Consider the following 55,125-nt stretch of genomic DNA (forward strand, 5'->3'; position numbering starts at 1 on the left):
CAAGCACAAGCGTAGATTATAGGCTCTAAGAATCGTATTTTCATGAAGCAGATGCTTTCAAATACAAGAGCCTACACAAGCTCATGCTAGCATAAAGGACACCGCAATTATTTTGGCTATAAACCTTTAAATACCTTGCTACGCGCGTGCAGAAACCGGAAGCGCAGCAAGGACATTATTTCTGAAGCAGCACCGCCCTAGTAATCTCTATGTGAAATGTATGCTATTGCTGATTTCAACACGATAAATATTATAAACATTTTTATTTCTATCATTGCGATATAACAATATAGTAATATTGGAATGATAAATTGGCAAAAAAAGAGAATATGTTATATCCTGTTAGGGATATGGCAATAAGTACTGGCAAGGTTGTCATAACTACTGCAGAGATGGACAATATATCTGGTAAGCAACATCAATTACCATATCAAATCTTGTTTATATAGCTTTTAAACCCGCTTTTCGAAAGAAATTCCCAAAAATCCTCGTTGTCTACGACTTCTGCATACTTCGGGATTATTCTGTTTAGCCTTTTTGCCAGTTCCGGGCTGCATACGCCTTTTAGCTGGTCCATGTATGTTTCCCTTGCATTTGGCTTTTCCAAGCCGAGTCTTTCCGTGAGTAAGCCATAAGGTGCGAAATACCTCAAAACTGCTTCTTCGAATTCGCGCTTGTTTTTATCTGCAATGACGTTATATCTGGAAAACAAGCAGTGCAGCAATTCGTGCAACAATACAGAAGCGGGCTCATTCCTGTCCTTTTTCAGCGCGATTTCACCTATCCTATGGCCTATTACGCTTATGTCTTTATTTACCGCCAGCTTCTGACCTTGAGAGCCGGTTTTTATGCTGTACTTATCCAATATTATTACAAGCTTTTTTGGCAGATCCATTTTGAATATTTCCCATATGTTTTTTTCTATATCTTCTATTTTTTGTGAGAAGGTACTGTTTATCGCCCCTTTTAATTCGTTGAAGAAATCGTCGTTTTCTTTTTCTAGATGCACGTCGAGATTATCGAGCATGGAAACTATTTCTGCATATTCGGGCTTTTCTATTTCCTTTTCCGGATTGTCATCGAAGCATACATCCCATATATATTGCTCTTGTGGCATCGAAACTGAAGCTTCAAATATCCTGCTTGAGAGATATACTTCCTTGCCGAAGAAAGCCGGGAACCGCTTTACAGGTTCTGGAAGGCTACCCTTCCCGAAAATGTTAAAAATAGCATCAAGCTTTCTGAATCTGTTGTTGGTAATGAATTTTATTTCCAATTTAAAACCCAAATTTTTGTACATCTGTTTACTTATATCTTAGATTTATTATTAATTTATAATATATAGCTTGGGTTTTTGTCTTTTGAGCAAGGAGGCGAAAAATCAGCTGACGCCTTCCCTGTCTACATTGCCGCATCTGACGCATGTGTACATGACCAGCGGCGCTTCGTCTCCATACACTATTCCGTGGTAGTACACTATTGCCTTGTCGTAGCCGCACTTGCTGCACTCGTGCTCAATCAAGCCAAGTATCTCTGTCTTGTAGCCGCAGGCATTGCACTGGTAAAAAGGCTTGCCTTCCTCTTCGACAAAATGCATGTTTGTGCCGCACTTTGGGCATATGTTTGAAGTGGCCATGCATGCTCTATTTATCCCTTAATGCTTTTATTCTTATTTGCAAGGCCAGGGCAGGCAAATTGCTTTATGCAGAACTAAAATAAGGAAGAAAAAGAAGAAGCTGCATTGTGCGTGCAGCTCATTCAAGCAGGCTTTCAAGCTTCTTGTTTGCCTCGCTCCAGTTCACTATGTTCCACCATGCGCCCACGTAATCCGCACGCTTGTTCTTGTACTGCAGGTAATACGCATGCTCGAACTCGTCAAGTATCAGAACTATCGGCATTTCTGCGAGGTGGTTCATAAAGTGGTTTTCCACAGTCATGATGTTGAGGTTGCTGTTTTCCTTGTCGTAAGTGAGCACAGCCCACCCAGTTCCAGGGTTTGAATTGGCGGCTTCGGTAAAGAGCTTTTTGAATTTGTCGTAGCTGCCGTATTGCTTATCTATCAGGTCGCCAAGCTTGCCGCCGGGCTTGTCGCCGCCCTTGCCTTCTGGGGCCATGTCCTTCCAGTAAAGCGTGTGGAGCTTGTCGCCGTTTATGTTGAACGTCAGGTTCCTGAGCACACCGTGTATGTCGTAGCTCTTGACCTCTTCTTTTATGATTCCGTTTAGCCTGTCTATCAGCGTGTTTGCAGTATTTACATAGCCTTTGTGGTGGCCGTTATAATGCACATCCACTATCTCTTTGCTTATGTACGGCTCCAGCCCATCTATTTTGTAAGGCAAAGGAGGCAATTCGTATTTCCTTAATCCTTTTATCTCTTCCACATTATCACCTTGCCATAAATGGGAAAACCTTTTTTTAACCTTTTTGATAAAATCCTTTTATAACGCTTCAAAAATAAACAATTGTGTGATTTATTGGACATGCACTCCAGCATTGCAGGAATAAAGGGCAGAAGAGGCTTATGGATGTATTCCATGCTTCCGTATCAGATAGCGTATGGCCCGATAAGCACGATAATAGCGCTTTTCATTCTTGACCTTGGCGGCACAGTGATAGATGTATCGTACGCAATGGCTGCTTTTTATGCAGTCTCTATACCTGCAGCTATTTTTTGGGGAATCGCAGTTGACAGGTACAACAAGCGAAGGATATTGGTGCTCATTTCAATAATAAGCTCCGGGCTTGTGCTTCTCGGCCTTTCATTCACAAGCAGCATAGCAGAGGCGATCGCGCTCTTCGCATTTCTTTCCTTCTTTACAGCAGCTGCTGCAACGCCATTGAGCCTTTTGGTAATGGAGACCATAGAAAAGGCATTCTGGGCCAGCGGATTTTCAAAGCTGCAGATGCTTTCAAGCATCGGCGGAAGTGTAGGCCTTTTGGTAGCAGCGGTGCTTACCGGGTTCCTGCCCCTGCGGCTCCTGATGCTGCTTCTCATACCATTTGTCATTGTAGCATCGATAATCGCCATGAGCATAGTAGAGCCGAAAAAGGGCGCCGAAAGGCGCGATATAATAAAGAACAGCATGGCTTTGAGGTTCAGGCTTTTGATGCACAACCTTATTTTCATAAGGATACCGAGTCCGAAGTTCATTGGTTCATTTTTCAGGCGAGGCCCAAGGGGCTGGAGCACCCTTACAATAATATATCTTGGCATGTTCGTATTCTATTTCGGGAGTGCGATATTCAACGCAGTGTACGTTCCAGGGTTAAGGAGCATAGGCTTCGCAAACTTTTACGTATTCGCCATAATATTCGCAGGATATGCCGTGCAAGCTTATGTATTCCACTATTCGGGGGTTTTCACTGAAAAAAAGGGCGAGAAGAGCGCCCTCGTGGGCTCGCTGACCATGCGCTCTGTAGGCTACATTGCCATAGGCTTTGTGTTCCTGCTCTCCTTTGGCTTTGGGTCGCTGTTGCTAAACGTAATACTCTACGCATTGACCGCAGGGCTGGCATATTCTGTATTTTACACAGCTTCGAATATAGTGCTGTTCGAGAGCATAGGATCCGAAAAGCCCGGCAGGAAGCTCGGGTTTTACAGCAGCATTGTCGGCATCGCGTACCTTGTGGGCTCGCTTATTGCAGGATACATTTCGTATTATATCGGTTATTGGTTCGCATTCGTGGTGTCTGGCCTGCTGATTGTAATATCCTTATTAATATTCTTTAGCATATACAAGAAGTAAGTGATGGCATGGCGCTTGACTACAGGATGAAGGAACCAAGGAGCTTTAAAGAGGCTTTAAGGAGGCTCAAATACAGGGTAGTCCCTTCCATATTTGCAGGCGTAGCGCTAGGGGTCCTTGTTTTCATGCTGAAGTATTTTGAAATAGACAAGGCCTATGGCCTTGGCACGTCCGCCGTAATATTCACGTCATTCGCCAGCAGCATATACATAATGTTCATAATGCCGAATTCAAGGGCATCCCACAACTCCAAGTTCGTAAAAAGCTACGTCATTGCAGGCATAGTCGGCACGCTTGGAGGCCTGGGCCTTGCATATGTGCCATTGTATGCCATTGCGGCGATTGTCATGTTCACGGTGTCGGTGCTGATGATAGTTACAAAGAGCGAGCATCCTCCTGCTGCAGCAATAGCCTTTGCTTTTGTGCTTTTCCACGTAGGCATAATCGGGATAATAATTATAGCTTCTGGGGTTGCATTGGTAGTGTTGTTGCGTTTCGTTCTTGAGAAAAGCATGTTCGAGATCGAAAGGGAAGTTCGCAGGGTAGAGGAGAGGGAGAGGCTTAAAAGCGAAACGGCAAAGAAACAGAAAAAGAGGCGTGGTTGAACTGAGGCCCCTTTACACCGGCTATAAGCCGAAAGCTTCAATAAAAGAAAGGCCAGAGGATTTTGTAGTAAACGAGATAACGCCAAGCGGGTTTGTGCTTAGCCCTGGCGCAAGATACAGCGGCAAAGATCTCGGCATCGAAGAATGTGAAAGCGGCAGCTATTCCGTATTTGTAATGCAGAAGAGGGGATGGAACACCATCCAAGCGCTTGGGGCGATAGCAAAAGCGCTTGGCAGAAGCAATAAAACTGCAGGCTTTGCAGGCACAAAGGACAGGCGCTCACTTTCCGTGCAGCTGTGCAGCATCAAGGGGGTTAAGCCAGAAGAGCTATCGGGCTTGCGCATAGCGGACATCAGCATAAACGGAGCATGGCGCTCCGAAAGCGGCATAAAGCTTGGCGAGCTCAAAGGAAACGCTTTTGAGATAGTGGCAAGATGCAGCGGCACTGCAGAGGTCGACAGCATAAACAAGGCAAATGATTTTCTAGGAGGCTTATTCCCAAATTATTATGGATTGCAGAGATTTGGCGCAAGGGGCAATAATATCGATATAGGCCTTGCAATGCTCAAGGGCGATTTTGAAGCTGCAGTGACAAGATTCCTTACTGACAATGCCAACGAAAATGATGCTGATGCAAAGGAAGCACGAGCGCGCTTTGCCGCAGAGATGGACTTCAAGAGCGCACTTGGGTATTTCCCAAAGCATTTGAAGTACGAAAGAAGGATTTTGGCGTACCTTGCGGAATACGGCCCAAACTATAGAGGTGCGCTCAGGTCCCTTCCTAGGCAATTGCTGATGATGTTCGTGCACTCTGTAGAGTCGGATATATTTAACAAAGTTGTAGAGCGAATGGTTGAAGAAGGTCATACAGCTCCAGTCCACGGCGACCTTTCATGCATGGCCGATTCCTACGGTTTCCCTGACTATTCCTCAGTTTCGGCAGATAGCGCTTCTGATGCAAGGTTTGTTCTGGCAAACATAGTTGGATACGACACAAAGATTCTTTCGCAGCAGGAAAAGGATATCCTAGAAGAATATGGAATAGGCACTGATGACTTCAAGCTCAAGCAGATGCCAGAGCTTAGGGCAAAGGGGTCGTATCGTGCAGCATTCGCGCCATACAAAAACTTCAATGCCGATTGCGAAGGTAGCAAGTTAATTTTGGGATTTTCCCTTCCTGCAGGCTCTTATGCAACCGTACTGCTTTCCGAGTTCATAGATTTTGCATGATGCAGCAGCCATGCGTCAAAGCTTTAGGCTATCTGCTGCCTTTGCTATTCTTTCATATGCCTTTTCCATCGAAGGCGGCATTTCACCATTACTTACCGCATGTTTGCCAATAGCGTACATGCCTATTTTGCCATAAACGGGTATGATGTGCATGTGTGCATGGAATACTGTTTGGCCTGCTGATGCGCCATTGTTGGCAATGTCTTTCACTCCTATGGCTTTCAACTTCTTTGAGGCTATATTGTTGAATGCATTTGTAAGCTTCAGCATCTCTGAAAGCACAGGAACTGGCATTTTATAAATGTCCTTGTAGTGGGCTTTTGGTATCACAAGCACATGGCCAAGCGATACAGGATATTTTGATGGCATTACAAAGCACAGCTCTCCTTCATAGAGTATGTCGTGCCGTTTTGAAACGATGCCACAGAATACGCAATTTGCATTCATGACATGATCGCCTCTCTGAGCCTTTTGGCTATCTCCCTGTCTTTGCGCATGCCTAACCCCGCCCTGCCTTCATTGTATCTGGAAACGTCATTGTAGCAAGGTATTATGTCTATGTGCATATGCCCGCCATCTTCATGTATTCCCTTGAGCTCGAAAGGCACGCCATTTACTATGTACAAATCGAAAAGCCGCAGGGGCTGCATTTTCCCGTTTTCTATTATTATCTTTGTTCCATCTGCCTTGAAGGCCTTCTTTACTGCAGAACACCCAATCTTTGTAAGCTTTGCCGCTATGGCAAATTCTTCAGCACTCATAGACGCAAATGGCGCATGGCGTCTGTATACTACCTGTATGTGGCCCTCAGAGGCAGGGTGGGCTGCAGTCGCAATGTAGAATTGCCCGTAGTCGTATATTTTTCTCCTAAAACTAAGGCAGATATCACACTCCATTCGCCAGACCGCTGTGCATTAAGCGCCGGGATTGGGATTTGAACCCAAACTTCCCGAGGGAAACCAGATCTCGAGTTTCGCCGCAAAGCACTGGCGCGTTACCAGTTTCCGCCATCCCGGCATAATAAAGCGCTATTTGCGCAAAAGCTATTTGTGCTTGGTATATTTATTTCTATTTTTGCAAGCTTTATAATATTGCTGTATGCCAATATACGTGTCAGTTTGGCGAATGCCACAAAAGGCAAGCAATAGAAATTAATTAAATGCTTTATCTTTAAATAATTTCATAAGGTATGATTCATGCGAAACAAGTTCTTCGGAGACGGGTTTACCCTTAGGATTGCCACAGTTGCGATATTCATAATATTAGCTATTGCGGGGCTGGGCTTTTCCATCTACCTATTTATCATAGCAAAGAACATGTATATGTATGTGGTAGCTGCAGCTTTTGCAACCCTGTCTGTTGTTTCAGGATTCTTCAATATATCTGCATCGATACTTTATTACAGGTCTTATTTCTACGGCAATTATATAGAGAAGATAAAGGCTGGGCTCAAGCCTCTTAAAAGATATCCGAGAATCGCAATAGCTGTGCCAGTATACAACGAAGACCCAGAGGTTGTAGAGGACACATTGGCAAACCTTAAAAAACTAAATTATCCCGCTAAAAAGCTATCTTTCTATCTGCTTGACGATTCGACTGAAATCGCAACACGCAAACGGCTTGAGAAGTTTTCAAGGACGAACGGCATAATTTATATGCATAGGGAAAAGCGCACAGGGTATAAGGCAGGCGCGCTGAATAACATGCTAAAATACATTTCGGAGGAGTATATAGCGATATTTGACTATGACGAAAGGCTCGTGAACCCTGATTTCATTATTGACCTTCTCCCATATTTCCAGGATGAGAGAATCTCATACGTGCAGACAGAAAAGACGCACAGAAAGGGCAACCTGTTTGCAGATTCAGTAAATGTGTTCGATGGCTTTTTCTTCAAATTCATAGAGCCCGCGAGGGCCTTGAACAACACTGCCATATTTGCAGGATCCTGCGGCATGATAAGGGTAGCGCCGTTGCGGGACATTGGCGGATTTCCTGAATATGTGATAGAAGACACATTTTTCAGCTTTAAATCCGACATGCATAATTACAAAAGCCTTTATATACCAAAAGTGTATGCGCTTGGCAAGCCCATAACAAAATTCACTGAGCTTGTAAAGCAGCAGTGGCGCTACAACTACGGCGATACGCAATTCCTTAAATTTTTCCTGAAAAACAGGAAGAACTTCAAAGGCTCGCCCATATCCAGGATGGATTACCTTACGCACGGGTTTGGTCTTAACTATATATCGATAATACTCATACTGTTCACGATAGTATCGATTTTCATAGTTTTCTCTGCCGTCCCTTTTGTAAACCTGCAGCTTACACAGATATTCCAAGTGAGGTACGTCGGGCTTGACCTTGAGATATTCGGCTCTTTAGCGCTCGTTCTTTCATTCCTTGCGCCAGTTATAATGACCAAGATATATTTCAACTCGATAAAGAAGGGCTTCATGGTCTTCGGGCTCAATTTCGCACTCGCATTCGTTAGGACAAAGGCAGCAATAGCAGCAATTACAAAAAGGAATCCGGGCGTGCATTGGAACAGGGACAACGACATACGAACCAACAGGTTTGCCTTCTCTTTATACAACACAAAAACCGAGCTTAGTTTTGCTGCACTTATATTCTTGCTCAGCTACGTTGCTGAAATGACAAACCACGTGTCAGGTGGCCTGTGGCTTATGATTTACGGCGTAATGTACCTTCTGACAACCATATTCATGTACAAATACGGCTAGGCGATAAAGTGATATACTTCAAGATTCATGACACTGATGAAGGCAAGATACTTGCCATGTGCGACCAGGAACTCATAGGCAACGTATATGAGGATGGTGACATACTTCTTGACCTGAAGGATTATGCAGATTTCTATACAGGCGACCTTGTAAGGGATAACGAGGTAGGCATTGAGCCTGGAGAAAAATTCAATTCCGCAAACGTTGTTGGCAAGGCTTCGGTCAAGGTGGCCATAGAAAAGGACATAATAAAGAGCGAGAATGTCAAAAGCGTGAACGGCATACCCTATGCCCATGCTTACTGGCTTGACATAGACTAAACCTGCTTAGCCATCTAGGAGCCATTGTTCTCCTTTAACATGAGTATAGCCTTTGCTATGTCCCCCTTTGTCTCTTCAAGACTTTCTCTAGCTTTTTCCTCTGACACGCCTGTGCTGTCCATGACCACTTTTACGTCGTCCTGGCTTATTTCCAATGTTATATCACGAGGCTGCTCAGATATGTCCCCGGAGATTTGAAAGCTTACAGTACCCTGGGCTTCTATCTTCGTTATTTGAGGGTTGCTTATTATTATGTCCTTGTCCGAGCAGGCTATTACCACCTTGTCAGCCTCCACTTCCGAAGACGTGATCCCCATTTTTGCCATCATGCTCTTAAGGGTGCGCGGATCTATATTAGGCATCATTCTACCATCTGTTATATTTTAATCGCAAATAAAGTTAATTCTTTCCTGTCGTGCGGCAGTTTTTTCACCTTTATGCTTCCGTACTTGCCAGACAGAATCTCTGCTGATTTATTTATGTTTTGCTCTATATTTGGATCGGTCATCTTCAGCGTGAGCAGCAGTTTGCCTGAATTTTTAAGCGCCTCTGCGCATACTGCGGCCATTATCGCGCTTTCCGTCGAAGGCAGGTTTACGTCTATGCACACCATGTCGAACGGCCCCAGATCTACCAACGTTGAGAGCCTTATATTTTCGAACCTGTCTGCCAAATGCACAAAGTCATAGTTTTTTATATTGTCTGGGATTTGCAGTATCGGATAAACGTCAATCCCATTTTGCGCAACCTTGGAATCCTTGCCAGCAAGCACTGCCATGGTTTTCCCTTTTGGCATGGCTGCATAATTCATGCTCCCTGTGTCTATTGCGACCACACGTATGCCGTGATCCAGCATGTACCTGCTCCAACCACCAGGTGCTGCGCCTATATCCAGTACTGATTTTACAAGCGATAGGTCTATGTCGAAATTAAGGACTGCCTCGTGCAACTTGAATTCGGCGCGATTTATCTTTTTTTCCATCATGCCTTTTTCTAGGTTGCTGTGCCTGAAATAGTCTAGTGTGGCTCCATAGGAATCTTTAGGATTCGCTGCAGATACATAGGCAGCATCTTTGCAAAGTATTACGTGAAAAATCACTGCAGGCGAGGACATGCTGATAGCTGCCCCGAGCTTTTCCATCAATGTGCCTATCTCTACTTCTATGCTTTTGGCATTCCTTTGGTCAATGGCCGCTTCCCTGAGCACTTCTATTTTGGAAGACGCATAGCCTTTTTCGCTTTGCATTTCTTTAAGCTTCTCTGCTAGGTCGGAGTAGCCAGCTGAAACGCTTACCTCGCCGAGCAGCTCTTCGGCTTTGTAAATGAACGTTGAATCATGCACCGCTTTTGCATCTATCTTTTCGACGGCATCCGCTATTATTATAGAATCAGACAAGTACTTCAAGATCCGGATTCCATCTGCTATCGATTTGAGCTCGTTTATTGACTGCCGCAAAAACCTTTTATCGAAAAATACAATGTATTGCATACGGTTTGCCACCAGTTTGACATGGATATTTATTTCCCAAAAACCTTTATATTGGTGTTTTCAGATTGTCTTATGGTATGGATGGTAATATGAAAGCCATAAAAGTTGAAGGCATAATGGCAGCGTCAAAGCCAATGGAAACTTCAGTTCAGGTTTATTATGGAAAAAAGAAAAGGATTGTAAAGGTTAAAAGGTATGCAGCTGGCCCAATATCAACCCCTTACGGGAAATTCATGCTGTATGAATTCAAGCTGAGCGACAGGTGGGGAAACTACGAGGTTTTAGCCTCGGCCAATAGGCTTGAAGCCAACCTAATGCCCAGATTTGGGAAAAAAGATGAAGTATATTTGAAAATAGATTCAGGATGCAGGAGCGGCGAGATGTATCTTGACAACACATGCACGTGCAGGCAGCAGCTTATCGAATCAATGAAAATCATAAACAGCCACGGCTCTGGTTTGCTCATAACTATCCCAACGCAGGAGGGCAGAGGCCACGGATTCGCAAAGAAGTATGCCACGCTGGCCCTGCAGGAATACCAGGGATACGATACATACGAAGCTGCGAAGGCAGTCAACAGGAAGGTTGACATAAGGGATTATTACGGCGTGGTTGCGCTTCTGAAATTCTTCGGTTTGGAAAGAGATCACCCAATAACGGTAATAGCGAACAACCGTTCAAAGCTTAAGGAGCTTGAAGAGAATGGATACAATCCAAAGCTAAAGCCTCTGGAAATAAAAGCAGACAGACACACAAGAAAGCACCTGAAAGCAAAGAAGGAGCATCTTGGCGAGATGGTCAAGATATAAAACCGTAAAATAATTACAATAAAATTCACTCACAAAAATTTTATTTGTGCCGCCAAAGCCATTTTGTGCTTGATGTATTAAAAATAACGAATAAAAGTATTAAGCTAGCGAACCAACAATGCTTATTAGCTCCTTTGCGGAAATAATTCTTATCCTTTTTTGTGCGCTGAAATCTAGATCATGGCTCATCAATCAACGATGAATTCTGGCGCAAAAAGTGATAATGCAGGATTAAAGAAAAGTTTTCTTGTTGTTGAATCTTTTATTATGCATGTGAACAGCACGTTTACACCAACTCTTATTTTCATTGAGAAGCGCCTCTGCATGTTTTGCAGCGTTTTTTGAAATTTTTGCATTTATGGGCTTCAAGATTTTCAAATTGAGCCTGCTCCTATTAGTTATGCTCTCGGCTTCCTCAAAATCTGCAATTTTTTGTTCTATTACGTTTCTCACTACACTTGACCATTTGACCGAAGAGTACTTCTCCATCTCCTTTTTCAACTCCTTGCTTATTGAAATGATAATATTTGGCACATAAATCACATAATTATTACACGAATAAACATAATACTTAATATCCAGAGAGACGCATTCACGTATAATTTCTCACATGCAGAAAGTGGACTCTGCGGGATTCGCACCCGCGACCCCCCGCTTGCAAAGCGGGTGCTCTACTACTGAGCCAAGAGCCCTTTACTGCAATCGGCTTTGTATTGCTATAAAATAGGCATTAGGATTTTATAAACATTTGTTAATGCTTGATTAGCTATGCTAGCATTGGAGGCATGCTGGATTATTGTTCCTTAGCTATGCATTGTTTCAACGCCTTCGCTTTGGCTTTGCTGCTTTCTTACTTGCCGCTTTGGCTTTTCTGCTCCCAGATTTCGGCTTTGCTTTGCTCGTGCTTGCACGCGCCTTAACAGCCTGTGCACTTCTTGCCTTTGCCTTCGAAATCTTTTTGTGGGGCTGGGCCTGCTTTTTCACAGCTGCGGCGCCTTTGGCTTTGGCAATTGATTTGGGCTGCGTAGCTGCAGTCAGGGTGATTAACGCATCGACATCCTTGGTGTCTATTTTTTCCGATTCGACGCGTCGCAGTATCTCATCTGCAATAGCGCTGTTCACCGTTTCGGAATCCTTAGACGCGTTGGACGAAAATGCATTCTCTATGTCGCCCTTCATCAGCAGTGTCTGTATGTCCTTTAGCCTCTTAAGGTTCTTTATGTCCTTCTCTATGTCGCTTTTCTTTGCTTTCATGGCCCCATCACAGGTTTTCCGTTTTTATTTGCAGCGAAGTTTATTTAATTTTTGCATGGAAATGCGGAAAAAGAGGTAAAGGGTTATACGTTGTAGGAATCGCCTATCGCTGGAACTATTGCTTCATAGTCCTTTGAAAAATACTCGCGCAACGATTCCGATTTGCTCTTTTCGCCGTGCACTATGAATATCCGCTTTATGCCGGAAACCTTTTTCGGTATGCTTTCAAGCTGTTTCCTGTCTGCATGGGCCGAAAGGTGGTACATTTCCACAGTCATCTGCACGTTGAGCTTTTGGTTGTTAAGGGTTACGCTCTTTGCCCCTTCCTGCATTTCCCTGCCCAAGGTCCCTTGGGCCTGGTAGCCAACGAGTATCATCTTGTTTAGCGAATTGCCGGCAAGCTTTGTCAAATAGAACATTATTGGTCCGCCAGTAAGCATTCCGCTGGTAGTCACAATTATGGAACTTTCATCGCTTGACACTATTTTGTTCCTGGTGCTCTTTTTCTCCACTGGCATGAAGTTCTCGCTCTTGAATGGATCTGAATCGCTCATCAGTATGCGGCTTTGGAGCTCCTTCCTGCAGTATATGACATTGTGCCTGTGTATTCGCAGCGCCTTGTTTATCATCCCGTCAAGATATATTGGGACTTTCGGTATTACGCCTGAGTTCATATAGTCGTCCAGTATAAAAAGCACTTCCTGAGCCCGGCCAACAGCGAAGCTCGGGATGACGACCTTGCCGCTGTTTTTTATTGTGTCGACTATGCTGTGCACCATTTCCTTCGAATTGTCCCTTTCATCTTTGAAAATGTCGCTTGGAGCACCGTATGTGCTTTCCGTTATCAGCACGTCTGCCTTTAGGCCCTTCAGATCTGCGCCGTTGAGCAGCCTGGTCCTTGACAGGTTTATATCGCCAGTGTACAGTATCGTCTGGTTCCCATCGCTTACCTTTATCAATGCACTGCCAAGTATGTGGCCCGCAGGTATCAGCGTTATAGAAAGCCCTTTTATCTTGAACTCCTTCTTGTACTCTTGCACAGAGTAGTGCTTTGAAAGCTCTGCAAGGCCCTCCTTGCTTACATTGTCAGGGTTCGATATGTGCATGTAGTCGCTTATCAGCACGTTGGCGAGCTCGGCCGTAGGCTTTGTGGTATATGTCTTGTTCCTGTAGCCCGCAGTGTATATGTGCGGGAGGTACCCGCAGTGGTCCAAATGCGCATGGGATATTACTATTCCGTCTATGGCGAGCAGCTGCTCGTCGCTTATCTTCGGATACTGGTCGTCTGAGCCTAATTTCACTCCTGCATCGAGCAGTATCTTTGTATCATTACCTTCTATCAGTATGCAGCTGCGGCCAACTTCGCCTGCAGCTCCAAAAAAAGAAATTTTCAATTTGTTCACCTTTATTTATTTTTTTATTTTATATTTTGTATTTTATTTTTGTTTTGTTTTTTGTTTTTTTTGTTTTGTTTTAGTTTTTGTTTTATTTTGTACTTTTATATTTTTATCATGTCGTTTGCCTGGATTGCCTTATCATATGCAGACTCGAGAAAAAAAGTAGTGCAGTATGCTATTCTTCCTCTTTTTTCTGCACCTTTTTCTTTATCACTGCGATGTCCTCCATGTTTATCTCCTGCACAGGCTGTTGCTGCTGCTTTTTCTGCGGTCTGTACTGCTCATTTGCGCCATGCGGTTTTATCCTAAGGGTACTCCTCAGCGACCTGTACAGGTCGTCAAGCTGCAAGTCAATGTCCTTTATCTTCTTGTCAGTTTCGTTCAACTTTGACGTATAATTAGTTATATCGTCCTTTATGTAGCCTATCTTCCTCTCGAGCTTCACAAACTTTAGCAGCCCTTCAAGCTCCGAATTCATCTCGTTTATTTTCCTTATTATGTCCTTCTCCTCGCTGAGCGATATCCTTGCCTGTGTTGAAAGCTTGAACTCCAGCCTGTTCTTCTGCTTTTTCAGGTAGCCGATTTTCTTTGTTTGGACGCTGTCCTTCTTTGACTCTATGAATTTGGATATCGCTATGTTCTCTGCTTCCTTGTATTCTAGCTTGCGCCTGTAGTCCTTTATCTCGCTGATCAAGCCTTCCCTGACCTTCCTCAATTCGTCTATCTTGCCCTTTATCTCAAGCGCCTTCTGGTTGTTCGACTCCTTCACCAGGTCCCTAAGGGATTTTCTCGCATTTGGCGCTTGCTGCTTTTGTGGCTGTGCTTCTGGCTGCTTTTGCTGCTCGGCCAGAACCGTGGTCGCATCACTTGGATTCATGGCTATATCGTTTTTGTCAATTGCTGTAGTCTCTTCATTCTCTTTCAAAAAACCGCCTAATAGCTCGATTTATTTCTAGCGTTGCCTTCAATTACTTGCCTGTACGTGCTTATAAGCTTTTCAGTGACATTCTGCACGGAATAGCTTCTTGCCGTTGCTATGCATTCTTTATAAGAACCTAAATTATTTATAACCTTTTCTATTTTATCCGCACAATCGCTATAATCCATTGGCCTGAACTTTTCGCCGTTTTGGCCATTTTTTATTATTTCCTTAAGCGCCAGGTAGTCTGCGCCCACCACTGGTTTGCCTGTGGCCATTGCCTCAAGCGATACTATGCCCTGGGTCTCGAATGTGGAAGGCAGGCACAGAAGGTCTGAAGCGGCATAGTATTTCGGCAGATCCGCCTCTTCTACAAAACCGGTAAATTTAACTATGTCCTCAATGTGCGCACGCTTTGCCATTGCAATGCTGCTTGCCATTGCCGGGCCTGTCCCGACGACAACAAACTTTATGCGCTCGTGCCTCAGCTTCTTTGCCGCCTTAATTAGCGTATGTATATTCTTTTCCATGCTTATCCTGCCGACGTAAAGCACTATGTGGTCGGCGTTGCCGTCCAATAGCATCTCCCTCAAGCTTTTCGCTTTTATGCCAGGGTTGAATCTTTTCATATCGACGCCGTTGGGGACCACGTTCACGTTGCGTATGCCTTTCGCATACAGCAGCTTGCTTATCGCCATGCTGGGCGCTATCACCTTATTGCATTTGGTGTAGAAGAACCTCGCATATGGCCAGGCATACTTTATGAAAAGCTGCTGTGCAAGCTTTCCAGAAACGCCGTATTCCTTTATTACGCTCTTCCTTGTGAACAGCGTATGGAATGAGCCGACTATCGGCATGCGGCTCATCTTTGCCGCAAACATGCCGTATGTGCCGACCATGAAAGGTGTTTGCAGATGGACTATGTCTGCATCGTATATGCCTATTTTGTTTGCCGCAAGGAATGGCATTAGCGCAAGGCTGTACTGCGGGTAGCGCCTGAATTTTATTCCAGGCACCACTATTATGTCGTCCCTCTTTGCGAACTGCTCCTTTGTCTTCTTGTTGCCTGCAGCCACAATGACTACCCTGTGGCCTTTTTGCTCGAGCGCTTTCTTGAAATCGAGCATCGAGGTAACTGCGCCATCGACGGCTGGCAAAAACGTGTCTGTGTAAAAGAAAATATTGAGTTTGTTTCGCATGGTCTTGCCATTGGTATATTTGCTTGCCTGCGCGGCTGTTCAGAGCTTTATTGCTTCTCCGCTGGCTTCCTTTATTTTCTGCACGGCTTTTTCGGAAAATGCAGTGGCCTTTATTTTTGCCGGAGCAGAGAGGCTGCCGTTGCTCAGCACTTTATATCCTTCAAGAACCAGTTCGTTTGAATTGCTCTTTGACAAAAGCACGCTTACCGAGGAAAGGCTTATGCTTTTCAGCTTCACGGGCCTCCACTTTTTGAAGCCGCGCTTGTTCAAAAGCTCCGGATGCTTTGCAGTCATCCATGTGAAATTGTGCTTCCTTGCGCCTGCATTGCCGACCCCGCCGCGGTCGCCGGCGCCTCTTGCATTCTTTATGTTGCCTACTCCCCACCTGCGCTTGCCAAGGTATTTCCTGCTTCTTTTTTGATGCCTTACTACCATTAAATCATCCTCTTTATCAGGCCGTTTATTTCGTCTCCCATATAGCCCAGGTTGCCGCCCTGCTTGAACCCTAGCTTCGTGCTCTTGTAGCCATGCCTTGGCGGGTGAAGCCTTATAGGCATAAGCTCCTTGAGCTTTGACATGTCTGCTTTGCCTTCGATGAGCTCCTTTGGAGCTGCATCAAAGCCTGCCTTTTTGAGAAGCTTCCCAAGGGTATCCTCGCTGAGCTCGCCATACGCTACGTAGTTGTTGCACTTGTTAAGCATTCCTTCGTAGGAGTCCGAAACCTTCAGTATTGTGCAGTTGTTGACATGCTTCAGCCTCAACCTTTCCAGCGTTTCTGCTATGCTGCCGCGCACATTTACAGTGCCACGGATCCTGACTACTCCAATTAGCTTGTTCTTTATAGATTTCGACATAAAAATGCGCCTTTACCTAATACCTGGGCCTTAAGCTCGCTTAATTATATTCATTACAAATATATTAAAGCTTGCCGATTGCCGCGCCAAATCTTATCTTTTTGAACATTTTTATATTTTTGCATTATGCAGCGGCACCAATAAGAATAGGTTTTAAAAAGAGGCATTGGAAAGCTCAGAGCTTTCCTATGTCCTTAACCACGTCTATGTCCAGAGCGCGCTCGCCTTTTTTCCAGTTTGCAGGTATTGCGCACATGTGCCCTTCTTTTGCTGGATGGTCCCTCAAGTATTTCAGCCCCAAGAAGGCATTCAGAACGTGTTCGGCATCCTTGCCAAGGTTGTTGTTGAACGCTGCCATGTACTGTATAGTGCCTTCAGGGTCAATTATAACAACAGACCTCATGGCCTGCCCAGACTGTGCGTTCAAAAGGCCGAATCTCTTTGTTATCGACTTGTTGAAATCTTCAATCATAGGTATTATGCTCTTCTGAACTCTGGGGCTTGTCTGTGCCCATCCCTTGTGCGAAAAAACGCTGTCCGTGCTTATGGCGAAGACTTCCGCGTCGTTCTTTTTGAATTCGTCATAAAGGCCCATAAATGCCTCTATGTCTGTTGCACATACAAATGTGAAATCGCCTGGATAGAACGTAAGTATGTTCCACTTGCCTTTTTCCGGAATCTTCACCTTTTCTATCTTGTCATCTTTTGGAAAGTATGCGCTTGCCTCTATCTCTTCGAATCGCTCCTCTATTGGTATCTGATCCATCAAATCACCATTATACATTTATTTATCTAAATATTTAAATATTTTGTTATTTTTATTATATCAATTGATATAAATGCCAAAAAATTTGTCTAAGGATTTAGATAAATTCATAGTTGACAGGCTGCTGTCTGATTCGAAAGTGCGCGTTGACATGCTCGCCAAGGAGTATGGCGTCAGCCCTGGAACCATAAGGAATAGGATAGCGCAGCTTTCCGACAAGAGCGTGATTATAGGCTACAAGGCACGCGCAAGGCTTGGCAGGCTTGGAATGTCAGAAGCCATAGTCGGGCTTGACATAATGCCGGAAAGCTATGCGAAGGCCATAGAATCGCTAAGCAAGCTCGACTTCGTGAAAGAGCTTTACAGGGCTAGCGGCGACCATTCAGCTATAGCCATAATCACTGCAGATTCTGAAGAGATAGACGAAAAAATGAAGCGGATGATGGCGATAGAAGGCGTCAGGAATACATACCCCTCGTACATACAGGAGGTAATAAAATAGGCTACATGTCAGCGTCCAAAATAAGCTTGACAGGAACGTGATCAGAGCCTGTGATGTCCTTGAGTATGGCTGCGGATTCTACTCTGTTTTTAAGGCTTTTTGAAACCAGGAAATAGTCGATGCGCCAGCCTATGTTTTTGGCACGCGCGTTTGACATGTATGACCACCATGTGTAATTTCCCGGCTGCTTGTTAAATATCCTAAATGTGTCAACAAGGCCGGAGCCGATAAACTCGTCCATGTCGCTGCGCTCTTCGCTCGTAAAGCCGGCATTGCGCACGTTTTCCTTAGGCCTTGCAATGTCTATCTCTTTATGCGCGACGTTAAAATCGCCGCATACCACAACAGGCTTTTTCTTTTCAAGCTGCTTTATGTATTTTAGCATGTGCGCGTTGAAGTCGTGCTTGAGCCCAAGCCTTGACAAATCCCTTCTTGAATTTGGGAAGTAGGAATTTATGAAATAGAAATCCGCAAACTCCATGGCCTGGACGCGGCCTTCATCATCCTCAAAATCACTGAGCTTTGAAAGCGGCTCCTTTCTGACCATGCTCATAGTCCCGCTATACCCCTTCTTGGCTGCCGGGTTGATTTCCAACAAATAGCCAAGCTTGTAGAATTCCTCAGGCACTGCCTTACCATCGGCCTTTATCTCCTGGAATGCCATTATGTCCGGCTTCTCGCTTTTTATAAGCTTGAGCGCTTCGGCCTTCGCAGCTCTTATGCCGTTCACGTTCCAAGATATCAAGCTTGTCTTCATGATTCCATCTAAAGCGTTAGCTCCATTCTTATGCTTTCGTAACCGTTTTCCTTTGCGCGGCCGGTTTCCACGAACCCGGCCCTCGAATACAGCTTTATGCTCCTCGCGTTGTATTCGTTGATGCCGCTGACCTTGAGCCTTTCCATGCCGATTTCCCTAGCGCGTTTTATCAGCAGGGCTAGTACCCTTGTCCCAATGCCCCTGCCCCAGTATTCTTCCGCCCCTATAGTTATCGGGGTTTTTTCCTTTGTGATGCTTGCATCGCCTATCGGTTTCCAAGAGCCGTTCTCATTAATCTCGATCACGTATGCTTCTCCTATTTCTGATAATTCTTTGTTCATCCTTTCTATCACTTCAGGGCCGTATGGCATGGCTTTCGGCCCTTCGGAGTAGAAAAGCACATCAGGATTGGCGTACCATTCAAGGAAATAGCCCATGTCTTCCTTGAGATTGACCGGCCTGAGCCGTATATTGCCGTCTTCAAGCGCCGCCATCTTATTGCCTCGAAAAGAAATCAGACATGCTTTTCTGCTTAGTGGCCTTAGGCATTTCGTGCGCCTTTCTGCCAAGGAGGTCAAGCTCTCCGTATACGCCGGAATAGCCTGGCTTTATGACTATCTTGTCATTGCGCACGTTGTCTATGCATTCTGCAATTTCCGAGCCTGCGATTTCCTCTATATCGACTATTTTTACATTGGTCAGTATGTCAAGCTCATCGCCAAAGCGCCCTATGAGCTTTGAATAAAGCTCCCGCACCACTGGCGAATACCTGGTTTTCTTTTTGGCGTAGGATATTACTTCTATCAAAGGCACGGAATGGATGTACGGGATATGGTCCTTGGGGATGTAGCCAGCAGGCCTGTCTGCAAGATCGTCCACCCTGTGCAGCACTCCGATAACTAGCTTCTTGCCGCATACTTTGCATACCGTGGATTTTGATTCCTCGGGATTTACAGAATATCCGCATTCCCTGTGGCCATCATAATGGTATTTGCCTTCTTCAGGATAGTATTCGACTGTTTGCTTGAATCTTTTTGAATCCTTGTCAACTATGGCTTTTATTATAGAGTCGTATGAGAGCTCGGAAAGCTCGAATATATTTGATTCCCTGCCCATGTTTGGTAGGGAATGCATGTCGCTGTTCGATATCAATGCATACTTGTCAAGCTCTGATATGCGCCAGTTCATTTTTGGATCAGAGCTGAGCCCGCTTTCGTAGGCGTGTATGTCCTTTTCCCTGTCCTCATAAGCTTCTTTTATGGAATCAAAGCCGGACATTGCGCCCAGGGCGCCGAAATATGGCGTCCACAGGTGCGCAGGGAATATGAATGCCTTGCTCTCAATGCCCTTTACTATGTCTACAAGCTCTGCGGCGCTTATCTGCAGCTGCGGCCTTCCGTCAGCAGTCATGCTGCCATACTTTTCAAGCTCCTTGGAGAGGGCACCAGCAGATTCCATGCTTGGAAGCAGTATGCAATTATGTATCTTCTTTACTGATTTGTCCCTGCCTTCGAATATGCTCGACACTTCAACGCTTGCAATAAAGTGCACGTTTGCGTTCGAGCCCTTCAATTTGTAAAGGCCGTTGTCCTCAGGTTCAAGCGCCGATTCAAGCTCTTTGAACCATGCAGGGTGCAGGACGTCGCCAGTGCCGACAACGTTTATGCCTTTCTCGAATGCTGTTTCTGACATAGACGCAGGGTTTATTGCACTGCTGCACGCCATTGCGTATCGCGAGTGCACATGCAAATCAGCAACAATTCTCATAAAAACAACCTACAGTGCGCTGTACTTTTCCAGGGCTTTTATTACCACGCTCTTTACGTTAGGGAGCGTATCAAGCTTTTTAACGTCTTCTATGCCAAACCACTGCATGTCTGTGCTTTCTTCGTTGTTCGCCATGCTTCCCCCTACTGCTTTTCCAACGTAGACCATATCAAAATGTATATGCATTGGCTGCGTCTTGTACGGTACTCTTTCATATACTATTGCAAAGGGATTTGGCAGGGTGTAAGCGTCAGCGTCCCTGTGGTTTATTGCGTCTTCGCCCATAAGCTCTACATCAATGCCTGTCTCTTCCTTAGTCTCCCGGATTGCTGCCTCGTATGGGAATTCTTCAGGCTCTACGTGGCCCCCTGGAGGCAGCCATGCCCCTATCTTCTTATGCTTCAGCATGAGCGTTTTCCCGCCCTTTATTATTATACATCCGGCCACTATGCATTTCTTTACCATTAGAACACTACTCGCTTTTCTTTACGCCGTTTTTTGGGCATATTCCATTTATCATGCATGCGCTGCATTTAGGCACTGTGCCACAGACACGCTTGCCATGCTCTTTTAATACATAGGCAATGTTTTTCCAATACTTTTTGTCCACTAGCGATTCAAGGTCTTTTTCTATCGCTTCAGGATCGCTGCTCTGGCTTAGGCCTATCCTATACGCGAGCTTAATTACCCACGTATCTACAGGTATACCGTTAACTATGCCGTATGCGTTGATCAGTACGGTATTTGCAGTCTTGCGGCCCACGCCTGGAAGCGCAGTCAGCGCATCCATGTCTGAAGGCACCTTGGAATTGTGCTGCTGCTCTATGATCTTGAACGCTTTTATTATATTAAGTACTTTGTTTCTTGCATACGACACGCTTTTGACAAGGCTTAACAGTTGTTCAGGATCTGCGTTTGCGTAATCTTTTGCAGTCTTATAGCGCTTGAAAAGCTCTGGAGTTATGGCGTTCACTGTCGTGTCCCTTGTCTGTGCGGATAAGATTGCTGCAGCAAGCAGGTCTGTGGGCGTTTTGAAGTTCAGGTAATAATGCGTGTCCGGATATTGCTTTTCAAGGGCTTCTACAACCTTAGCTGCATCTGCGCTTGAGAGTCTTTTGTATGCCATTATAACTGCCTCTTGTCAGAAAAATCCTTCCACAATGCGAGCTCACCTGTTATGACGCATGGCGTGCGCCTCAATTCCTCCACATTCCTCGCGCCAAGAAGGAACATCACCGCTTTCAGCTCTAGAAGCACCTTGCTTATGAAACGCTTTACCGATGAAGCTGACTCTGTGGCAGGCCTTAATATCGGAAGGGCCATTGCAGTCATTGACGCGCCCATGGCGATGGACTTTGCTATATCCATTCCAGTCCTTAGCCCGCCTGATGATATTATCGGAATGTCCGAAGCCTTTCTTATCATGTAAAGCGAAGCAGCAGTCGGTATGCCCCAGTCCCAAAGCAGATTCCCTAAATCTATTTTGTCCATTAGCCCCATTGACTTTGCCCTGTACCATTCGACCGCGGCATAGCTGGTGCCGCCCATTCCTGCAATCTCTACTGCGCTAATGCCAATGCTGCTAAGGCGCTTGGCCACATCTGGCGAAAGGCCGAAGCCGACCTCCTTTGCTATTACTGGCTTTTTTACGCTCTTAATTATGTTGCTGATTCCGCCCATGACATCCCTATACCTTGGCTCTCCCTCTGGCTGGACAATCTCCTGCGCAGGATTAAGGTGGATATAGAGCGCATCTGCATCTATCATTTCTATGAGCCTGCGCACATCTTCGATTCCGAGGCCTTTGGATATTTGCGCGCCGCCTATGTTAGCGCCTATGAATGCGCTTGGGGCTTTCTTCCTTGCTATCGTGTAGGTGTCCTCCAAAAGCCTGTCGTAAAGCGCAGCTCGCTGGCTTCCGAGCGCCATGCCAAGGCCAAGTTCCTCTACGGCTTCCGCTATATTGCCATTTATCTTCTTTGCAAGCTCTGCGCCGCCGGTCATGGCCCCGACCATGAATGGCGCAGAGAAGCTCTTGCCAAGGAATTTCGTACTTGTGTCTATGTCGTCGAAGTCTATTTCGGGCAGCGAGTTGTTAAGCAAATGCACGTCTGAGAATAGCGTCCTGGCTTGCTTCGCCTGCACAGGCGAATCTAGGCATATCTTTATGTGCTCCTCCTTCCTTTTCATTATTTCAGAGATCTTTGATGCCTTTTTTGCGTCCATCGCTTTCAAGTTTATTACCCACAGCCTTACATACACTTTCTGCGATAAATTATAAAAGGTTGTTGCAGTGCACAGATAGTGTTTTATCGTTTTCCAATCAATATTCTATCGAATAGCAATGGTTGATGATTACGCGAAACAGCTTGACGAATTGGAAAGGCTAAGGCGCATAAACGCCATTTACGGAGCTGTAATCGCAAGATACAGGAACTACATAGCGCAGGAGGAGGGCATATCTGTGGCTGAATTGCCTAGGCTTGTAACGCCTAAAAACAGCGCCGTGGCAAAAAAGGCCAAGGAGCTATTATCCGGGATTGACCGATTCAATTATGAAAGGGACTTTTATGAAGCCAGCGTGCTGGCATACAATTTCGTCAAGGACAGCATACGGGAAGTTATACTGCCAATGGAGTTCTGGCTAGAGCCTGAAGAAGTACTGGAATTCAGCGCAGGCGAAAAGATAGACAGGTATGTTTTGCTGTGCAGCCTTCTTATAGCGATGGGCAATCCTTCATCTAGGATACTGATGTACACGAAGGGTGAAAAGACGTTCGCGTTGGTGTACTACGAGCTCGGCGGAAAAATCTATGCAATGAATTTTGATTCTGGCATAAAGAGATTCGAAAAAAAGGAAGAGCTCCTATCCGAATACGGCATAATGAATGCCGATGAAGTTACAATGGCTTACGAGTTCAACGACAAGATGTATATAGACATTGCCTAGTCAGCCGATTATCTTCCCTTCCCTGCGCAGTCGCTTTAGGTTTTTCCTGTGCGCCTTTTTTAGCTTTGAATGCTTTGTCTTATTCCTGTATTTTTTCCCAAGCCTTCGGTTAGATTTTGTTACTTTTTTCTGCATTTTATCACATATTGATTCAGCTTATGCTTAGCTTTGCCTCCTTCGCAACAGCGAGCTGCACTACAGGAAGCGTTATTTCAAGAACGCCGTTTTTGTATGTGGCCTCTGCCTTTGACGGGTCTACAAACTTTTCGAAGTTTACCCGTTTGCTGTACACGCCATTTTTCCATTTTACTTCGATGCTTATGCCATTATCAAACGCCGTTACGGATATCTTGTCCTTCGGCGCATTGCACATGTTTCCAACGGTTATGACTGCGCCTGGCTTGTAGATCGTTTCGATGAACGGGTCATATGGCTGCTCAGGCAGGGGCTGGCCTGCGGACTGTGCATGCTTAGTATCCTTATCTGCCTTTTTAGCGCCTTCAATGGCTTTTATGTCCAGCCCGAAATCGCTGCTTATGCTATCGGAATCCAAGGTTTCCTTCAAGGTCTTTGCAATTATGCGTATCAGATTCTCTATATCAGGGGGCGCGTTTATATTCGGGTTGCTTTTCTTTTTCTTTGACATGATAATCACCATCTAGCTCATGATGCGTATGCTTAGTTTACATATAAATAGATTATTAAATACTTTATTACTGCTTCTACCGCGGATAGTACATTGGGTAAAAGTGCTGCTTCATAGCCACTTTGATATGCTGCTCTGGCTTGAGACATTGCTCAGCTCTGCCAGCCTTTCTGCGTATTTGCTGATCCTTTCCTTTGAAAATCCATATTCATCGCACATGAACGATACGATGCCGCTTATGTCAGGCCTTTTTGGCATCATCGTCAGAAGCTCGCTTCTGCTTAGCTCCTTGACTTCGGGCTTAAGAAAAAGCGCTTCTACCTCGCTTACGTCAGTGTCAAAGCCAGAACCGAATTTCTCCTTTATGCGGGCCTCGACGTCTTTTAGGCTCGCTGATTCTTTTGCTATTTTCAACGCGGTCTTTGGGCCTATGCCCTTAATGCCTTCATTGAAATCGTTACCTAGCATTATTCCTATCCAGATAAGCTGGTGCCTTGTTATTCCAAGGTTGCCGAGGGTTTCTTCAAGGCTTATCAGCTCCGTATCTACGTTTATGTATACGTTTTTGCGCGGCAGCTTGCGCCTGCCCGAAAATGTCAGGTTCCTTACAACCCTTTTTGACCCGAAAAGCAGCGTGTCGTAGTCCTGGCTGCCGGCAGCGTATACAAGGTCTTCGCCGCACATATAGCTGGCCTGGGCCTCGCCTTCGCCTGGCGCCATTATGTATGATATGCCCATCAGGCTCAGCAGGCTCTTCGCGCTATTTACTATCTCTTTGTCCACGCGGGTGCTGGCTTGTGCGCGCATCCTTGCTTCCTCAATCTCGCCATGTTGCTTTGCCTCCTGCCAGGCCGAATAAGCCGCTTCGCGCCTTCTGACCCGCGCCTCTATGGTCTTCATCTTTAATTTTGAGGGTATCCCATCGAATACATATATTGGCGTTATATTGTTCTCCAGCAAGTCTATGCTCCTGTAGAAAAGCCCAGATAGGTGGCTTGTGACCTTGCCTTCTGAATTTGTCAGCGGGGTCCCGTCAGGCTGGCGTATTATTGAAAGGAACTGGTAGAGCACGTTATAGGCATCAATTGCAATAATCTTGCCAGAAAGCTGCTTCGGCGATATCTTATTCCTGACTATGAGTTTGCTTAAGTCAACTGCCAAATGCCACACCTTTGTAAACCGCTATTCTTTCGGCTCGAGGTAGTCGCTCAGTGTTGCAGTCTGGGGCTTTTTCGATGCATGCTCCTGCGGCTCTGCCTTGGCGTTTGCATAAAGCTTTATGCCAAGGGCCTTCTCAAGCTTTTTTACAAGCTTTGCAGGCGGAGTGGTTTTTTCGGCCTCGACCCTCACTAGGAACGCTTCCTTTTCGTTTATCATCTCTGCGAGTGTTTTTATAGGAAGCTTCATGGCATTCCTTGCGGCGCTTATGGCTTTCCCGTAATTTTCAATAAGCTCCAGCTCATCGTCTTTTGCCGCAGCTTTCCTTTCGGATATGAAAGGCTTCTGCTTTTTCTGCTGGCTGGGCTTTGAAACTACGATCTTGCCCTTAGCGCATGAGCTGCATACCCTAAGCTCCACGTCCTCTACTGAAACAACATAAATCTCATCAGTTTGCTTTCCGCAAAGTTCACACTCCTCCATTCTATCCCCAAAATGCGCCTGAGCGCCGAATACGGATTGCCATGAAAATAACCCATGCAGCAACGCTGCAGTGCATCCCTGCTTTTATATCTGCTGTTAAAGTCTAAATACCTTTATCGCATAAACTCACTTATAGGCGATAACTGATGATTAAAAAGCGAAATGCCTCCTACCGTGCCATTTTCTCTATAATTATCGCAGCAATAACCTTTGCAGTAATATACTTTGATTATTATGCGAGCTATATAGGCATAGTGGCCCAGCTTGCCCTGGCTGCGCTGGTGCTGGTAGCTTCAGGCCTCGCGATACGCACGAGTATGGGGTTCAAGGGAGGATATGGAGTCTACATGCTTAGCGGAAAGCATGGCATCTCGCAGGTTGATGCAATTGCAAAATCCAGCCCTGACTTCTGGAACGCGCTTGCCATGTGGGGCATGGTCCTTGGGTTCGGGCTGCTTTCTTACCCGCTGCTCAGGGGCAGGGGCGGAAAGAAGATTTTCGCAGTTGGCATAATCAGCATATTTCTTATAATAATTTTCGTACTGCCGTTCCTTTCATATGCCCTGATATTTATAAGTCTGCCAAGATTCGACCTGCTTTCAAATTCTGCCTTCTCCACGTCATTGCCCACGCCTGGAATGCTGCTTGGCAATTTCGTCTCTGGCGGTATTTACGAATACGCGCTGCGTGCAATCATAATCGTAACAGGGTTCTCAGGCTACATTGTCATATTGCTCCTGGCCAATGCAGGCCTTGTTGTAAGCTCGCTGATAAAGTCAATATCCATAAGCTCGCTTGCACCGCTGCATTCGCAGACGCCAGGGGTTGCCCCAGTCATACCAGGCATAGATCTGCCGCTTGTGAGCGGCATACTCTCGCTTGCAATAATATTGATAATACACGAATTTTCACACGGCATACTTGCAAGGAATTTCAAGGTTAAGCTCAAGTCGATAGGCCTGCTTATATTCGGCGTTATACCAATAGGCGCTTTTGTGGAGCCTGATGACAAGGAGGTAAACAGGCTGGACCATGCAAAGCAGAACAGGATTTTCTCTGCAGGCATATCTGCGAACATGCTTGCAATGGTGATCTTCCTGATACCTATGCTTGTGCTGCTGCCGTATATATTGCATAATGTTTATGGCAGCGGCGTTTTCGTATATTCCACAATCAAGGGCTATCCGGCCTATGGAGTGATAAAGCCAGGCACTGAGATATACAGCTGGGACAACCACGCAATAAGCAACATAACGCAGCTGCAGAGCATTGCAGGCTTGGACAGGGTTGGCTCGCTGGTAAGCGTTTCTACAAGCACTGGAAACTACACCTTTGTGGCCAAGTCCTACAATTCCTCTTCGGATATGGGCCTCATAGGCGTGGACCTGTATGAAAAGTACTTCCCCCTGACAAATACCGGAGCTAAAAGCGTGGCATACTTCTTCTATTCGCTGTTCGGGATATCGTTTATGCTAAACTTCCTCGTGGCAGTGGTGAACCTGCTGCCTGTGCCTGGATTTGACGGCTGGCGCATATATGCAAACAGCATAAGCAGCAAAAAGGTGCTGAATGCGCTAACTGCTATAGTGATAATCGCGCTGCTTGTGAATGTGCTGCCTTGGATATGACAGGGTGCTGCTTGGAATGCGCTATTCATAGGCTATCCTGCGCAGATTCCTTATTTCGCCGAAGTCTATCGTAGAGCCGTAGCCTATGGCTATCGCATGCATCTTGTCTATGCTTACATGCGAAAATATTGGGGAAAGCAGCTCTTCGTATGGCACTATGTTTACCTCTGTTCCGCCTGCAAGATAGTTGAGTGCAGGAAGAACCAGGAGAGACTTGCCCTTGTACGAGCCATGGAGGAAGCACTTAAGCCTTTCGCGATTGCCTATCGCATTGATTATGCCTATTGCAGGATGCTCATGGCCCATTATTAAGGTCTTTACGCCTCTCTCAGCCTTTCCGATTTCCGGCATCTCCTCCCCATGGAAGAACAGGTATTTGCCCATGCGTGCCTGCTGCCTGTGAACCTCAAGCTTGAAAGGCTCCTTATAGCGCTCCACGAAATTGTCGTGGTTTCCCTTTATCAGTATTGGCTTTATGCCTTTGCCTTTTGCAAACATGATGAAGTCGTACAGCTCGTTGAATTCCTCTTCGTCCACTTTCGAAAATTCGTTCTTTATGTCGCCGTCCACTATCAGCGTGCTTGCGTTTGTCTTAGCTATCGCCTTGCTTATAGATTCCGTCATTTTATTGAAATTTACCTTTGGAATTAGGACCCCGCGCTTCGCCATTACGCCTTCATATCCCAGATGGATGTCCGCAACGGCAAGGGCATTAAGGCTTTTTATGAATGCGATTGGAAGCCCGTCAAGAAGTTCAATGTCTTCCCCAAGCATCATCCTAGCACCGGTTAAGCATTCGCCTTTATCCTTTTTAACACGAGCTTGTGGAGGTAGCGCAGGTATTCGTGCCTCTCCTTCATCAGTATTGCATCGGCATGCCCGAAGGTCAGCATCGAGTGCGCGAATGGGGATGGAACCTGCGTCTTTATGATTTTGTATTCGGTTTCATTTGCGGCCATGCTTGCGAGAACCTGCTTTGTCCTGGGAAGATCCATCACTTCTTCGAAAATCTCCCTGTACGTCTCTTTCAGTACGGGAAAATTCTTGTCTATGCTCTCCACAGCCTTTATTAGCAACTGCGCGTTTATCTGCTGCTTTCCAACTGGCTGCTTCCAGCCTTTGTAATTTCTCAGTATCATGAAACTGCGCGCAGCAACATGCCTGAACCTGCGCTTCATTATTTCTGTCCTGCGTATGTTTGCCCTCAGAAGCTGCACCGGGTCCTTTGAAACAGAGGCGTTGATCGCGTTTTCCAAGTCCTTCGCGCCAAGGGGAATCTCGGTAGTGACAAGGAAGCCGTTGTCGTTTATCATTATCCCTACGTCTATGCCAAGCGCCCTGCCTATGTGTATCGCTATTATCCTTGAGAGTGCATCATTTATGCGCCTGCCGTACAATGAGTGGAAAACCACGATGTTTTGGCCTTTTTGAGGGTCTTTTGTTATCTCTACAAGCATCAGCTTGTCGTTTGGAACTATTCCGGCAAAAAGCAGCTGTTCGACGAAATAGTTGTATATGGCTTTTGCAGCCTTGCGCTCTATCGGCATGCTTTTGAGCACGTCGGACGATTCCTTTGGCATGCGGCCCGACAGCCTCGGCTTTGATTTGGCGCGCACGCCGCTTTTCACTATGCTTTCGGCCATTGTGCGCCTGAAGCGGCCTATCTCCATTGCAAGCTCATAGCTCAGGGGCAACTGCTCAGAGAACCACGGAGGTATCGTAGGGGTGCTGCTCTTTGCGTCGGATACATAACATTTCATGCCCTTGGCATATTCGAACCTGTACAGCCTGCCGCCCAGCGTGAATATATCGCCCTGCTTAAGCCTCGTAAGGAATTCCTCCTCTATGTTGCCGAGCCATTTCTTTGACTTTGCGTCGAGCACGTTTACCGCTACTTCGTCCGGTATAGTGCCGAGGTTGAGCATATATATCGGCTTTGCAAACTTGCCGCGCCTGCCGAACATACCTTCCTTCTCGTCATACCATATCTTGCCGTATACGCGCCTGCTCTCCAGGCCAACGTATTCGCCTGCCAGGTACTTGAGCGTGCTTATGTAGTCCTCGTAAGCTAGGCTTGAGTACGGGTATGCTGACCTTATTACTTCAAATGCCTCTTTCACGTCCCATTTCTTGTTTAGGGACATCCCCATTATGTGCTGGGCAAGCACGTCAAGGGCGTTCTTTGGCACAGTAAAGGAATCCAGATGGCGCTTGAGCGCAGCATCGAGCATAACGCTGCATTCCACAAGGTCGTCCCTATTCAGCACTATGATCTCGCCCTTCGCAGTGGACTTATACTGATGGCCTGCCCTGCCAATCCTCTGCAGGGCGCGCGTAATGCTTTTTGGGGAGCCGAGCTGGATCACATTGTCTATGCTGCCTATGTCCACGCCGAGTTCCAGGCTGGTAGAAGAAACCGCGCATTTGAGTGAGCCTGCCTTTAGCAGCTCCTCCACTTCAAGCCTCGAATCCCTTGACAGAGAGCCGTGATGCGCGGCTATCTCATCCTTATACCCGAATTTTTTCTTTAAGTTGAACACTACGCGCTCCGTGCCGCTTCTGGTGTTTGTAAATATCAGTGTTGTTTTGCTGGACTTTATGATTTTGTTTATGTCGTTATACATCTCCTTTTCCACCTTTTCGTCGGGGGTGTATATCATGTCTTCTACCGGGCTTATGGTAATCACGTCGAGCTTTTTGCTCCATGATGCATCGACTATCTTGCAGTCCTTCGGCTTTCCGTTCTTATAGCCTACAAGGAATTTTGCTGCCTCTTCGAGCGGATACAGCGTTGCGCCGAGGCCAATCCTTACGAAATCGTGGCCTATAAGGTTGGAAAGCCTTTCTATGGACAGCGATAGATGCGCGCCGCGCTTGTTGTTGGCCAGCTCATGTATCTCGTCTATGATTATATACTTTACGTTTGACATTTTTTGCATGTACTTCTCAGAATTTATCAGTATTGCAAGGCTTTCAGGCGTTGTTACCAATATGTTGGGAGGGTGTATGAGCTGGGCGCGGCGCTCTGATTGCGGGGTATCTCCAGTCCTTACCGCTATTGTAACGTGCTTTGTGCCTGCGCGCTCCTTATCGACTATGCTGTAAATATCTTCCAACGGCTTTATCAGATTCCTGTATATGTCGTTATTCAGTGCGCGCAGAGGGGATATGTATATGCAATACACTTCCTCTGCAAGGGTGCCATTGGCTGCCATGTCGAACAGGTCCCCAAGGATCGAGACGAAGCCAGAAAGCGTTTTGCCTGAGCCTGTCGGAGCGGTTATCAGCACGTTGTTTTGCTCCCTGATGAGCTTGAACGCAAACCTCTGCGGCAATGTCAGCTCCTTAAAATGGGACTCAAACCATTCCCTGACGTATTTGTTCATGCCGCTTAGCGATTCCTCAGCAGAAAATGGTTCCATTGTTTTCGCCTTCCCGTTGAAACATTTAATTTAGGTGACTGGTTCATTTAGCCTGCTATGCATAATGGGCAGGAGCGTGAGACGCAGCGCCCGCAGGTCAATGACAGTGACAAATGCAAGAAAAAGCAAATGAATGGCCTGATTGGCAGGCCAATCCGCAGGGTGAGACTGCTTTTACGCATATATCGATTTATATTCAGTTCCTGAATCGTCGATTATGTGTATGCATTCCCCTTCGCATTGTATGAGGCACGCCTGGCAAAGTATGCACGCTTCGCCGTTGACTGCAACTGATATGCCGCCGCTTGTGCCGTCATTTGTATCGGCAAAATGCTTATGGCCGTCCTCAACCTTAGACCATTTGTCTATGACAGACTGGTCACTTACCCCTTTCCATTGGGCGTTCTCTGGAGCTGAGTCCTTGTTCACTTCCTCAATGTTCTTCCTATCCCTGAGCTCGAACACTGCCACAGGGCAAACATCCTTGCAATGCTGGCATCCTGTGCATAGCGGCTTATCGACATACACTTGCATAAAATCTCCTTCGTATCGGTTTAATCGTAAATTAATTTAAATTGTATCAATAAAATTATGTCATTCTGTAAATTTAATGCTTTTGCTTATTGTGCTTTGGATGTTGCACTTAGGTTTTTCATGCTTATTGTGCGCTTGAATGCGTCGGATACTGCCATTAGCACGTTGTACGTTGTCCTTGTCCTGCCTTTTGAGAAGCTCCAAACATCTTTTACGCCCGCAAGCTCAAGCATTCTCTTGACGTGCTTGCTTGCCACAACGCCAAGGCCTTTCGGCGCTGGCTTGAGCAAAACCTCTATGCTTCCGCACTTGCCTTTGACTATAAACGGAAGGCTGTGATTCTGCCCGCAGGTGCATTGCCAGGACCCGCAGCCCATCATCACCGGGATTATGTTGCGCTTCGCAGCGATAATTGCCCCGTCTATGGCCGCCTTAACTTCTATGTCCTTCGCAGCGCCCACTCCGACATGCCCATTGCCGTCTCCGACAATCGCAGTTGCGCGGAATTTCTGCTTTCTGTTGTTTCGTGTCATCCTCTGCACGCTTCTTATTTCAACTACTTCGCTCTGCAGATTCGGCAGCAGAACATCTACTATTCCATTTTCTTCTATGCTTTTGCCCATTGCATAGATTTGCTCTATGCTTGTTATGCTTCCGCTTTTTACAAGCTTGCCCAGCTCGGTTATTGGCTCCCAGGCTTCCCTGTCAAATTCCTGCTTCCTCTCTTGATTATTATATTGCCTTCTCAACAAATCACTCTGAATTTATCTTTTTCTTAACGCTTTCGAATAGCTTGTCAAGCTCCTTTACATTTATTTTCGCCTTCTCATATTCGGAAAATTCCGAATGGCCTTTCTTTGCGGAGCCTTCAACTGCATATTGCATGATGTGCTTGCCGGAAATTCGGTTTTCATCCATCTCTATGTTTGATTTCAGGCTCATGCCGCCGTCCACAAAGCCCTTCGCAGCTGAGAATACCACATTGCCGCTTATGGGCTTGTACAGGCCTATATCAAGTATGCATTCTCCTGAAAATCCAGCCTTCTGCGCTTTTTTGGCGAGCAGCATGCCGGTCAAATAAGCCGTTGGGATATTGCATTTCGGAAGCCATCCCAAACTCGACAGCTCCGATGAGTATGCTGCAGCTTTTATCTTGTCGCCGTTAGGCTCATAGCCCACTAGCTGTAGCGTTATCTGCCTGTTCGACTTCCTTACGACCAGCCTCGTCGAACCGCTTTTCAAAAGCGCTATGCGCTTCTTGTAGTTGGTAAGCGCTTTAGAACGTCTTTTTTTGAATGCCATTGTGATCACTTTTGCCTCAGGAATGCTTGAGCTTGTTATAGGTTGCATCGTCGATGTTTAGGCCTTTGCTCCTTATATGGTTAAGCAATGATGCCTTAGTCTGGAATGTGCCGCCCTTTACAAGCGCGTATAGCTCCTTATACATCTCGTTTGTTATGCTTTTCTCTGATTTAAGCGTTTCCAATATGCGCCTTTGCGCGCGAATCTTCTTCACGTAGCCGGTTGCAGTCCTTGCCTTCATCGTGCCCTTGCGCTTGCCCTTGCCGCGCTTTCTTCCGGCATTTCTTTTTACTCTGAGCTCCTTGCCGTACCTGCTGACATTGTGCTTTTCCTTGATCGCATATATGCTTCCGTTCTTGATTAATGCCTTTACGTCATCGCGCGTTATTGCCTTGGTAGCATCCTCAAGCGCTGTCGGCTTTATCCTTATGCTGCTCATTCCCCTGTGCATTATAAGGCTTGCCGTCCTCTTCGTAAGTTTTACGCTCATTTCCTAACACCATTTGCAACTTTGACACCGTTTGACATAGCAAGCTGCGTTATCTCCTTGCGCTTTTTAAGGCCTACCGAATGGGCTATTACTATGTCGTAAGACCCGATTTCCGGGTCGTGCAGCATGCTCGCCAGCTCTGCCTGGTTATGCACGAGCATCAGCCTTTTCCCATCAGCCCTTATGCCTGCAACAGCCGAAGGGTTTTTGTAGCCGATTGTAGGCTCTGCGCCCATGAAATCCCTCTTTATGCGCTTTTTGCTGTCCTGGCCCCGGGGCTTGCGCCACCTGGACTTAACCCTTTTCCTTTTCTTGGCGCCGTAGTTGGGCACGTTGAATTTTGAGTGGGTTTTTTTTGCTGGCAATTTTCCTTCTTTCATAAAAAAATCAACCTATTGAGTAGTAGACACCGTCCTGGAATACCCTTTCGTCCTTGTGCTTTAGCTTGCATGCCTGGCGTATGTTCGCTGCTGTCTGTGCAACGTCATCCAATTTCGTGCCGTAGAGCCTAAGCTTCTTTTCCTTTATCTCTGCCTTCGTGTTTCCGACGATTTCGGCCTTCCTTGGATATCTTTCGCCGAAGAGATTTTTTATTATGAACTCCTGCCCCTTGACCTCCATTGTAAGAGGGAAATGGGCATATATCGCTTCCATCTCTATTTCGAAGTATTTTTGCACGCCTTTTGCATCGTTCTGAAGCTCCTTGTAGAGCGAGTACGATGCGATTTCCGCCTTTTTGCGCAGCTTGCCCGCGCCTATGGGCTCGATTATGAGCTTGCCAGAATCCGCCTTAACGCTGAGCAGCGAGCTGTTGAACTGGCGCTGGTTGCTGCCCAATGGGCCTTTTATGCTTACCGCATCTCCAGAAACCGATGCACTCAGACCATTTTCAAGCTTTAGTTCATGCATAAACATCATCAGTATACATATGCTATCAGCCTGCCTCCGATTGAAGACTCTCGTGCCTGCTTGTTGGTCACAAGCCCCTTGGAGGTTGATATTATCAATATGCCGAAATCCTTGCTCGGTATATAGCGCTCTTCATATTTCTGTATATCGTTCTTCGAAAGCGAGTAGTGGGGCTTCACTACGCCTATGCTGTTTATCTTGTTCGACAGCTTTACCTTGAGCATGCGGGCGTACCTGTCGTTGAATTCCTCATAGCCGCTTATGTAGCCTTCAGCTTTTAGCACATCCATGAGCGATTTGATGAGCTTTGTCGAGTATATGCTGCACTCGAACCTGCCTATCCGCTCGTTAGTCTTTATCTTGTTTATAGCGTCTGCAAGCCTGTCTACCATGACAATCAACCATACTTCTTGAAATTCAGCTCCTTTGCGACTTCGCGGAAGCACCTTTTGCATATGTAAAGATTGTGCTCCCTTATAAGCGCACGGCTGGTGCCGCATATCCTGCATTTCCTAATTCCTTTGCCCTTGAATCTTTCTTCAGGTCTTACCTTCATTGAGAAGCACCCTCTATTTTTATTCCAAACTCTTTGCCGAGATATTCTTTTAGTTCCTCCCTGCCTATCTGCCTGTGCAGCCTTTTTACCTTCGCCCTGGCGCGCTTCCTCAGTTCTGTGCGCAGCCCGGGCCTCTTGAACGAGACGTCAATGTTCATGCCCATCATGCCTATTGTCGGGTCGTATTTGACGCCGCTTATGTCTATGTACTCCTTTATGCCGAAATTGACCGTATTTGCTTCTACGTTTTTTTCAGACAGCTTGTTGTCAACCGCTTCGAAAAGCCTCTTTGCGGTGTCGTATGCTGCTTTGTTCCTGAGCGTTACAAAGGCGCCGATCTTTGCGCCCACCGATATCTTGAACGAAGGTATTCGCTTTTTTGATATTGCATCAGACGGGCTTGCGCCAGTTATGAGCTCCAAAAGCTTTTTTGCGTTTGCCTGCTTCTTGTCATCGTTCCCTGTGCCTATATTGACAACAAGCTTGTTTATCCTTATGGCTTTCATTGGGTTGTCTCGCTGATTTGCATTCTCTTTTCCTTCCATTAGCATCACCCAACTACTATTATGTTATTGACTATGGTGTCAAACTTGTTGCCGTCTTCTTCCTCAACTGTAGCAAGGGCGTTCACATGCATGTTGCCTTTCGTAAGCGATACGACTTTGCCGCTGTGGCCTACGTGCACACCGTCTATGACCAGGCATTTTGAGCCAACGCCAAGAGGTATGTGCGACACCGGTTTCCTGCTTTGGTCCAGGACTATAGTATCTCCGACTTTGATCTTTTTGTCAGGGGCCTTGAGCACGGTCCCGTCATGGAGCCTAAGCATCACTGAATTTGATTTCCAGACGTATTTGCCAACGACTTTGCACTTCCTTGAGGCGTCGCCTTCTTTGGCCTCTTCCAATGCCGCCTGGCCTTTGCTGCTTATTGATACTGCATAGCTTTTCCCAAGGCCTTCTATTGCTATCATATCGTTAAGGCCTACGGCATACTTTGGATTTGACACTGTTTTGCCGTTGACCGCTATTTTGTGTGTCTTTACTGCCCTCACTGCTTCTGATGAAGAATCCACCAGGCCTGCCTTCTTTAACAGCACGAGCAGTGCTATGGACTTCTGCTTTGAATGCCTCCCTGGAGAGGGCTTTGCTACGTATTTGCTCTCCTTTCTATGCACGCCGAAGTATTTCGGGGCGTTCAGCGCCTTTATGTGCCTCTTGTTTCCTTTTCTTGCCATTTGATTCACTTTTCCTTTTCCTCGACGCTTGCCTGCTTAGGCGTTGTAGTCGGGGCGTTCAGCTTTTGCGCTCTCCTCTTGTCGCTAAGGTTCAAATCTGTAATGTAAACGTTGCTTATGCTTACAGGGACTGGCTTCTCCTTTCCCTTTGCATCCTTCCTGCTGTAAGAATCAATGTAAAGCACTGACCTTTTTAGGTCTACGGCGCTCACCTTGCCGGTTGCGCCCTTTTTCTTTCCGGACATCACCTTTACAGTGTCGCCTTTCCTTACCTGTATGCTTCGCTTTTTTATCTTCAGCTTGGCAGAAAGCTCCTTGCTTATATGCACATGCGCGAAATGCTGCAGCGCGTGCGCAGGCGCTGTGTGCCTGAATTTTCGCTGCTTTCTCGGCTTGCTGCTTTTGATCATTAAACCACTCTTGAGGCTATTCCGGCCAATTTTATGTAACGCTCTATGACCTCTCGCGCCATTGCGCCCTTGACTTCGGTCGCAACAGGAAGGTTTGCGTCATTTATCAGTATTGCTGCGTTGTCCTCGAATTTAACGTGCATGCCGTTTGCGCGCCGAATCGACTTTCGCTGCCTTATTATGACTGCGCGCACTTTCTTCTTTATGTATTGAGGCGAGCCGCTTTTTACGCTCGCTATTACTATGTCGCCTATGCCATTTGAGGCCATTCTCTTGTGCGCGCCTGCTTTTCCTATCTTGTTTATTATCATTAGGGTCTTTGCGCCGCTGTTGTCAGCGCACGTTAGTATGCTGCCAGGCACAAGGGTCTTTGATATTTTAGTGGCGATGCCTTTCATTGTTATTCACCGGATTTTTTCACTATTTTTGTAACAACATACGACTTGGTTTTGCTAAGCCTGCGGCAGCCTTCTATTATTACCGTGTCCCCGAGCGCCGCGCCCACGCACGCGGGGTTGTACGCAGGTATGCGCGAGGACCTCCTTAGGGACCTCTCATACTTGTTCAGAAAAGTTGTATACGCTCTGGATATTATAACGGTCTTTGCGGCTTTATCGCTAACCACAATCCCTTCAAGACTGCTTCCATGCGTCTTAAGGTTGCCGTGTATCGGGCATTTAGGGTCTTCGCATTCCAATTAATCACTTCAAATTGCTAAAAAGCATGCATTACGCTGCTTGCTTGCACACGCGTGTCTCTCAAGAGAGCCTTGTAGACATTACAATTTGCGTTTATTATTATAGAGCAAATATATAAAAGTTATGCGCTTCGCGCTTTGTAGAACTTAAGCCCCTTTTCTATGCGCTCATGCGGCCTGAACAGGATCTCTGCGCCGCGCACTATGAAGCGCTTCCTTCCTGAGATGAACGCGAATTTCGAGCCAGACTTTGGCATCGCCACAATGCCTTCATCGTATTTCTTTATGTATAGCATATTCTTTGTTTCGTCGATAACAGTTCCCTTCATGTGCCTGCGCTGCTTTTCGGGGCTCTCGAGCACCTCGACCTTCAGGCCTATGAGCTCATGAAGAACTATGTTCCTGTTTGTGTAATGCGCTTTCGCTTCCGGTGTTTTTTTGCTAAAGGTCTTCATGCGATTATCCTTGCTTTTGCGAACCGCTTTCCACCATGTCTGTTATCCATGGTATGCGCACGTCGGTGCCGTTGAAAGCCTCGAAACCTATGTATATCCCATAAAGCCATACCAGTATCGCGAGGACTTCCCCGATTATTGGCATCAGGAAGAAGATGCCGTCCAGTATTAGCATTATGACTCCGAGTATTATTGCTTGTATGGAATGCTTCCGCAGCCTGGCGTCTGTCTTTGCAAGCGTGAGATATAGCACAATGCCAGATATTATCGTGAATACGTAAGCCAGCAGATAAAGGGGCCGGTTGTCCCTGATTGCAGCTTTTGCATTCACTTTTGAACCTGCCATAAGATCATCTTATTATTATCCTGTCGGATACGTTTGTAACGCGATCCACGTCAAACCTTAATGTCGAGCCGTAGTCTGTTTTCACAAGCATATAGCCCTTGCGCGAGTCAACGCTAGTGACTTTGCCTATGTACGCGCCTATCTCGTTTATCACGTTCTTGTCCTTGAGCTTGGCCCTCCTTATCGATATGCGCTTGAGCCTGGTGCTTAGGTATGATACCAGATAGCCTATTATTATAGCTACGACGCTGTAAAGAAGGAGCTGCGAGAAGTATATCTGGCCTATGAACCATTCGGCTACGAAATACACAAGCGCAAGGGTTATTACGGCGTAGCCTATGTATGTGCCCTGGTTTATTGCGCGGTATTTGTAGTTCCTGCTCTCCAAATCGATAAGCCTTCCTACAAGGTATATGACAAGGCTTATCGGCAGCAGAAGCAGCATCCCTTCTACGAAATACGATCCCTGCACCAAGGTGTTTGAAGTTATAAGAACAGAATGCTGGTACGACCCGTATCCGACTATTATGCTGAGTATGAAAAATATTACCGAAGCGACGTACAGAAGAAACGTAACCCTGCTCACGCTGAAGCCGAAGCCCTTGAATGACGATATTATGTAATCTTCCAGGCCGAACCCCTTTATGAGAAGGTACAGGCCTATTAAGGCTACCGGAAACTGCCAGCCAAGCCTAAGATAATAGCTTATCGCAAAAAGCAAAAGCAGCACAGCCGGTATGCCGAATACGACTCTGGCGTAGTGCGGCTCTTTCAGCTTTTCTATTATGGTGAAGTAGGTGTTTTCGAACTGCTCCGCCTGCTTCATCCTTACAAGGTCTACGCTGTTGACCTTCAGCCTGCTTTTCAGTATAGGCAGGACGCGCTGGTCGCTTTGGCCATCGGTAACCAGCACGCACGCGTCAGGCCTGAAGCGCTCTATAAGCATGTCTATCTGCCTGGAAAGCTCAGCGTCTGCATTGAACCCCTCGTCCTCGGCGCCGGTTATCGTCGCAACCCTTACGCTGTTCCCGCTGGATTTAAGCTCGTCGAATTTCCTGACCGCCTCGAACATTGTATTCGCGTCTGTTTCCTGCGGATCCGCCAATGCAAGCTTTGAGGCTGCCTTTAGTATGTCGTTTCTGCCTACTACGGGGCCGCTTATTTTGGTCTTCCTGTAAAGGTCGTTGTCGATATCTACGGCAAGCACCAGCAGTCTTTCACTCATACAGTATCAGATAAATATGCACTACATAAATTAAAAAGCTATCACAACGTTTAGATTTACGGAGCGTGCATGCCTGCTGCACTTGCAATTAAAAGGGCTCATGCGATCCTAGCATTTCGGTATCAAAGGGCTTGTTCCGTGCAAGCCGCGCTCCTGCCTTTATTGCCTTTCCTCATGCATTCCCATTTCGCTCTTTGATTTAATGCGGGCAGACGCGTACTCTCCATACTCCTTCAGCATTGACTCGGCCCTTGCCCTCTTCAGCTCCATGTAGGCGTCAAGCTCCTCCTTCCTTATGCGCGTCATCATGTTGCCCTCCTTTATGACAACGAATGTGCCCTCCACAGGCTTTGAGAGTTCTTCCAGGAGCTTCTCCCTGTCGAAATGCCTGTAATACCATATCCTTATGCCCATGGTATCACTTCCTGAAGTTTATGTAGCTTACAAGTGTGCCGTAGGTGCTGTCAACGTTCTTTTTTATGTACTTTGCAACCTCGTCAGGTTCCTTGTCGTCGTGAAACCTTGCCTTTACCATGAAGCCAGCAGGGCCTTCGGTGACATACACCTCCAGAACATCGTCAAGCGCGACAAGCCTCTCGGCAAGGTCGTTTATGTCAATGTTCGGCTTGGGCTTTATAAGGAAGAACCTGTGATAGGTCTTGCCGTTCCTTTTCACCACGAAGAACTTCTTCTGGTCGCGCACGCGACGCCGCGCAGCGCTTTCGCTCCCTATGCCGTTATGATCCATTTTCCCACCTATTAAGCATTATTCATCGGCCCAGACGAACTGCCAGCTGTTCTCAGAGATCTTTACTACCTTCACAGGCCTGTTGTCGTTGTCCACTTTTTCGCTTTTCTTTCCGAACCCAAACATGCACACTCATCTCTAATCCTATTAATCATTCAAGAAAAGATGTACTGCGCCGGGGTGGGGTAGTGGTAGGGTGTAAAAAAAACAGAGTGTGAAAAAGCACAATTGCTTCCTTGCATCTTTATCTCCCCGGCCCAAACATCCTTGATTAGTATTATGGAATGACGTAGCTAAATAGCTTATCCAATAAATATATATAAAATTTTAAATATATAGATAAAATTAAGGATATAATGCAGATATATGGTTAATTATATTATGAATAGAAAAGCGAATGAGCAGAGATGTGGATTATTATAAATTTTATAACTATAAAAGCATTTAAATATTATATTATTAAAATATTATAACGGATATGGATGGCCAGGGCTAGAAGCATAAAGGCTCCAAAGGAAGTAATGAAGGTTTTCGAAGAGCTGCAGGAATCAAGCAAGTCACGGCTGTCGCTGCTTTATATAAAAGGCAACTACTACGTAAACGAGACTGCAACGCAATTTTCCGAGGAGAAGAATAGGAAGGTGACTGTCTCAAGATACATAGGGAAAATAGAGCCTGACGGCAGGTTCGTCGAAGCCAGGCACAGAAAAAAGGAGACAAAAGTCAAGAATATAACGGAACTCATTGCTGCAAAGAAATCAGAGGAAGATAGCAACAGCATTTTGTATCCTGACGATATAGACCTGAAGCTGCTGGAAATGCTCAGCGCCAACGGCAGGGCGCCAGTAGCAGAGCTTTCAAAGGCTCTGGGGCTAAGCCAGGCTGCATGCAAATACAGGATACAAAGGCTGGAAAAAAGGTACGGCATAAGCTATACGGTAGAAGTAGGGCCAAGACCTTTCAATTTCTTCAGGTACGTCGCATTTGTAAGGTTCGGCAGGGACAAGCCAGACATCGAAGCGTTGAGAAAGGTTATAGCGCGCGAGCCGCTGGTGCAGCTGGCGCTGTCACTTAAAGGCAGCCATGACTTTTTCCTCTACATGCTTGCGGAGAACACGCAACTTCTTGAAGACGCGATATACAGAATGAGGTCGGATCCTGCAATCTCAAGATACAAGGCGTATTGGAACGTGACATACGTATCCAGGGCATACGGATACTTGCCATTAAGACAGGAGTTTATAGAAACACTTAGTGAAAAGGTCTGGCGCAGGAGCAAGGAGCATCCAAGAAAGCTTCCAGACCAGCTTCTTGAAAGGGAATACCTTGTATTAAGCGAGCTCAACAAGGACGGCAGAGTAAGCTTTGTGGATCTGGATAAAAGGTTAAAACTCAATCCTGGTGCATCTGACTACACTTATAACAGATTAGTAGAAAAAGGGATGATAGAACGAATAACAATCAACATGGAAAAGCCGCAGATGAAATATCCTGCGTTGTTTGTAGTTAAGCAGCCAGACATCAACACTTTCAACATCCACAGGAACGAGTTTATGGCAAAGCTCATCGCTCTTCCTAAAACACCTTCAAACACAACATGTTTGGAAGGCGATATGGGTTCTCCTTACAGTCTTGTCTACATAATGCCCATCTACGCAACCACAGAATCGGCAATAAAAGCTATATCTGACATGTCAAAACAGAGCACAAAGGACATCAGGGACTACATAATAATCGATACAATAATAGGCTCTTTAGGGTTCAGAAGAGCTCCTCCGGAAATAACTAACCAGTACAAATACCTTACCAAAAACCAGCAATTAAAAGAATCAGACAAATATTAATCCATTTTTAGTCTCCGCCGCTGCCTCCCATTATTATCGCCAAATATTTATATTTCACAGCAAAATGGAACTGATGTGTTTAAATACCTTTTTGTAATTCTGTATGTAGAAATGTAAACCATAAAAAAGCAAAGCTCATCGCTCTTCCTAAAATCACGCGAATATAATAAGCCCTAAAGGCAGTGTGGGCTCATCGGTTTCGTTGCGATAATGCCAATATCCAAAACGCAGAGCAAACAATATTATGTGAACTGTGCAGCGAGAGCAAATCCTTTACGGTAGCAGCGCCATCCTCTTGAGAAGCAGGTATATCGCTGCGTAGCTCGGCAGGGAAACGCGCTTGTTTTCGTATGGGCCGTACTCCATCCCGTTCATGAGGAGCTTCTCCTTGGTGTTGGCGACCACGAATATCTCGCCCTTAGGGAAGGCAATGCATTCCTTCATGGGGTCGAAGGTCGACAGCGCCTTAAAGCTTGGCACTGCCTTTGAAACGAGGCCTGAGCCGCCGTGAAGCGTCCCTGCAGCACGCAGTAAATGCTGTGGATCGTTAGTTACGTTCTTGTCTATGGAATCGCTTTGCCTTACGGAAATGCTTCCGGCCACATTTTTCCAGAAATCTTCCTTTTTAGGTATGTTCACCTTGTCCCAGTTGCCTGTGGTTATGCCCAGTATGACGCTTGCTTTGTTTGCATAAAGCCTTTTCGCTATGGGCTGCGGCACGCCAAGTGCCATTATCGAGGTTGGCCCTGCGTTTAGCGTGTTTATCACGTTTCTTGCAATCTTTCCGCCCCAGCCCGGATCGTTTGGCTTCGGGCCTATAAGCCTGGCGCCACGCTTGCCGATTGTTGGGAAAAAGCTTTCCAGCTTCATTCCGCTGCCGGTTATGTAATCGCTTATCTCCTTTCTGGCCCTGCCGTCAAGCATCATGACGGCCTCGGACTTTACATGCACATGGTAGCCCCTGTTGCCGCTGAAATTTACGGAAATGTCGTTTAAAGAGAATCCGAAATCCGGCACGAGGAACTGCTCCACGAGCTTGAATACCTCCATTTTCACCTCATGAAGGCAGTTCTCGCACACCCAAGAATTGCCGTGGCGCTTTTGGCAAGCCAGGTGAAGGTCTGTCGCGTCGAGGTCAAACACTAGCTCGCTGCCCTGCCATCCCTTGTTCTCCATCGGCCTGCCTGCAGGATTTTCATAAAGCGCAGAAGAAGTGGATATGTATGCAGGCACGTTAGCAGTGATGTATCTGCGTAGCTCCTCTTCGTTCTTGAATGCCATGTGCCTGCGCGCTATCTTTGTCTCAAAATTGCCGAAGCCGAACTCCCTCTTAGGTATGTCGCTTATGCCTATCGGGTTTTTCGAATAGAACTCACGAAAAAGCCCGATTGCAAGGCTCTCAACGCTTTTATCCAGCATGCGCAAGCACTGTTATTATTCTGTCAGCAAGCGATTTAGAACATTTGCACAAATGCGGCCGGTTTGACAGCATGCGAATATGATAGTGCCCAATTTAAACCCATAGGGTAAAGGTGTTATGCGATCACCATGCCTTTCGCTGTTATAGATTTGGACGGATGCCTAGAACCGGATATACACGAAGCCTTTGCAAAACGCTTCATCAGGAAGGATTCTGCAGTCGAGCATGCATTGAAGGAAGTCACCTTTAACGCGATGGACAAGCTTTCGTATTTTACCACTAGAGTAGCGCGCAAAGTGGACCATAACATTGGATTCGACGAGAACATAGTTGCTTCAATGAAGCTGCTGCAAAAGCATGGATTTGAGATAGTAGTGCGCACAGCCAATCGGCTGATCAGCGATGACGATTTGGCAAATCTTGAAGGCAGGCTCATGAAGCTTGGGGTGGAAGCGCACGTAGAGAGGGCAAAAGACAGCGAAAAGTTCAGGGAGCGCAACGGAGAAAGGCCTTATGTCATTTTGGATGACAAGCCGAACGTGGTAATGATGGCAGGAAGGCTTGGGATAACGTCAATACTGCTTTTGAGCGATTACAACAGGGCTGAGGCTGCGGTCCTGGGCCGCATAAACAGGAATATAAGAGTGTCGAAGCCTGAAGCGATACCTGAGCTATGCGAAAGCATAGTCGCAGAAAGGGCGCGTGCTGCGAAATCGCAACGTATTAAAGCGTTCTAAGCCAAACATCAAACATGCCTTATGCTGACACGTACCAGTTTCAGCCAGTATCTATTGGCAGCAGCACTGCTGAGGTTAAAATTGTAGAGGCCAGGGTCAAAAGGGGCTACGCAACTGTAAGAAACGGCTTCGTTGTGATAAAGGTGCCTGCTGCATACTCTGACAGGAGGAAGCGCGCCTTGGCAAATGACCTTTATAAAATGATTGTGAGGGCTGCGGCAAAGGATCCTAGCAGGTTTGCCAGGAACAGCGATCTGGTTTTTAGGGATATGCAGAAGGTCTCGCTTTTCGGGACTGTTATTACTGTAAAAGTTATCGCGCGCAATGCAAGGTCAGGCGCTGCAAAAGTGAGCGGCGACTTGCTTCTTATAAAAGTGCCTTTAGGCAAGGAAGGCGATACTGCGCTCGTATCAAAATTGGCTGCAAGGGGCATAGGAAAACACTTTGAGCAGCACCTAGACGGTTACGTAAGGGCCATTAACAGCGCAACGTTCAAAAGCAAGCTTGGGCGCGTAAGGATAAGAAACGGCCTTACCGTCCTTGGCTCGTGCTCCCCAAAAAACGACATAACAATCAATGAGAGGCTGCTCTTCACCGATATAAAATTCTTGAATTATGTGATAATGCACGAATTGGCACATACGGTAGTGCGCTCGCACTCCAACGCTTTCTGGAAAGCCCTTGCTACTTATGTGCCTGACTTTAAACGCATCCGCAAGGAGCTCAGGGATGCGGGACGCAATGTAGAAACTGAGTATAAAGAAGCAGGAGAGGAGGCTGCCATAAAGGCAGCCGAAGTTAAGCCTTAGCCGAAGAGCCCTGCAAGGCCGCCTGCGGCTTCGTCTTCGCTTTTTGCCTCTGCTTTCTCTTCCTTCTTTGCAGCTTTCTGCTCATGGGCCGGCGCTGCTGCTGCCTGGGCTGGTGCCGCCTGCACGCTTTGCGCGTTCTTTATTATGTCCTTTATGTTGAGGCCCTTTAGCGATTCGACAACTGCCTTCGCTTTGGCTTCGTCAGGCTTGAATCCTGCGCTCTTTACCACTTCCATTAAATCTTTCTCGTTTACCTCCTTTCCTGCTGCGTCAAGCAGCAATGCCGCATATATGTATTCCATGCTTTCACCTTTTAATGTCATATTTTCGAATTGAGCAGGTTGGCGCTTAGCGCTGCATTAGAGACCATTTTCTCTATAATGCCTGGCTCGTAAATGCTTGCGCCGAGGCCAAGTGCCACTGCGTTGTTGTACGCCTCAGCCACGAACCTCTCTACAGTATAGCTGTTTACTATTTTTGCCATGATGCTTATGCTCAGCGCCTGCGCGAACGCGCTTGCTATATCGCTTGCTACGCTCGCTGATGTTATGCTGAATACATCCTTTGTGAATTTGACATTGCCGCTCAGCATCACCAGAGGCTCTATGCTTGCGGTAAATGGCATTATGTCAAGCGTGTGAAGCGCCTTTGCTACCTGCAGGCTTATCGTACTGCCTTTAGGCACAAGCACCTTGTCTTTCGCTATCACGACCTTGCCCTTGTCAATCTTTACGTCTATGCCGGCGGCCTTAAGCTCTGTTACTGCCTGCCCTGGCTGCAATGTCGTCTCTCCAGCCGGCACAATAATCTCCTGCGGCGCTATCTGCGATGGCTTGGCAGCGAGCTTTATGGTGCCTTCCTTGAATTTTTTGTACAGCTCAAACGGGTTGGAATTGCTCAGTATGACTGCAGAAGTGCCTTCTAAGTCTTCTGCAAGCTCTTTGCCTTTCTTGCTCTTCTCCAGTGCCATCTTAATAAGCGATTTCTTGCCTGTTATAAACTTTATTTCATTCCTCATGTTGTTCCTTGAAGCCTGCAGCAGCCTGTCAGGTATGCCGCTCAGGGGCACTATGCCCACAAGGCCATAGCTGTCTATGAGCTTTGCATTGTCATCGACAAACTTGCGCTTTTGATCTTTTGTCAGCATTTTTACACCTTATATAATCCTTATGGGCTTGCTCATAGTAAGCTTCACATAAGCTGATTTTATATTCTGCCTCCCAAGTTTCTTGCTAAGCGAGGATATAACTTCATCAATGTTCGCGGCGACCTTGTCCGTAGGCATGTCCTCCGAGCCAACCGCGCAGTGTATTGTCGGCAGGTACTTGCCCTTGCTCCTGAGGTATATTGACTTGCTTACCGTATTCACCATCGCGGATATATCAGTGCCTATCAGTGGCTTTGGCATTTTATTCCTTGGTCCCAGAAACGAGCCCAGGCTTTTAGCCACGGAAGACATAAGGCTCGGCTGCGCGATAAGCTCGTATTCCAACAATTCGTTAAGCGAAGACTTATTGTTTGCCATCTGGGCTATCTCACTGCTCGGGACGACCTTTGCCCCCAAAGCAGATGCCTTTTCGGCTATCGATTTGTCATCTGCGAATACCATTGCCTTGCTTTCCTTGCCTTTGCCATTCGGAAGAACTACCTGCATGTTCAGCCTGTTCTCCTGCTTTGAAAAGTCAACGCCCTTGAAGTTTATGGCAAGTTCTATGGTTTGCTTGAATTTCCTTTTTCCTTTATTTTCTTCTAGGAATGCCCTTAATTTTTCCAATTGCTCTTTTTCCATTTAAGCTCCCTCCTGCAAAGCTGCAGTAACTGCGGGAAAAGCAGTATATTAAGCAAGAGAGTTTATGTGCTCAATGTTTATAAATTTTTTGGTATTTGGGCTTGTTCAGAAGCTTTTTAGTAAGGTACGGCTAGGAAGGATTACCCTTTTCACGGGCCTTCATGGCTGCATATGCGATTATTATGATTGCCAGGACGACAATCACGACGATTATGGCGTATTCTTCATAGTTTGGAGTTGGCTTCGCAACCGTCAGTATCGTTGTCGTTGCAGTAGTAGCAGGAATTGTAGTAGTGATATTCTGGGTTGTAGCTACTGCGACAACTGCAGGTGCAGAAGCGAAGAATGCGATGTTGCATGCGCTTTGGTTGATTGAATAGCTGGTTACTGGCATCCAGGTGCCATTTACAAGCGTCAGTGGCTTTATCTGCGATGGATTTAGAGAGCATGCATATGTCACTGTAGTGTTGATTGCAGGCACCTTCGGCGTTGCGGATATGTTGAAGCCTGAAATTGTATGATAGCCTATAGGCACTGAAGGCATCGTTGATGTTACGTTCTTTATCGTTACATCTTCTGTAATGTTCTTTGTGTAGTTGGAATATATGTTAAGCGCTATGTGCAATTGCGTTATTGTTATCTTTGATCGTTCATGGGGCGCAATATTCAGCGATACTTCATAGCCCTTGTTTGTAATAGATATTGACGGAAGTGTTGTTGTAGTTACGGTTGTAGTGGTCGTTGTAGTGGTAGTAGTGGTTGTTGGAATGATCCTTTTTGAATAATATGCGTCGTAGGAACCGCCAGTGGTTGTGTAATTTGTGCCGCATGGCGTTGAATCAAGAAGGCCGTACGTATTGTTTGAGACATAATAATTGCCGTTTGCAGTGAAAGCGCATGCAAAATTGAACCTGACGTAGTAATGCGCTGGGAACGATATCTCTGCAGGCAGCTGATTCTGGTAATACGTTATGTTCAGCACCTTTGCATTGTCTGAATAGTTTATCAAGTATACATCAAACACGCTCCTGTTTGACGCATACGTCTTATTTACATTGTCTGTTATGTATAAAGTAGAGATTGAGGATGGATGCACAGGCGCAGGAATTATTGTCAATGTTCTGGACACTGATGCAGATGTGTAGTTTCCATTGCCAAGGGTATTGGCAGTTATTATGTAATTGCCTGCTGCTGGGCCAACAGCAAAATCATTGCTGGAGTAGAACGAACTTACCAAAGCATTATTTACAAAGGCATTTGCCTGCAACTGGTTGTTATACGTGGATATTTCGGCTTCGACAGTAGCTGTCGAACCGTTATAGACAAAATTTTGCGGGAAAACGGGAAATGATATTGATGGGGAGGCTTTTGCGATAGTGAAGTCCTTTTTTATGGCGTTGGATGTATAATTCCCGTTTCCCGTAGTATTGAAGACTACTGAATAATTCCCAGCACCTTCATGTGCAGTGAACGTTATTGTATTTGATGCAAATGTTGAATTCGCAACTACATTGCCATTTATGTAAAGGTATCCCTTCAACTGGTTGCCAAAGGAATTTATGGAAGCAGTGATTAGGCATCCTGCAGAGCCGCTGTACGTGTAGTTGCTGCATACATGCAGTTGCAGTGTTGGCGTTGCCTTTGCAATTGTGAATGACGCAGAGGTGGTGTTTGAAGTATAGTTTGCATTACCAGGAGTATTGGCAGTAAGCGCATATGTGCCTGCAGCAGAGAATTTATACGAGTTTGACCCTGTATTGATTATGCTTACTAAGTTCTGTTCCCTATAAATTACGATATAGGCGTAGGCGCCATTTGGAGAGACTGCAACTCCTGAAGGTATTTGATAAAGGCTTGGTATGCTTAAGATAGTCTTGTTGGTAGCAGTGTTTACTACTATCACTGTTTCGTTGGCATCATTCGTAATGTAGGCATAAGCGCCACTTGGGGAAAAAGCGACATCAACTGGTAGGTTGAAATTTGACATAGTGTTAACAATGCTGCCTGTAGAAGTATTTACTATATTGACATTATTACCACCATAATTGACTACATAGGCGTAGGCGCCGTTGGGGGAGAAGGCTACACCATGCGGCCCGAAGAAGAAACCATTGAGTGTCGAAACGATTTTACTTGTAGAAGTATTTACTACACTGACTGTACCGCTATTGTAGTTAGTTACGTAGGCGTAGGCGCCGTTGGGGGAGAAGGCTACACCCCATGGCCAGTTGAAACCTGTAATTTTTGAAATAATTCGATTTGTAGATGTGTTAACTATGCTAACGTTGTCTGCAAATAGATTTGTTACGTAGGCGTAGGCGCCGTTGGGGGAGAAGGCAACATCACCTCCGATAAAGCCCTTAATAATTGAAACAACTGTGTGTTTGGAAGTATTAATTACGCTTACAGTCCCGCCTTCATTCGCCACATAGGCGTAGGCGCCGTTGGGGGAGAAGGCAACACCACGCGCTTCGCTAATTGAACTAGAATTCGACACTGTAGAGTTATATACTCCTGTGGTAATATTTGATATAAATATATTATTTGAATATAAGTTTAGAGGAACCTGGTTGAAGTATGTTATCGTGCCGAAATATGCTTTACTGTATGAGCCATTATAGATCGAATTTTTTGGAACAACAATAGATAGAGGTGGGTTCGCTTTTTCTATAGATATCTTAATCGAATTAGAGATTATGCTGTTGTAGACTATTATCGTATTAGTGCTGTTTCTGAAATCATTTTGCATATGGCTACTAGAGATTGTGTATAGATAGTTCCCGGCAGTTGCGGACAATGAATTGGTTGGAATTTGCATTCCGAGAGAATCTTTGTTATTGAAAGCAGTGAACTGGCCCACGCTAGAATTTATATGGAATGCCAGAGTGTTCAGGACATTGCCCGAAGTTGAATTGCTTTTCAAAGAAGCTGAAATAAACGGTGCAAAAGAATTGTATGTGTATGTATTTATGGTTGGAGCTGTGTCTATCGAAATCGATTCATTTAACACATTAAAAGACATTGATAAAGTGTTTGCAGTATAGTTTGCATTGCCCAATGTGTTTGCAGTTAAGTAATACGTGCCAGGCGCAGAGAACCTGTATGAATTAAAGCCGGTGTTGAGTATGGTTAAGTTATTGTCATTCAGCACGTATGCATAAGCACCGCTTGGAGAGAAAGCAACACCTTCCAAGCCTTCGATGTTATGTATTGTTGACACTATAGTGTGTGTGGAAGTATTAACTATGCTGATTGTATTATTGACATTGGCTACTTCAGCGTTTATTACATAAGCATAAGCGCCGTTGGGGGAGAGGGATATGCCAATGGGGCCATTGAAACCATGTATTGAAGCTACAGTTGCATATGTCGAAGTATTAATTACACTTACAGTGTTATTCTCATCCATTGTAACATAGGCGTAGGCGCCGTTTGGAGAGAATGCTACGCCCCACGGGCCGTTAGAAGCATCGATTGAAGTTACAAGGCTACGCGTGGAAGTGTTTATTATGCACACAGCTCCTGGAAGCATAAAACCAGTTACGTATGCATATGCACCGTCTGGCGTAAATGCTACATCGTGAGGGTCGGTAATACATGAATTGCTTATGGTTGTAACAATACTACGCGTGGAAGTGTTTATTATGCTTACAGAATTATCGCCATTGTTTACTACGTAGGCGTAGGCGCCGTTTGGAGAGAATGCTACGCCCCACGGGTTATTAAATTTGATTATATTAGCGACTATGCGCTTTGTTGAAGTATTAAATACACTAACATTATTGCCGATAGTAATGTAGGCATAAGCGCCGTTGGGGGAGAAGGCAACACCTCGTCCCGCAATGCCTGACAGCGTAGAATTTCGTATCCCTGTTAAGGTATTTGATACGAGCGCATTATTGACATAGAAGCTGACAGGTATCTGGTTTAATTGCGTAAACGTGCCGTAAGCAAAAGTCATTTTGTCAAGAGGCACTGATATGTTCAGAGGCGGTGAGGCTTTTGTGATGGAAATTGTATTTGACACTACGTGGCCGATTGCGCCTTGCGCAGAGCCAAGAGGCACCAAATTCACCGAATTGGTGCTTATTGCGTTTATCGCATAGGAATTGCCTGCAATCACGTTGGAGTTTAAGTATGGTATTGTGCCATACGCCTCGAAATTGAATGCTGATGCAGTGTTTGCGGTCAAAGCGTTCGCAACGACTATATTGTTTATTGATATTTCAGTGATATTAAGCGCGTTGGAAGGCGTTGCAGTTATAATATCTGTATTCCCATAGGTTATGACATTTCCTTTTGAGAATGTAAGACCTGCACCGTACGCTCCGATTGGAATTGATAGTAAAACAAGCAGAACAAGCATCGGCATAAACGTTTTTGCACACATATCAAAACCATTTGAAACTATTAATTACAATCTGTTAATCATTAATAAAAAACTTTCTAGAACGCTAAAATTATTGGATATTTACGCTGTTTACGTTATATCTAATTTTGAAAGATATGGGCGTGCCTTTAAAGCCCAATATACTAATAGCATTATATTTTATATTACTGGTTATATATTATCCAATCCGATTGAAGTATGCTTGGGGATGAGAGTTGCATGATTGCGATTTCTAGCATCTTGGGATTTGCTATTACTGGCATAACTATTGCTATTGCTGCATTGGCTTTGCCTAAGAAAACCGGAAATAAGAACATCATTACAGTATTGCTTATTGGAATAGGAGCCATGTCTTTGGCATTGATAATACAATCGATAGCCCAACAGATTCCATACTTATATATTTTGACATCTTTGAAAAGCGTAAGTGCAGCTAACAGCAGATACGTTGCTTTGGAAAAGGCATATCCAATACTTATAGCAGCTTTCTTAGGAATCATGGCAGGTTTCTGGCAGGAGCTTGCGAAATTTTTCTCAGTTAGATATTTCAAGCATTTTGACGCGCCGTGGATAGGCTTCGGATTTGCGGTTGTTGACATTGCAATTTTTCTCTTTGGGCTTCTTCCAGGATTAAGCGCCAGTGCTAAGGATATAACAGCGATAAGCGCAGTAAGCCTTATTGGAATCATATTGCAAAGCCCGTTCTCCATGATGTTTCATACAGGCACTGCTGCATACCTTAAATCTGGAAATGAAAAGAAAAAGGCGCTTAAAAACTTCCTGGTGGCGTTCCTTGCGCATTCGTACGTAGATGGCGTACTTGTTTATGCAGACATAGCCGTCGTGCTCCTTGGCTTCTCGCTTTTCTACAGCGAGCTGCTGGTCTGGATTCCTGCAATGGCAATTGCCGTTGCGTTCCTGCTTTACTTAAGGGCTTATATAAAGGAGATTTAAATGCCGTTTCACTGCAGATTGTCCTTGAAGAAGTCTATAACCATGCGCCATGCGTCCTTGGCTGCTTTCTCATTGTATATCTGCGGCCTTGTGTCGTTGAAGAATGCATGATATGCATGCGGGTATACCTTTATTGTTGTAGGCTTCTTTGACTCTGTAAGTACTTTAACTAGCTCGTGCACTTTTGAGGTTATGCGCATGTCCTCGCCAGCGTATATGCCAAGCACCGCGTTCTTCACGTTTTTTGCCTTCTCTACAGGCTGTGGATTCTCGCCGTAGAATATCACAACTGCATCAACCTTGCCCGTGGAACCCAAGTTTATCGACATGCCCCCGCCAAAGCAGAAGCCTATGCTGCCTATCTTGCCGTTGACTTTAGGATGCTGGTTGAGGAAATCGACTGCGCTGGATAGGTACTGTGTAAAAAGCTCGGTGGGCCTGTTCATGAAAAGAGTCTGATAAACACTTGATATTGCCTTCTGGTCCTCCTGGCTGAGCTTTGCCATCTGCTCTGCCCTGTATGCCTCATCCCTCTGCTTTTCAGGAGGTATCGACATTATGAAGTTCATTGTCTTCATTATGCCTTCCTTTGTTATCGACTGAGAAAGCTTTTTGCTTGTGAAGAGATCCGGTGCAAGTACTACATAGCCCTGTGTAGAAAGCCTTTTCGCTACATCTCTTATATGGTCGTCAAGGCCAAATATCTCGTGTATTAGCACTATGCCAGGATGCTTGGCGTTGTCATCAGGAATAGCCAGAAATGCGCTTATTTCGTCGTTGTCAGCTGTCCTGTATTTCAAATCTTCCGTCTTAAGCTCCATGCAAACACAATACTTATTGCCCGGTTAAATTTAATATGAGTTTCGCGGCAGATTTTGTAGAGCAATAAATTTGCCCGTAGCACAAAATCAATAATAATCTAACATAGGTATAATTATTGCATTTTTAAAGTGGTTAGATGGCAGACGATTTTAAGCTCGAAAAATTGAAAAAGCTGCAAGAGCATGGAATAAACCCTTATCCGTATTCCTTCAAGCAGAAAGCCCATGCGGAAGAGATAAAGAAGGATTACGCAAAATGGGAAGGAAAAAATACCAGCGTAGCTGGCAGAGCCGTTAGCATAAGGCACATGGGGCAGCTCTACTTCATCGACCTGCTTGACCAGAGCGGTAAGATACAGATACTTGCAGCGGCTAACATAACGGAAAAAGAGTCATTTGAGCTGCTTGAGCTTATAGATTCCGGAGACATGCTTGGAGTAGAAGGCATGGTAAGCAAAACAAAAAAGGGAGAGATAAGCATAGAGGCAAAAACAGTATCTATGCTTGGAAAGTCGCTGCGGCAGCTTCCTGAAAAGTTCCACGGTTTGAGTGACACTGAGCTAAGATACAGGAAAAGGTACCTTGACCTTATTGCCAATCCTGAAGTAAGGAATTTCTTCACGGCAAGGGCAAGGATACTGAGCTTTCTGAGAAACTTCCTTGACAGCAGGGGCTATGTAGAATTCGAAACCCCGATACTCCAGCCCACTTACGGAGGCGCAAACGCACAGCCCTTCAAGACAGTGTACAATGCGCTGGACAGCGAGTTCTATCTCAGGATATCTGACGAGCTATACCTTAAGAGGCTCATAATAGGCGGCTTTGAGAAAGTATACGAGGTATCTAAGGATTTCAGGAACGAGGATATAGATTCTACGCATAACCCCGAGTTCACCCAAATAGAATTTTACGAGGCTTACAAAGACTACAACGACTTTATGGAAATGACTGAGGAAATGCTTTCAACGCTTGTAAAGGAGCTGTTCGGCACGCACAAGGTCAAATACCAGGGCAAAGAGCTCAACTTCGAGCCGCCGTTCAAGAGGATCTACTGGGTAGAGGAGATAAAGAAGAAAACGGGCATAAACCTTGCTGATCTCACTGATGAAGAAGCCAAGGAGATAGCCAAGAAGGAGAAGCTTGAGATAGGCATAGTAAACGCATACCACGTTGCGGATGCGCTTTTCGACAAATACATCAAGCCAGAGCTTTTTGACCCTGCTTTCGTTCTTGATTTTCCGGCTTACATGTGCCCGCTAACAAAGGACAAGCGCGGCAACCCAAAGCTTAGCGAGAGGTTTGAGCTTTACTTAGCAGGCAAGGAGGATGCCAACTGCTATTCAGAGCTCACTGACCCGATAGAGCAGAAAAAGAAGTTCGAGGAGCAGGATGCTGAAAGAAGGAAGGGCGATGCAGAAGCGCCGCCAAGCGATGAGGATTTCCTTGAAGCAATAGAATACGGCATGCCACCGACAGCAGGACTTGGCATTGCCATAGACAGGCTGGCAATGATACTCACTGACAACGTATCGATAAAGGAAGTGCTCCCGTTTCCTGCAGTAAGGCCGCTGACGCAGGATAAAAATGGCTAAGAATCCCATGCATAGGTACGTGGCAGAAACCGCCTCCACATTTGAAGAATTCTGCAGGCGCAATAGCCTTTACCTCAGTAATGCCAAAGCCAGGCGCAAATGCATGTTGAAAAGCCGTCAGTTCCCATTAGTTGGGGCATGCCATAATGGGGCGGAATATTCTAGTTGCATTCTGTAAAGACAGAGCTCGATGATTATGCAGTTTATGGAAGGTTATAAAAAGCTTCCATCAAAAATATAGGTGCAATACAATAGGAGCTATTGGCATATTTTCAGCATGAAGAAAAAGCAAAGATTAAATTATTAGTGTGTTAGAATTATAGCTTGAATGCCAGGGTGGCGGAAACCGGTAACGCGTACGCCTGGAGATTTATATACCTGCAAGCGTATGGCTCACTGAGCCTTCTGGGTTCAAATGCTTTATGCTGAATATCCCAGCCCTGGCGTTTGGTGTTAAAATGGCTGAAGAAAAAGGCGCGCAAGGCGCAGAGAAGCAACATGGCAGAAAAGAGACTGCCGCCAAGGCAACCTCCATAATAAGGATTGCCGGGAAAGACGTCAATGGAGAGCTGAGCCTGCGCAGAGCCATAGATGAAGTCAAAGGCATAGGCTCTAGCATGGCAAACGCACTTAGCTTTGCAGCCGACAAGAAGCTTGGCTTGAGCCCAGACACGAAAATAGGGTCGCTGGCAGAAGACAAGATATCGGCACTGGAGGAGCTGATAAAGAATCCGGCCAAGTTTGGCATCCCAACATACATGCTCAACCACAGGAAAAACTTCGAGACCGGCTTGGATGCACATTTTGTCGGGAACGACCTAATATTCGCGAACAGGCAGGACATTGCAAGGGAAGTTACGCTTAGGACATGGCGCGGCATGAGGCACCAATACGGCCAGAAGGTACGCGGGCAGCACACGCGCTCGACAGGAAGGACTGGCGCCACTGTTGGCGTTACAAAGAAGTCTGTTGCAAAGCCTGGTGCACCTGCGGGCAAAGAAGAGAAAAAGAAATGATAGAGTGATTTTTTGGGATCGCCTAAAAGGAACAGGAGAAAATTTGACAAGCCAAAAGACATATGGAACCTTTCTAGGATTAATGCAGACAACGCCCTGATAAAGGAATACGGCTTAAAGAGCATGAGCGAGCTTTGGAAGGTGCAGAGCGAGCTTAGCAGAATCAGGGGCAACGTAAGGCTTCTGCTGTCAGGCATT

Annotated in this window: 66 protein-coding genes and 3 tRNA genes (1 of these 69 only partly in view); 17 read left to right on the forward strand and 52 right to left on the reverse strand. The window is 45.8% G+C overall.

Features of this window, described 5'->3' with window-relative positions; all coding sequences use genetic code 11:
• Positions 1 to 430 precede the first annotated feature (430 nt).
• The 3 genes from M1125_01495 to M1125_01505 all read right to left on the reverse strand — a co-directional run bounded on the left by M1125_01495 (position 431) and on the right by M1125_01505 (position 2,381).
• A complete protein-coding gene (locus M1125_01495) occupies positions 431 to 1,276 on the reverse strand; it encodes a hypothetical protein (GenBank protein MCL5404498.1) in 846 nt (281 codons plus the stop codon).
• A gap of 105 nt (positions 1,277 to 1,381) precedes the next feature.
• Entirely contained in the window at positions 1,382 to 1,636 is a 255-nt protein-coding gene (locus M1125_01500; protein ID MCL5404499.1) for a zf-TFIIB domain-containing protein, read from the reverse strand.
• A gap of 118 nt (positions 1,637 to 1,754) precedes the next feature.
• Positions 1,755 to 2,381 (reverse strand): superoxide dismutase, encoded by a 627-nt coding sequence (locus M1125_01505; protein ID MCL5404500.1) that lies wholly within the window; start codon positions 2,379 to 2,381, stop codon positions 1,755 to 1,757.
• A gap of 99 nt (positions 2,382 to 2,480) precedes the next feature.
• Between M1125_01505 and M1125_01510 the strand changes: the two genes are divergently transcribed.
• The 3 genes from M1125_01510 to truD are packed head-to-tail and all read left to right on the forward strand — an operon-like array spanning position 2,481 to position 5,582.
• On the forward strand, positions 2,481 to 3,746 hold the full coding sequence (locus M1125_01510; GenBank protein MCL5404501.1) for an MFS transporter: 1,266 nt from the start codon (positions 2,481 to 2,483) through the stop codon (positions 3,744 to 3,746).
• 8 nt (positions 3,747 to 3,754) lie between these two features.
• A complete protein-coding gene (locus M1125_01515; GenBank protein ID MCL5404502.1) occupies positions 3,755 to 4,351 on the forward strand; it encodes an HPP family protein in 597 nt (198 codons plus the stop codon).
• Positions 4,344 to 5,582, forward strand: a complete 1,239-nt coding sequence (gene truD, locus M1125_01520) for a tRNA pseudouridine(13) synthase TruD (protein MCL5404503.1) — start codon at positions 4,344 to 4,346, stop codon at positions 5,580 to 5,582. Before M1125_01515 ends, truD begins: the two co-directional genes overlap by 8 nt.
• A 15-nt stretch (positions 5,583 to 5,597) precedes the next feature.
• Here truD and M1125_01525 read toward each other — a convergent pair whose 3' ends face one another.
• The 3 genes from M1125_01525 to M1125_01535 all read right to left on the reverse strand — a co-directional run bounded on the left by M1125_01525 (position 5,598) and on the right by M1125_01535 (position 6,599).
• Positions 5,598 to 6,029: an HIT family protein gene (locus tag M1125_01525; protein MCL5404504.1), complete on the reverse strand. Its 432-nt coding sequence runs from the start codon at positions 6,027 to 6,029 to the stop codon at positions 5,598 to 5,600.
• A complete protein-coding gene (locus M1125_01530; GenBank protein MCL5404505.1) occupies positions 6,026 to 6,478 on the reverse strand; it encodes an HIT domain-containing protein in 453 nt (150 codons plus the stop codon). The genes M1125_01525 and M1125_01530 overlap by 4 nt, the downstream gene beginning before the upstream one ends.
• Before the next feature lie 23 nt (positions 6,479 to 6,501).
• Positions 6,502 to 6,599, reverse strand: a tRNA-Ser gene (locus tag M1125_01535).
• A gap of 179 nt (positions 6,600 to 6,778) precedes the next feature.
• On the opposite strand from M1125_01535, the gene M1125_01540 reads away from it, so the two are divergent.
• The gene (locus M1125_01540; GenBank protein MCL5404506.1) at positions 6,779 to 8,326 is read left to right on the forward strand and encodes a glycosyltransferase; all 1,548 of its coding nucleotides are present in this window, start codon (positions 6,779 to 6,781) and stop codon (positions 8,324 to 8,326) included.
• A gap of 8 nt (positions 8,327 to 8,334) precedes the next feature.
• Positions 8,335 to 8,646 carry a DUF424 family protein gene (locus M1125_01545; GenBank protein MCL5404507.1) on the forward strand — a complete coding sequence of 104 codons (312 nt, stop codon included), beginning with the start codon at positions 8,335 to 8,337 and terminating at the stop codon, positions 8,644 to 8,646.
• 14 nt (positions 8,647 to 8,660) lie between these two features.
• Here M1125_01545 and M1125_01550 read toward each other — a convergent pair whose 3' ends face one another.
• Both M1125_01550 and M1125_01555 read right to left on the reverse strand, forming a co-directional pair.
• Positions 8,661 to 9,011 carry a nascent polypeptide-associated complex protein gene (locus M1125_01550; protein MCL5404508.1) on the reverse strand — a complete coding sequence of 117 codons (351 nt, stop codon included), beginning with the start codon at positions 9,009 to 9,011 and terminating at the stop codon, positions 8,661 to 8,663.
• A gap of 11 nt (positions 9,012 to 9,022) precedes the next feature.
• Entirely contained in the window at positions 9,023 to 10,135 is a 1,113-nt protein-coding gene (locus M1125_01555; protein ID MCL5404509.1) for a hypothetical protein, read from the reverse strand.
• Between the two features lie 89 nt (positions 10,136 to 10,224).
• On the opposite strand from M1125_01555, the gene M1125_01560 reads away from it, so the two are divergent.
• On the forward strand, positions 10,225 to 10,944 hold the full coding sequence (locus tag M1125_01560; GenBank protein MCL5404510.1) for a hypothetical protein: 720 nt from the start codon (positions 10,225 to 10,227) through the stop codon (positions 10,942 to 10,944).
• 231 nt (positions 10,945 to 11,175) lie between these two features.
• Here M1125_01560 and M1125_01565 read toward each other — a convergent pair whose 3' ends face one another.
• From M1125_01565 to M1125_01605, 9 genes are all read right to left on the reverse strand, one after another.
• Entirely contained in the window at positions 11,176 to 11,478 is a 303-nt protein-coding gene (locus M1125_01565; protein MCL5404511.1) for a hypothetical protein, read from the reverse strand.
• A gap of 86 nt (positions 11,479 to 11,564) precedes the next feature.
• Positions 11,565 to 11,636, reverse strand: a tRNA-Ala gene (locus M1125_01570).
• Positions 11,637 to 11,763: 127 nt separating this feature from the next.
• Complete coding sequence (locus tag M1125_01575; protein ID MCL5404512.1) at positions 11,764 to 12,198, reverse strand: hypothetical protein; 435 nt, start codon at positions 12,196 to 12,198, stop codon at positions 11,764 to 11,766.
• Positions 12,199 to 12,281: 83 nt separating this feature from the next.
• Positions 12,282 to 13,592, reverse strand: a complete 1,311-nt coding sequence (locus M1125_01580) for an MBL fold metallo-hydrolase (GenBank protein ID MCL5404513.1) — start codon at positions 13,590 to 13,592, stop codon at positions 12,282 to 12,284.
• 178 nt (positions 13,593 to 13,770) lie between these two features.
• The gene (locus M1125_01585) at positions 13,771 to 14,520 is read right to left on the reverse strand and encodes a hypothetical protein (GenBank protein MCL5404514.1); all 750 of its coding nucleotides are present in this window, start codon (positions 14,518 to 14,520) and stop codon (positions 13,771 to 13,773) included.
• A gap of 8 nt (positions 14,521 to 14,528) precedes the next feature.
• Positions 14,529 to 15,713, reverse strand: coding sequence for a glycosyltransferase (locus tag M1125_01590; protein ID MCL5404515.1), 1,185 nt, complete (start codon positions 15,711 to 15,713; stop codon positions 14,529 to 14,531).
• A gap of 39 nt (positions 15,714 to 15,752) precedes the next feature.
• Positions 15,753 to 16,148, reverse strand: a complete 396-nt coding sequence (locus tag M1125_01595; protein ID MCL5404516.1) for an uL15 family ribosomal protein — start codon at positions 16,146 to 16,148, stop codon at positions 15,753 to 15,755.
• Positions 16,148 to 16,567, reverse strand: coding sequence for an uL30 family ribosomal protein (locus M1125_01600; GenBank protein MCL5404517.1), 420 nt, complete (start codon positions 16,565 to 16,567; stop codon positions 16,148 to 16,150). The genes M1125_01595 and M1125_01600 overlap by 1 nt, the downstream gene beginning before the upstream one ends.
• 175 nt (positions 16,568 to 16,742) lie before the next feature.
• Positions 16,743 to 17,333 carry a peroxiredoxin gene (locus M1125_01605; GenBank protein ID MCL5404518.1) on the reverse strand — a complete coding sequence of 197 codons (591 nt, stop codon included), beginning with the start codon at positions 17,331 to 17,333 and terminating at the stop codon, positions 16,743 to 16,745.
• 73 nt (positions 17,334 to 17,406) lie between these two features.
• Here M1125_01605 and M1125_01610 point away from each other — a divergent pair, with 73 nt between their 5' ends.
• The gene (locus M1125_01610) at positions 17,407 to 17,835 is read left to right on the forward strand and encodes an Lrp/AsnC family transcriptional regulator (GenBank protein ID MCL5404519.1); all 429 of its coding nucleotides are present in this window, start codon (positions 17,407 to 17,409) and stop codon (positions 17,833 to 17,835) included.
• A gap of 1 nt (position 17,836) precedes the next feature.
• On the opposite strand, the gene xth is transcribed toward M1125_01610, so the two are convergent.
• Genes xth through fni form a run of 6 tightly spaced genes read right to left on the reverse strand, consistent with a single transcriptional unit; the run spans position 17,837 to position 22,585 of the window.
• Positions 17,837 to 18,592 (reverse strand): exodeoxyribonuclease III, encoded by a 756-nt coding sequence (xth, locus tag M1125_01615; protein MCL5404520.1) that lies wholly within the window; start codon positions 18,590 to 18,592, stop codon positions 17,837 to 17,839.
• Positions 18,593 to 18,600: 8 nt separating this feature from the next.
• On the reverse strand, positions 18,601 to 19,086 hold the full coding sequence (locus tag M1125_01620) for a GNAT family N-acetyltransferase (protein ID MCL5404521.1): 486 nt from the start codon (positions 19,084 to 19,086) through the stop codon (positions 18,601 to 18,603).
• Position 19,087: 1 nt separating this feature from the next.
• Positions 19,088 to 20,317 (reverse strand): endonuclease Q family protein, encoded by a 1,230-nt coding sequence (locus M1125_01625; GenBank protein MCL5404522.1) that lies wholly within the window; start codon positions 20,315 to 20,317, stop codon positions 19,088 to 19,090.
• A gap of 51 nt (positions 20,318 to 20,368) precedes the next feature.
• Positions 20,369 to 20,824, reverse strand: coding sequence for an NUDIX domain-containing protein (locus M1125_01630; GenBank protein MCL5404523.1), 456 nt, complete (start codon positions 20,822 to 20,824; stop codon positions 20,369 to 20,371).
• 7 nt (positions 20,825 to 20,831) lie between these two features.
• Positions 20,832 to 21,485 (reverse strand): endonuclease III, encoded by a 654-nt coding sequence (locus M1125_01635; protein MCL5404524.1) that lies wholly within the window; start codon positions 21,483 to 21,485, stop codon positions 20,832 to 20,834.
• Complete coding sequence (fni, locus tag M1125_01640) at positions 21,485 to 22,585, reverse strand: type 2 isopentenyl-diphosphate Delta-isomerase (GenBank protein MCL5404525.1); 1,101 nt, start codon at positions 22,583 to 22,585, stop codon at positions 21,485 to 21,487. The genes M1125_01635 and fni overlap by 1 nt, the downstream gene beginning before the upstream one ends.
• A gap of 118 nt (positions 22,586 to 22,703) precedes the next feature.
• Here fni and M1125_01645 point away from each other — a divergent pair, with 118 nt between their 5' ends.
• A complete protein-coding gene (locus tag M1125_01645) occupies positions 22,704 to 23,309 on the forward strand; it encodes a hypothetical protein (GenBank protein ID MCL5404526.1) in 606 nt (201 codons plus the stop codon).
• A 151-nt stretch (positions 23,310 to 23,460) separates the two neighbouring features.
• Here the strand turns inward: M1125_01645 and M1125_01650 are convergent, their stop codons facing one another.
• From M1125_01650 to M1125_01660, 3 genes are all read right to left on the reverse strand, one after another.
• A complete protein-coding gene (locus M1125_01650; protein MCL5404527.1) occupies positions 23,461 to 23,955 on the reverse strand; it encodes an Hsp20/alpha crystallin family protein in 495 nt (164 codons plus the stop codon).
• A gap of 111 nt (positions 23,956 to 24,066) precedes the next feature.
• On the reverse strand, positions 24,067 to 25,116 hold the full coding sequence (fen, locus tag M1125_01655) for a flap endonuclease-1 (protein MCL5404528.1): 1,050 nt from the start codon (positions 25,114 to 25,116) through the stop codon (positions 24,067 to 24,069).
• A gap of 21 nt (positions 25,117 to 25,137) precedes the next feature.
• The gene (locus M1125_01660; protein MCL5404529.1) at positions 25,138 to 25,596 is read right to left on the reverse strand and encodes a multiprotein bridging factor aMBF1; all 459 of its coding nucleotides are present in this window, start codon (positions 25,594 to 25,596) and stop codon (positions 25,138 to 25,140) included.
• A 146-nt stretch (positions 25,597 to 25,742) separates the two neighbouring features.
• Here M1125_01660 and M1125_01665 point away from each other — a divergent pair, with 146 nt between their 5' ends.
• Entirely contained in the window at positions 25,743 to 27,224 is a 1,482-nt protein-coding gene (locus M1125_01665; GenBank protein MCL5404530.1) for a site-2 protease family protein, read from the forward strand.
• A 21-nt stretch (positions 27,225 to 27,245) separates the two neighbouring features.
• Here M1125_01665 and M1125_01670 read toward each other — a convergent pair whose 3' ends face one another.
• From M1125_01670 to M1125_01765, 20 genes are all read right to left on the reverse strand, one after another.
• Complete coding sequence (locus M1125_01670; protein MCL5404531.1) at positions 27,246 to 28,001, reverse strand: metallophosphoesterase; 756 nt, start codon at positions 27,999 to 28,001, stop codon at positions 27,246 to 27,248.
• A gap of 11 nt (positions 28,002 to 28,012) precedes the next feature.
• A complete protein-coding gene (locus tag M1125_01675; GenBank protein ID MCL5404532.1) occupies positions 28,013 to 30,646 on the reverse strand; it encodes an ATP-dependent helicase in 2,634 nt (877 codons plus the stop codon).
• 174 nt (positions 30,647 to 30,820) lie between these two features.
• Positions 30,821 to 31,180 (reverse strand): 4Fe-4S dicluster domain-containing protein, encoded by a 360-nt coding sequence (locus M1125_01680; GenBank protein MCL5404533.1) that lies wholly within the window; start codon positions 31,178 to 31,180, stop codon positions 30,821 to 30,823.
• Between the two features lie 86 nt (positions 31,181 to 31,266).
• Positions 31,267 to 31,929 carry a 30S ribosomal protein S5 gene (locus tag M1125_01685; protein MCL5404534.1) on the reverse strand — a complete coding sequence of 221 codons (663 nt, stop codon included), beginning with the start codon at positions 31,927 to 31,929 and terminating at the stop codon, positions 31,267 to 31,269.
• 4 nt (positions 31,930 to 31,933) lie between these two features.
• The gene (locus M1125_01690; protein MCL5404535.1) at positions 31,934 to 32,482 is read right to left on the reverse strand and encodes a 50S ribosomal protein L18; all 549 of its coding nucleotides are present in this window, start codon (positions 32,480 to 32,482) and stop codon (positions 31,934 to 31,936) included.
• Positions 32,483 to 32,498: 16 nt separating this feature from the next.
• Positions 32,499 to 32,972 carry a 50S ribosomal protein L19e gene (gene rpl19e / locus M1125_01695; protein MCL5404536.1) on the reverse strand — a complete coding sequence of 158 codons (474 nt, stop codon included), beginning with the start codon at positions 32,970 to 32,972 and terminating at the stop codon, positions 32,499 to 32,501.
• Entirely contained in the window at positions 32,969 to 33,352 is a 384-nt protein-coding gene (locus M1125_01700) for an eL32 family ribosomal protein (GenBank protein MCL5404537.1), read from the reverse strand. The genes rpl19e and M1125_01700 overlap by 4 nt, the downstream gene beginning before the upstream one ends.
• Before the next feature lie 7 nt (positions 33,353 to 33,359).
• Positions 33,360 to 33,881: a 50S ribosomal protein L6 gene (gene rplF / locus M1125_01705; protein MCL5404538.1), complete on the reverse strand. Its 522-nt coding sequence runs from the start codon at positions 33,879 to 33,881 to the stop codon at positions 33,360 to 33,362.
• An 8-nt stretch (positions 33,882 to 33,889) separates the two neighbouring features.
• Positions 33,890 to 34,273 (reverse strand): 30S ribosomal protein S8, encoded by a 384-nt coding sequence (locus M1125_01710; GenBank protein ID MCL5404539.1) that lies wholly within the window; start codon positions 34,271 to 34,273, stop codon positions 33,890 to 33,892.
• A gap of 5 nt (positions 34,274 to 34,278) precedes the next feature.
• Positions 34,279 to 34,437, reverse strand: a complete 159-nt coding sequence (locus tag M1125_01715; GenBank protein MCL5404540.1) for a 30S ribosomal protein S14 — start codon at positions 34,435 to 34,437, stop codon at positions 34,279 to 34,281.
• Positions 34,434 to 34,982, reverse strand: a complete 549-nt coding sequence (locus M1125_01720) for a 50S ribosomal protein L5 (protein ID MCL5404541.1) — start codon at positions 34,980 to 34,982, stop codon at positions 34,434 to 34,436. Before M1125_01720 ends, M1125_01715 begins: the two co-directional genes overlap by 4 nt.
• A 5-nt stretch (positions 34,983 to 34,987) precedes the next feature.
• The gene (locus M1125_01725; protein MCL5404542.1) at positions 34,988 to 35,674 is read right to left on the reverse strand and encodes a S4 domain-containing protein; all 687 of its coding nucleotides are present in this window, start codon (positions 35,672 to 35,674) and stop codon (positions 34,988 to 34,990) included.
• A gap of 5 nt (positions 35,675 to 35,679) precedes the next feature.
• Positions 35,680 to 36,084, reverse strand: coding sequence for a 50S ribosomal protein L24 (gene rplX, locus M1125_01730; protein MCL5404543.1), 405 nt, complete (start codon positions 36,082 to 36,084; stop codon positions 35,680 to 35,682).
• Positions 36,084 to 36,482, reverse strand: a complete 399-nt coding sequence (locus M1125_01735) for an uL14 family ribosomal protein (GenBank protein ID MCL5404544.1) — start codon at positions 36,480 to 36,482, stop codon at positions 36,084 to 36,086. The genes rplX and M1125_01735 overlap by 1 nt, the downstream gene beginning before the upstream one ends.
• Before the next feature lie 2 nt (positions 36,483 to 36,484).
• Positions 36,485 to 36,781 carry a 30S ribosomal protein S17 gene (locus tag M1125_01740; GenBank protein MCL5404545.1) on the reverse strand — a complete coding sequence of 99 codons (297 nt, stop codon included), beginning with the start codon at positions 36,779 to 36,781 and terminating at the stop codon, positions 36,485 to 36,487.
• A gap of 122 nt (positions 36,782 to 36,903) precedes the next feature.
• Entirely contained in the window at positions 36,904 to 37,236 is a 333-nt protein-coding gene (locus M1125_01745; GenBank protein ID MCL5404546.1) for a ribonuclease P protein subunit, read from the reverse strand.
• Positions 37,237 to 37,240: 4 nt separating this feature from the next.
• Positions 37,241 to 37,582: a hypothetical protein gene (locus tag M1125_01750; protein ID MCL5404547.1), complete on the reverse strand. Its 342-nt coding sequence runs from the start codon at positions 37,580 to 37,582 to the stop codon at positions 37,241 to 37,243.
• Between the two features lie 4 nt (positions 37,583 to 37,586).
• Complete coding sequence (locus M1125_01755; GenBank protein ID MCL5404548.1) at positions 37,587 to 38,807, reverse strand: DUF373 family protein; 1,221 nt, start codon at positions 38,805 to 38,807, stop codon at positions 37,587 to 37,589.
• 159 nt (positions 38,808 to 38,966) lie between these two features.
• Positions 38,967 to 39,221: a hypothetical protein gene (locus M1125_01760; GenBank protein ID MCL5404549.1), complete on the reverse strand. Its 255-nt coding sequence runs from the start codon at positions 39,219 to 39,221 to the stop codon at positions 38,967 to 38,969.
• Positions 39,222 to 39,225: 4 nt separating this feature from the next.
• Positions 39,226 to 39,555 carry an Lrp/AsnC ligand binding domain-containing protein gene (locus tag M1125_01765; GenBank protein MCL5404550.1) on the reverse strand — a complete coding sequence of 110 codons (330 nt, stop codon included), beginning with the start codon at positions 39,553 to 39,555 and terminating at the stop codon, positions 39,226 to 39,228.
• 482 nt (positions 39,556 to 40,037) lie between these two features.
• Between M1125_01765 and M1125_01770 the strand changes: the two genes are divergently transcribed.
• Entirely contained in the window at positions 40,038 to 41,399 is a 1,362-nt protein-coding gene (locus M1125_01770; protein MCL5404551.1) for an Lrp/AsnC family transcriptional regulator, read from the forward strand.
• 273 nt (positions 41,400 to 41,672) lie between these two features.
• Here M1125_01770 and priS read toward each other — a convergent pair whose 3' ends face one another.
• Entirely contained in the window at positions 41,673 to 42,818 is a 1,146-nt protein-coding gene (gene priS / locus M1125_01775; protein MCL5404552.1) for a DNA primase catalytic subunit PriS, read from the reverse strand.
• 129 nt (positions 42,819 to 42,947) lie between these two features.
• On the opposite strand from priS, the gene M1125_01780 reads away from it, so the two are divergent.
• Positions 42,948 to 43,556 (forward strand): hypothetical protein, encoded by a 609-nt coding sequence (locus M1125_01780; protein MCL5404553.1) that lies wholly within the window; start codon positions 42,948 to 42,950, stop codon positions 43,554 to 43,556.
• Positions 43,557 to 43,570: 14 nt separating this feature from the next.
• Complete coding sequence (locus M1125_01785) at positions 43,571 to 44,365, forward strand: M48 family metallopeptidase (protein MCL5404554.1); 795 nt, start codon at positions 43,571 to 43,573, stop codon at positions 44,363 to 44,365.
• On the opposite strand, the gene rpl12p is transcribed toward M1125_01785, so the two are convergent.
• From rpl12p to M1125_01805, 4 genes are all read right to left on the reverse strand, one after another.
• A complete protein-coding gene (gene rpl12p, locus M1125_01790) occupies positions 44,362 to 44,667 on the reverse strand; it encodes a 50S ribosomal protein P1 (protein ID MCL5404555.1) in 306 nt (101 codons plus the stop codon). The genes M1125_01785 and rpl12p overlap by 4 nt on opposite strands.
• A 17-nt stretch (positions 44,668 to 44,684) precedes the next feature.
• Positions 44,685 to 45,512, reverse strand: a complete 828-nt coding sequence (gene rplJ / locus M1125_01795; GenBank protein MCL5404556.1) for a 50S ribosomal protein L10 — start codon at positions 45,510 to 45,512, stop codon at positions 44,685 to 44,687.
• A 9-nt stretch (positions 45,513 to 45,521) separates the two neighbouring features.
• Entirely contained in the window at positions 45,522 to 46,154 is a 633-nt protein-coding gene (rpl1P, locus tag M1125_01800) for a 50S ribosomal protein L1 (protein MCL5404557.1), read from the reverse strand.
• A gap of 130 nt (positions 46,155 to 46,284) precedes the next feature.
• Positions 46,285 to 50,526 (reverse strand): YncE family protein, encoded by a 4,242-nt coding sequence (locus M1125_01805; GenBank protein ID MCL5404558.1) that lies wholly within the window; start codon positions 50,524 to 50,526, stop codon positions 46,285 to 46,287.
• Positions 50,527 to 50,826: 300 nt separating this feature from the next.
• On the opposite strand from M1125_01805, the gene M1125_01810 reads away from it, so the two are divergent.
• Positions 50,827 to 51,498, forward strand: coding sequence for a hypothetical protein (locus tag M1125_01810; protein MCL5404559.1), 672 nt, complete (start codon positions 50,827 to 50,829; stop codon positions 51,496 to 51,498).
• Between the two features lie 8 nt (positions 51,499 to 51,506).
• Here the strand turns inward: M1125_01810 and M1125_01815 are convergent, their stop codons facing one another.
• Entirely contained in the window at positions 51,507 to 52,319 is an 813-nt protein-coding gene (locus tag M1125_01815; protein ID MCL5404560.1) for a dienelactone hydrolase family protein, read from the reverse strand.
• Between the two features lie 137 nt (positions 52,320 to 52,456).
• Between M1125_01815 and lysS the strand changes: the two genes are divergently transcribed.
• The 4 genes from lysS to M1125_01835 all read left to right on the forward strand — a co-directional run.
• The gene (gene lysS, locus M1125_01820; protein ID MCL5404561.1) at positions 52,457 to 53,911 is read left to right on the forward strand and encodes a lysine--tRNA ligase; all 1,455 of its coding nucleotides are present in this window, start codon (positions 52,457 to 52,459) and stop codon (positions 53,909 to 53,911) included.
• A 330-nt stretch (positions 53,912 to 54,241) separates the two neighbouring features.
• Positions 54,242 to 54,357: transfer RNA gene (locus M1125_01825), tRNA-Ser, on the forward strand.
• A gap of 12 nt (positions 54,358 to 54,369) precedes the next feature.
• The gene (locus M1125_01830; GenBank protein MCL5404562.1) at positions 54,370 to 54,927 is read left to right on the forward strand and encodes a 30S ribosomal protein S13; all 558 of its coding nucleotides are present in this window, start codon (positions 54,370 to 54,372) and stop codon (positions 54,925 to 54,927) included.
• Positions 54,928 to 54,939: 12 nt separating this feature from the next.
• A protein-coding gene (locus M1125_01835) for a 30S ribosomal protein S4 (protein ID MCL5404563.1) crosses the window boundary here: on the forward strand, positions 54,940 to 55,125 show its 5' end (the start). 378 nt of this gene lie beyond the right edge of the window; 186 of the gene's 564 nt are visible here — the first part of the coding sequence; its start codon is at positions 54,940 to 54,942; the stop codon falls past the right edge of the window.

The sequence above is a fragment of the Candidatus Marsarchaeota archaeon genome (assembly GCA_023485295.1).
Classification (GTDB): Archaea; Micrarchaeota; Micrarchaeia; order Micrarchaeales; family Micrarchaeaceae; genus Micrarchaeum_A.

Excerpts from the sequence above, each read along its gene's own strand:
- M1125_01620 (MCL5404521.1), bottom strand. The coding sequence starts at position 19,086 with ATGGCGGCGCTTGAAGACGGCAATATACGGCTCAGGCCGGTCAATCTC.
- M1125_01675 (MCL5404532.1), bottom strand. The coding sequence starts at position 30,646 with ATGGAACCATTTTCTGCTGAGGAATCGCTAAGCGGCATGAACAAATAC.
- M1125_01610 (MCL5404519.1), top strand. The coding sequence starts at position 17,407 with ATGCCAAAAAATTTGTCTAAGGATTTAGATAAATTCATAGTTGACAGG.
- rpl1P (MCL5404557.1), bottom strand. The coding sequence starts at position 46,154 with ATGGAAAAAGAGCAATTGGAAAAATTAAGGGCATTCCTAGAAGAAAAT.
- M1125_01560 (MCL5404510.1), top strand. The coding sequence starts at position 10,225 with ATGAAAGCCATAAAAGTTGAAGGCATAATGGCAGCGTCAAAGCCAATG.
- M1125_01555 (MCL5404509.1), bottom strand. The coding sequence starts at position 10,135 with ATGCAATACATTGTATTTTTCGATAAAAGGTTTTTGCGGCAGTCAATA.
- lysS (MCL5404561.1), top strand. The coding sequence starts at position 52,457 with ATGGCAGACGATTTTAAGCTCGAAAAATTGAAAAAGCTGCAAGAGCAT.
- M1125_01575 (MCL5404512.1), bottom strand. The coding sequence starts at position 12,198 with ATGAAAGCAAAGAAAAGCGACATAGAGAAGGACATAAAGAACCTTAAG.
- M1125_01755 (MCL5404548.1), bottom strand. The coding sequence starts at position 38,807 with ATGAGTGAAAGACTGCTGGTGCTTGCCGTAGATATCGACAACGACCTT.
- M1125_01525 (MCL5404504.1), bottom strand. The coding sequence starts at position 6,029 with ATGAATGCAAATTGCGTATTCTGTGGCATCGTTTCAAAACGGCACGAC.
- M1125_01605 (MCL5404518.1), bottom strand. The coding sequence starts at position 17,333 with ATGGATCAGATACCAATAGAGGAGCGATTCGAAGAGATAGAGGCAAGC.
- M1125_01770 (MCL5404551.1), top strand. The coding sequence starts at position 40,038 with ATGGCCAGGGCTAGAAGCATAAAGGCTCCAAAGGAAGTAATGAAGGTT.
- M1125_01725 (MCL5404542.1), bottom strand. The coding sequence starts at position 35,674 with ATGGCAAGAAAAGGAAACAAGAGGCACATAAAGGCGCTGAACGCCCCG.
- rpl19e (MCL5404536.1), bottom strand. The coding sequence starts at position 32,972 with ATGAGCGTAAAACTTACGAAGAGGACGGCAAGCCTTATAATGCACAGG.
- M1125_01550 (MCL5404508.1), bottom strand. The coding sequence starts at position 9,011 with ATGATGCCTAATATAGATCCGCGCACCCTTAAGAGCATGATGGCAAAA.
- M1125_01680 (MCL5404533.1), bottom strand. The coding sequence starts at position 31,180 with ATGCAAGTGTATGTCGATAAGCCGCTATGCACAGGATGCCAGCATTGC.
- M1125_01635 (MCL5404524.1), bottom strand. The coding sequence starts at position 21,485 with ATGGCATACAAAAGACTCTCAAGCGCAGATGCAGCTAAGGTTGTAGAA.
- M1125_01515 (MCL5404502.1), top strand. The coding sequence starts at position 3,755 with ATGGCGCTTGACTACAGGATGAAGGAACCAAGGAGCTTTAAAGAGGCT.
- M1125_01600 (MCL5404517.1), bottom strand. The coding sequence starts at position 16,567 with ATGTCGAAATCTATAAAGAACAAGCTAATTGGAGTAGTCAGGATCCGT.
- rplF (MCL5404538.1), bottom strand. The coding sequence starts at position 33,881 with ATGCATGAACTAAAGCTTGAAAATGGTCTGAGTGCATCGGTTTCTGGA.
- rpl12p (MCL5404555.1), bottom strand. The coding sequence starts at position 44,667 with ATGGAATACATATATGCGGCATTGCTGCTTGACGCAGCAGGAAAGGAG.
- M1125_01785 (MCL5404554.1), top strand. The coding sequence starts at position 43,571 with ATGCCTTATGCTGACACGTACCAGTTTCAGCCAGTATCTATTGGCAGC.
- M1125_01645 (MCL5404526.1), top strand. The coding sequence starts at position 22,704 with ATGGTTGATGATTACGCGAAACAGCTTGACGAATTGGAAAGGCTAAGG.
- rplX (MCL5404543.1), bottom strand. The coding sequence starts at position 36,084 with ATGATCAAAAGCAGCAAGCCGAGAAAGCAGCGAAAATTCAGGCACACA.
- M1125_01625 (MCL5404522.1), bottom strand. The coding sequence starts at position 20,317 with ATGGCGTGCAGCAGTGCAATAAACCCTGCGTCTATGTCAGAAACAGCA.
- M1125_01760 (MCL5404549.1), bottom strand. The coding sequence starts at position 39,221 with ATGGGCATAAGGATATGGTATTACAGGCATTTCGACAGGGAGAAGCTC.
- priS (MCL5404552.1), bottom strand. The coding sequence starts at position 42,818 with ATGCTGGATAAAAGCGTTGAGAGCCTTGCAATCGGGCTTTTTCGTGAG.
- M1125_01650 (MCL5404527.1), bottom strand. The coding sequence starts at position 23,955 with ATGTCAAAGAAAAAGAAAAGCAACCCGAATATAAACGCGCCCCCTGAT.
- M1125_01510 (MCL5404501.1), top strand. The coding sequence starts at position 2,481 with ATGCACTCCAGCATTGCAGGAATAAAGGGCAGAAGAGGCTTATGGATG.
- M1125_01715 (MCL5404540.1), bottom strand. The coding sequence starts at position 34,437 with ATGAAGGTAAGACCTGAAGAAAGATTCAAGGGCAAAGGAATTAGGAAA.
- M1125_01665 (MCL5404530.1), top strand. The coding sequence starts at position 25,743 with ATGATTAAAAAGCGAAATGCCTCCTACCGTGCCATTTTCTCTATAATT.
- M1125_01530 (MCL5404505.1), bottom strand. The coding sequence starts at position 6,478 with ATGGAGTGTGATATCTGCCTTAGTTTTAGGAGAAAAATATACGACTAC.
- M1125_01735 (MCL5404544.1), bottom strand. The coding sequence starts at position 36,482 with ATGAAAGGCATCGCCACTAAAATATCAAAGACCCTTGTGCCTGGCAGC.
- M1125_01780 (MCL5404553.1), top strand. The coding sequence starts at position 42,948 with ATGCCTTTCGCTGTTATAGATTTGGACGGATGCCTAGAACCGGATATA.
- M1125_01805 (MCL5404558.1), bottom strand. The coding sequence starts at position 50,526 with ATGCCGATGCTTGTTCTGCTTGTTTTACTATCAATTCCAATCGGAGCG.
- M1125_01690 (MCL5404535.1), bottom strand. The coding sequence starts at position 32,482 with ATGGCATTCAAAAAAAGACGTTCTAAAGCGCTTACCAACTACAAGAAG.
- M1125_01700 (MCL5404537.1), bottom strand. The coding sequence starts at position 33,352 with ATGAAAGAAGGAAAATTGCCAGCAAAAAAAACCCACTCAAAATTCAAC.
- M1125_01590 (MCL5404515.1), bottom strand. The coding sequence starts at position 15,713 with ATGCGAAACAAACTCAATATTTTCTTTTACACAGACACGTTTTTGCCA.
- M1125_01765 (MCL5404550.1), bottom strand. The coding sequence starts at position 39,555 with ATGGATCATAACGGCATAGGGAGCGAAAGCGCTGCGCGGCGTCGCGTG.
- rplJ (MCL5404556.1), bottom strand. The coding sequence starts at position 45,512 with ATGCTGACAAAAGATCAAAAGCGCAAGTTTGTCGATGACAATGCAAAG.
- xth (MCL5404520.1), bottom strand. The coding sequence starts at position 18,592 with ATGAAGACAAGCTTGATATCTTGGAACGTGAACGGCATAAGAGCTGCG.
- M1125_01500 (MCL5404499.1), bottom strand. The coding sequence starts at position 1,636 with ATGGCCACTTCAAACATATGCCCAAAGTGCGGCACAAACATGCATTTT.
- M1125_01815 (MCL5404560.1), bottom strand. The coding sequence starts at position 52,319 with ATGGAGCTTAAGACGGAAGATTTGAAATACAGGACAGCTGACAACGAC.
- M1125_01660 (MCL5404529.1), bottom strand. The coding sequence starts at position 25,596 with ATGGAGGAGTGTGAACTTTGCGGAAAGCAAACTGATGAGATTTATGTT.
- M1125_01745 (MCL5404546.1), bottom strand. The coding sequence starts at position 37,236 with ATGAAGACCTTTAGCAAAAAAACACCGGAAGCGAAAGCGCATTACACA.
- M1125_01630 (MCL5404523.1), bottom strand. The coding sequence starts at position 20,824 with ATGGTAAAGAAATGCATAGTGGCCGGATGTATAATAATAAAGGGCGGG.
- M1125_01710 (MCL5404539.1), bottom strand. The coding sequence starts at position 34,273 with ATGGTAGACAGGCTTGCAGACGCTATAAACAAGATAAAGACTAACGAG.
- M1125_01670 (MCL5404531.1), bottom strand. The coding sequence starts at position 28,001 with ATGATGCTTGGGGAAGACATTGAACTTCTTGACGGGCTTCCAATCGCA.
- M1125_01830 (MCL5404562.1), top strand. The coding sequence starts at position 54,370 with ATGGCTGAAGAAAAAGGCGCGCAAGGCGCAGAGAAGCAACATGGCAGA.
- M1125_01595 (MCL5404516.1), bottom strand. The coding sequence starts at position 16,148 with ATGGTAGTAAGGCATCAAAAAAGAAGCAGGAAATACCTTGGCAAGCGC.
- M1125_01750 (MCL5404547.1), bottom strand. The coding sequence starts at position 37,582 with ATGGCAGGTTCAAAAGTGAATGCAAAAGCTGCAATCAGGGACAACCGG.
- fni (MCL5404525.1), bottom strand. The coding sequence starts at position 22,585 with ATGGACGCAAAAAAGGCATCAAAGATCTCTGAAATAATGAAAAGGAAG.
- M1125_01720 (MCL5404541.1), bottom strand. The coding sequence starts at position 34,982 with ATGGAAGGAAAAGAGAATGCAAATCAGCGAGACAACCCAATGAAAGCC.
- M1125_01540 (MCL5404506.1), top strand. The coding sequence starts at position 6,779 with ATGCGAAACAAGTTCTTCGGAGACGGGTTTACCCTTAGGATTGCCACA.